This is a genomic window from Mycobacterium sp. pR1184, assembly GCF_041287235.1.
GTDB lineage: Bacteria > Actinomycetota > Actinomycetes > Mycobacteriales > Mycobacteriaceae > Mycobacterium.
The window spans coordinates 345,673-401,769 of sequence record NZ_JBGGKR010000003.1 but is presented as its reverse complement, the minus strand read 5'-3'; the positions used below and the strand labels follow the sequence as shown (position 1 = coordinate 401,769).

Genomic DNA, 56,097 nt, shown 5'->3' with positions numbered 1-56,097 from the left:
ACCGGCGCGGTGTTCTTGCCCACGAAGCTCGAGTAATAGGTGGAAATCGTCGTTGTCCCCGGCTTGAGCGCCGTGAACATCCACACCTCGCTGCCGGGTGCGCCCAGCGCATCGGTGCTCGGCTGTACATACTGGTGACTGGTTTGCTCGATGATCGAACCGTCGGCGATCTTCGTGTCGACCTGCCACCGGAACGGGGTGCTGTAATTCGAGCCCAGCTGCAGTTTCAGCGTGTTCCCCACCGCCAACGTGACGTTCTGGGTGATGCTGTTCTGCTTGAGCACCTGATCCATCGGAACCACAAGGGACTTCGACGTCGGCGGGTTTCTGCTCTCGAAGTGGCAACCCACCAGCATCGACGAGACGAGGATCGCGACGGTCATCAATAGCCTGATCTTCACGACAGTCATCGCCTCCATTATGGCGGGGCGCAGAATGTTCCCGTTCGGCGTCCTGGCCGCGGGATTGTGATGATCACCATGTTGGCAGCGCGATTTTCCCTTACGGCAATCTTTGCCCTCGCCGCTCCCAGGTCGTCGTTTTCGGGCGCGCGTTTGCTGTGGGTCGGGTAGCTTCTGTGCATGTTCGGCATCATTCGGCCCTGCCGTCATCGACTGGGCAGTGAGCTCGCAGCAGCCTGGACCGCCCAACTGTGCGGATTGTGTCTGGCACTCCGCGACGACTACGGCCAGTCCGCGCGGATCGCCACCAACTACGACGGCCTGGTGGTCTCCCTTCTGGTCGAAGCGCAGTCCCCTGAGCAGCCCACCCGCCGCACGGCCGGACCCTGCCCGGGGCGTGGCATGCGGCGCGCCGAGGTGGCCACCGGCGACTGCGCACGGCTGGCCGCCGTCGTGTCCCTGGCCCTGGCCGCGGCCCGGGTCCGCGATCACGTCGACGACCACGACGGCATGGTCGGGGCCGCCGGCGTGCGACCGGCCGCGCGCCGCATCGCCGAGCGCTGGGTGCGCCAGGGCACCGACACCGGTCACACCCTGGGATTCGACACCGGCGTGCTAGTCGCGGCGATGGACCGCCAGGGACAGCTCGAGGCGACGGCCGGGCCGGGCAGCTCGCTGCTGCTGGTGACCGAGCCCACCGAAACCGCGGTCGCCGAGGCGTTCGCCCACACCGCACTGCTCGCCGGCCGCCCGGGCAACCAGGCGCCGCTGCGCGAGATCGGTCAGCTGTTCGGACGGGTCGCGCACCTGCTCGACGCGGTCGAGGATTACCACGACGACCTCGCCCGTGGTAAGTGGAACCCGTTGGCCGCCACGGAAACTCCGATGGAGCAGGCCCGGGTCCTGTGTGACGACGCGGCACTCGGTATCGAATTGGCCTTGGCCGAGGTCGAGTTCACCGACGGCCGGCTGGCCCAGCGGTTGCTGACCCGCGAGGTACGACGGGCGATCTCGCGTACCTTCAGCCGGTCCGGCCATCCCACCTGCGGCACCCCGCACGGTCAGCAGGAGGGCATCAACTTCGGCAACCAGCCGGTCGGCGCCGGCTATCCGACCGGCGAAAACCCCGAGGGCGAGACCCCTGACCCCGGCAACAAACGCAAGGGCGGGCGCGGTGACGGCGCCTGCATTTGCTGCTGCGATGGCTGCGACTGTTGCTGCGATTGTGGCGACTGCTGCGACTGCACGTAGGGCGCCTCGTCGAACCCATTGCGCCATTACATGTTTGTGACGTGTTTCGGCCCAGATAACTAGAGGCCGTCCGGTACGGCAGGATGGGCACGTGTTTGGGCTCGAAGTCATCGTTGCGCTCGTGTCGGCCGTCATCGTCGGAACGGTGCTGGGCCGTCGCTATCGCGTGGGCCCGCCGGTGCTGCTTATTTTTCTGGGCACGCTGCTGGGTCTGATCCCCGCGTTCGCCCACATTCACATCAACGGCGAGATCGTTCTGCTGCTGTTCTTGCCGGCCATCCTGTACTGGGAAGGCCTGGGCACCAGCCTGCGCGAGGTCCGCGCCAACCTGCGCATCATCGTCTTCCTCTCCGTCATCCTGGTGATCGTCACCGCGGTCGCCGTGTCCTGGACCGCGCGCGCGCTCGGCATGGAATCCCACGCGGCCGCGGTCCTGGGCGCCGTGCTCTCCCCCACCGACGCCGCCGCCGTGGCCGGCCTGGCGAAAAAATTGCCGCGCCGGACGCTGACCGTGCTGCGCGCCGAGAGTCTCATCAACGACGGGACGGCGCTGGTGCTGTTCTTCGTGACCATCCACGTCGCGATCGGCGGGGCCGAAATCGGCCCGCCCCATCTGGTCCTGCGCTTCGTCACCTCCTACCTGGGCGGTATCGCCGCAGGCTTGCTGGTCGGCGGGTTGGTCACCCTGGCGCGCAAGCGAATCGACGCGCCGCAAGAAGAAGGTGCCATGAGCCTGCTGACGCCGTTCGCGGCGTTCTTGCTGGCTCAGGCGCTGGACTGCAGCGGCGTAGTCGCGGTGCTGGTATCGGCCCTGGTGCTCGCCTACTCCGGGCCGGTGGTGATTCGGGCGCGTTCCCGGCTGCTGTCCTACGGCTTCTGGGAGATGGCAACGTTCTTGATCAACGGCTCGCTGTGGGTGTTCGTCGGCGTGCAGATCCCGGGCGCCATTCGCGGCATCGACGGCGTCGGCGGCGGAATTCGTCATGCCCTGTTCATCGCGTTCGCCGTCACCGGCGTCGTCATCGTGTCGCGGATCTTCTGGGGCGAGTTCACCACGTTGCTGCTGCGCCTGATCGACCGCCGTGAGGTGCAGCGGGAGCGTCGTGTCCCGTGGCGCCAGCGCTTCGTGACCGCGTGGGCCGGATTCCGCGGCGCAGTCTCGCTCGCCGCGGCGCTTGCCGTCCCCGCGACCACGCTGAGCGGGGCGCCGTTCCCGGACCGGAGTCTGCTCATCTTCATCGTGGTCGTCGTCATCCTCACCACCGTGCTGGTCCAAGGCATCACCCTGCCCGCCGTCGTTCGCTGGGCGCGCATGCCCGAAGACATCGCCTACGCCGAGGAACTCCAACTGGCCCGCAGTGTCGGCGCCAAGGCCGCGCTCGAGGCGCTGCCGGTGGTGGCCGGCGAACTCGGCGCCAGCCCGAAAATGCTGGGCCGCCTGCAAAAGGAATATGACGAGCACGCGGCGCTCGTGACGGAGTGCGACGACGGCACCTCGACCGGCGACCTGGCCCGGCGCGACGACATGATTCGGCGGGTGCGCCTCGGGGTGCTCGAGCACAAGCGCCGGGCCATCATCGGGCTGCGCAATCAGCGGGTGATCGACGACCTGGTGTTGCGCGAACTGCAGTCCGAGATGGACCTCGAAGAGGTGCAACTGCTCGACACCGCCGAGAGCTGACAACGCGTCAGAGGGTGTCCGTACAGTCGGCGACATGTTGCAGACGGTCGCGATCCGCGGGTACCGGTCGCTGCGCGAGGTCATCCTGCCGCTGGGGCGGCTGTCGCTCATCACCGGCGCCAACGGCGTGGGGAAGTCGTCGGTCTACCGGGCGCTGCGCCTGTTGGCGGACTGCGGCCGGGGCGAGGTCATCGGCTCACTGGCCCGCGAGGGCGGGTTGCAGTCGGTGCTGTGGGCCGGTCCCGAGCAACTCAAGGGCGCGCGGCGCTCCCGCAAGACCGAAGGCACGGTTCGCACCCGGCCCGTCTCGCTCGAAATGGGCTTCGCCGCAGATGATTTCGGCTATCTTGTCGACCTCGGCATCCCGCAGTCGGCCGGGCCGTCGGTCTTCGTCCGCGATCCCGAGATCAAACGGGAGATCATATTCGCCGGACCGGTGTTGCGGCCCAGCGCGACGCTGGTGAGCCGATCGCGGGCTTTCGCCGAAGCCGTCAACGCCGACAACGGTTTTGACGAACTGAGCCGATCGTTGCCCCTGTACCGCAGTGTGCTTGCCGAGTACGCCAACCCGCACGCGCTTCCCGAACTCGCAGCGGTGCGGGAGCGACTGCGCGGGTGGCGGTTCTACGACGGGTTTCGTGTCGACGGCGAAGCACCCGCCCGCCGGCCGCAGGTGGGCACGCGCACCCCGGTGCTGAGCGACGACGGCAGCGACCTGGCCGCGGCGATTCAAACCATCCTCGAATCAGGATCCGACGAGTTAAGCCGGGTCATCGCAGACGCTTTCGACGGCGCCACGATCTCGGTCGCGATACACGACGGGTTGTTCGACCTCCAGCTGCGTCAGCGCGGCATGCTGCGTCCGTTGCGCGCGGCCGAATTATCCGATGGCACACTGCGGTTCCTGCTGTGGGCCGCTGCGCTGTTGAGCCCGGAAGTGCCGTCGCTGATGGTGCTCAACGAGCCGGAGACCTCGCTGCATCCCGACCTGGTGCGACCGCTTGCCTCACTGATCCGCGCCGCCGCCGCGCAGACTCAGGTTGTGGTCGTGACGCACTCGCGGTCGTTGCTGAAGTTTCTCGACACGGTGCCGGTCGCGGACAGCGATCGCGGCGGGGCCGTGGAGATCGAGCTCTACAAGGACTGGGGCGAAACTCGCATCACCGGCCAGGACCTGCTCAGCACACCGCGCTGGGACTGGGGAAAACGTTGAGTGTGTCTCCTGGGTGACCGAGCAGCGTGTCGCCACCGTGGCCGCCGCACACTCAAACCCGTGAACGCACATCGAAGGACGGCGAATAACAGCCGAATTCATGGACTGTTAAGGCACACGTCAGGTCCATATCGTTGAACGCACACAACGGCCGCGTGTCCTCTGCTTATGCGCGTTGTACAGGTCGCTAACTTCTATGGCCCACGGTCCGGCGGCCTTCGTACCGCGGTGGACCGATTGGGCGCGGAATACAGCGCCAACGGGCATGAAGTTTTTCTGGTCGTTCCCGGGTCGCGCGCCGAACGTACCCTACTGCCGACGGGTGTGGTGCGAATCACTATGCCCGCCTGGCTGATTCCCTTCACCGGCGGTTACCGCGCCGTCATGCCGGGTCCGGTCAAGGCGCTGCTGGAAGCACTGCAGCCCGACGCGCTGGAAGTTTCGGACCGCCTGACGCTGCGGTCACTGGGCCGCTGGGGCCGCGAACACGGCGCCACGACCGTGATGATCTCCCATGAGCGGCTGGATCGCCTTGCCGGACAAATACTTCCGAAGCGACCCGCGCGCAGCCTCGCCGACTTTGCCAATGGCCGCACCGCCGCCGACTACGACACCGTCGTCTGCACTACCGGATTCGCGCGCGAGGAGTTCGACCGCATCGGCGCCAAGAACGTCGTCACCGTGCCACTGGGTGTCGACCTGAAGACCTTCCACCCGAGTCGGCACTCTGCGCTGGTCCGCCGGCAGTGGGCCACGCCCAACCAGCTGCTGCTGGTCCACTGCGGCCGGTTGTCGGTGGAGAAGCGGGCCGACCGCAGCATCGACGCGCTGGCCGCGCTGTGCGATTTCGGCGTCGATGCTCGGCTGGTCGTGATGGGCGAGGGCCCGATGCGGGCCAAGCTGCAGCGTCAGGCCACCGGGCTGCCGATCGACTTCACCGGGTTCGTCTCCAACCGGGAAACCGTCGCCGGGCTGCTGGCCTCGGCAGATGTCACCCTGGCCCCGGGCCCGCACGAGACGTTCGGGTTGGCCGCGCTGGAATCGCTGGCATGCGGCACGCCGGCCGTGGTCTCGCGCACCTCGGCGCTCACCGAGATCATCACCCCGGACAGCGGAGCGTCGGCCGACAACCACCCGGAGGCCATCGCCCGGGCGGTCGGCACGGTCATCAGCCTGCCCGAATACCATCGCCGGACCTCCGCGCGGCGCCGTGCCGAGAACTTCACCTGGCAGCGGGCGGCGGCCGGCATGCTCGCGACGTTGGGCCCCGCCATCGGCGGGCCGGACGACGACACCGAGAACACCGCCTAGAAGTCGGACGCACCCCACGAGCCCGCTGGATAGGGCGGCACGTGGCCGGCAAAGGCGCCGTCGGTGAGACTGCACAGCGTGTCGGTGATGGTTCCGGCATTCGCGATCACCGTCGGCGGGCTACCCGGTAACACGCGCGCCACCACCGCTTGCCAGAAGTAGCCCGCGCCGCCGTGTTCGTACCAGATGAACCAGTCGGCGTCGCGGTTGCCGGCGCGGATCAGCCGCCGGAACGGCAACGAGGGATCGTTCACCGAATCCGTCTTGTTGAACGGCGCGCCGACGTCGGCGATGGGCGGCAACAGTTTGACGAGTTCCGGCGGCAACTGCGACAGACTGTGCACTTCCGTCACCGGTGTCGCCAGCGTGCACTGGGTATTTGGCATCGCGTTGGCCGGAATCGCCGTCACGACAGCGAGCGCGACGCTTGCCGCGAGCGCTGTCCGATAGATGTTGCCCATATCGGCTCCCATCGACGGCGGGTGCTGATAGCCGACGCTACGCCGTTGTTTGTTGGGACGAAACGCTTTCGGTCCGAGCGCTAGGCTCGCTGAAGACGACGAGGAGGCGGACCGTGGAAGCGCGCGAACAGGTGTTGATCACCGCCACGGAACTGGCCGAACTGATCGAGGGCGGTAATCCGCTGACGATATTGGATGTCCGTTGGCGGCTCGACCAACCCGACGGCCGGGCGACCTACCTGGACGGCCACCTCCCGGGTGCGGTCTACGTGTCCCTCGACGACGAACTCAGCGATCACAGCGTGTCCGGCCGCGGCCGTCACCCGCTGCCATCGGGACCAAGCCTGCAGGCCGCCGCACGCCGCTGGGGTATCCAGCAGGACTCGTTGGTCGTGGTCTATGACGACTGGAATCGCGCGGGTTCGGCGCGCGCGTGGTGGGTGCTGACCGCGGCCGGACTCGCGAACGTCCGCATCCTCGACGGTGGACTGGGCGCATGGCGGGCTGCCGGGCGAAGCCTTCAGACCGGTGACGTCACCCCGGAGGCGGGGAATGTGACTGTGCCCCACGAGGATTTGTATGCCGGAGCGCTGCCTACCCTGACCGCCGAGCAAGCCGGCGCGGGCGCGGTGACGCTGCTCGATGCGCGCGCACCGGAACGCTATCGGGGCGATTCCGAACCCGTCGACGCTGTCGCGGGTCACATTCCGGGGGCACGGAACCTGCCCAGCGGCTCGGTGCTCGCCGCCGACGGCACGTTTCTCGGTGACTACGCGCTCGCCCAGCAGTTGTCCGATCGCGGCATCGACAGCACCGGCCCGTTGGGCGCCTACTGCGGCTCGGGCGTCACGGCCACCATCGCGGTCGCGGCGCTCGCGGCGATGGGCCGCGAGACCGCGCTGTACCCGGGGTCGTGGTCCGAGTGGTCTTCGGATCCGAGTCACCCCGTCGCTCGCGGGTCCGAATAGATCAGGCGCCCGGCCAGCACCGCAGAAACGCCGCCGTCACTCGCGCGGCGTTGACCGCGGCGACCCGGTTGTATACGAAGAACTGAAACGGGAAGCCCGGCAACCGAAGTGGATCGCCCGGTCCGTCCGACATTCCGCGGATCCCCAGGAACGGCACGCCGTGCGCGTCCGCGACGGCCTGCGCCGCCGCGGTCTCACTGTCGGTGGCATCGAAGGCCGGATCCGCCGCCGAAACGACCTTCGCGTTGCTGATCAGGCCGTGCCGCAGCCATGGCCACGCGGCCCGAAAGAAATTGCCGGTGTAGAACAACGAGCGGTCTGGCGCCTTTCGCGGTTGACAGCCGAACACCCCGCCACCGAGCGGGATACCCGGGAAGGCGCGCCCATTGTTGTTGTCGTAGCTGCAGCCGTCACCACCGATCAGCAGCCGCGGCTCACGGCGCATCCGTTTGGGACTTTCCAGTGTGACGGACAGGGTCTCGGCAGCAGCCAACATGTCGGCATCGACCGGATGAAATGTCTTGCCGTTGTCCATCGTCCAGCGCGCCGGTACGGCCACATCGGCAATGCCGGTCCGTCCGGCACCGCCGGCGACACCCGAAAACACCACCGCGCCAACGATGCTGGAGAAATAGGTCAACGCGGTATCGGTGGCCTCGGTGGCGTTGACCATGCCGATGCCGGTCATCGCCACGATGACCTTCCTGCCGCCGATCGAGCCGAGATAGAAATGCCGACGGTCGGCCACGACCACGGGGGCGACGTCGAGTGCGGTGTGCGACAGCACCTCATCTGCCTCGACGGGAAAGGCCGTCAAGACCAGCGTGCGCTGTTCGGGCGAATCCACCGTCACGTCGGGGCACTCCTCACGTTCGGCGGCACCCACCATTATCGCCTTTTTCGCTCGTTACGGTTGGCCAGAAGCTAATCTCAGGGCGCGACAAAGGAGTCTGCCCATGCTTGAGGTAATTGAAAAGGGACCGGGCCGCGATTCTGGGAAACCGCCGGTGCTCTTTGTCCACGGTGCCTGGCACGGCGCGTGGTATTGGGACGAGTACTTCTTGGACTTCTTCGCCGACAAGGGCTATCGGTCGCTGGCGGTCAGCCTGCGCAGCCACGGAAGGAGCGCCGAGCCGAAGCGAAATCTGCTCTGTTCGATCGCCGATTACGTCGACGATGTCGCATCCGTTGCCAACGGCTTGCCGACCCCGCCAATCGTAGTCGGCCACTCGATGGGCGGGTTCGTGGTCCAGAAGTACCTGGAGTCACACACCGCTCCAGCCGCCGTGTTGCTCGCCTCCGCACCGCCGAGCGGGGTCACCGGGTTCATGTTGCGCCTGGGCAGGCGCCATCCGTGGCATACCGCACGAACCTTGTTGACTACCAAGTCATTACACGGTGTTGGTGCCACACCAAAATTAGCTCGCGAACAGTTCTACTCGCGATACACCCCGGAAGCCGACGTGGTGCGCTACACCGCACCACTGTCCGAAGAATATGCGGGCAGATGGTTCCTCGATATGTTGTTTCTCAACCTGCCCAAACCGGAGCGGGTCAACACTTCGGTGTTGGTCCTGGGCGCCGAAGACGACGGATGTTTCACCCCGCGGGAAGTGCATCAGACCGCACGGGCCTACGGCACCACGGCAGAGATCTTTCCCAAGATGGGCCACAACATGATGGTCGAGCCCGAATGGGCCTTGGTGGCCGTGCGAATTCACGCGTGGCTGGAAGGCCTAGCCGCACCCCGTACTACACGGCAGGCGCTTGATGCCGTGAAAGAACGACGAGCGTAATCGGTCGGGCGGCCCGGTGACCGTCAGGGCCGGCACATTCGGATACAACTCTTCGAGCATGACGCGCAACTCCAGCCGGGCGAGCTGAGCGCCGAGACAGAAGTGCACTCCCCCGCCACCGAACGCAGCGTGACCGGCATCGGGGCGAGTGACGTCGAATTCGCTCGCCCGATCGAACACGTCCTCGTCGCGATTGGCCGACAGGTAATGCAGCAATACCCAATCGCCGGCGGGAATGTCCCGGCCACGGATTTCGACGTCACGGGTGACGGTACGACGAAAATGCATGACCGGTGAGGCCCAGCGCAGCAGTTCCTCCACGGCAGGCTTGACCGCCTCGCGATCACGGGCAAGCAGGGCCTGCTGCTCCGGGTGCTCTGACAACGCCAACACACCGTGGCTCAGGGTATTGCGGGTGGTTTCATTGCCGGCGATCGCCAGAAGCAGGAAGAACTCGTTCAGCTGGTCGCGGTTCAGCTTTTCGCCGTCGACCTCCGCGGCCAGCAGCGCCGACAAGATGTCGTCGGTGAGCCCGTACTTGCGCCGGTGGGCCACCAGTTCGCCGCAGTAGGAGAACATTTCGGCAGCGGCCTGCCCGAGGGCTTCCGGAGTCGGAGCGTAGTCGGGATCTTCGATGCCCAGGCTTCCGATGGCGTTGCTCCAACGGAAAACCTCCATCCGGTCTTCGGCGGGAACGCCGAGCACGTCGGCGATCACCTGTAGCGACATCTCCGCGGAAATGTCTGTGACAGCGTCGAATTCACCCTTGGCGGTGATATCGGCGACGATGTCTCGGGCTACCTTACGCATGCGTGGTTCCAGGCGCTGCACATTGCGGACGGTGAAGCCCTGATTGATCAACTTGCGGTACAGCACGTGCCGTGGCGGGTCGATGCCGGGCAGCAGCGCCGAGTTGGGTGCCGCCTCGACCTCCACCAGGGTGTTGCCCTTGCTGCTGGTGAAGGTATCGGTGTCGCGGCTGACGAGTCGCACATCGGCGTGCTTGGTGAGCAGCCACGCCCTGGGCAGACCGGGTAACTGCACCGGGTGCACCGGTGAGCCGCCCCGCAACCGGGCCAACGCGTCGAATGGCGCGCCGGCGACGAACGTATCGGGATCGAGTACCGCGGCGGCATCGCGATCGTAGGCGGTCTGCTGGTTCTCGACGACCAGCGACCCCACCACATTCGGCTTGGGAATGCTCATCTCAGACCTACGACGACGCCTTGATTCCGGCGACGATGACATCCAGTCCAGCGCGAAAATGGCTGGCCAGCTGGCGTTTCACGCGGGGCGTGGCGTCGGCGGCGCGTGTTTCCTCCAGAGCGATCGAGCCCAGCAGGTAGGTGTACAAAACTGTATGAGCCGCGGCCGCAGCGGTTTTGGTGAGACCCGACTCCGTGAGCAGGGCCCGGCTGTGTCGATCGAGACGGCGGGCGGGCTCGTTCCCGGTGCTGGTCTGCAGGATGCTCGCGACACCGGGGACTGCGAGGATCATTTCCCTGGCGGCGCAATAAAGCTCGACCAGCCGGATGTCCCATCGTCCTCCTTCCGGGACGGGGATTTCTGCGAGTACGGACTCGGCAACGAGCTCGAGCGCGGTCTGCTTACTGGGGACGTGGTAGTACACCGAGGGCACGGCCGCTCCGAGTTCAGCGGCCAGCTCGCGCATGGTCACGCGCTGCACCCCCACCCGCTTCGCCAAGTCCCGCAGCGCGACGACCACCTCGTCGCGATCCAGGCCGCCGTAGGCGCGGCGGGCGCCGGACGGCGCGGTGGCCTGAGTTCCGGTTGCGACCACTACCTCATTCCCCCATCAGTTTCGATCGTCGTTAAAAAGTGATTCGAGCACCGTTCGAATTTACCCGGTATCGGGGTGCCGTAACCAATGAATCCGCTATGTAATATTTGCCCAATGACGGGCCGGTTAGCGGGCAAGGTGGCGATTATCACCGGAGCAAGCACCGGCCTGGGCCCAGTCCTCGGGGCGGTGTTTGTCCGCGAAGGCGCCCGGGTACTGCTCGCCGCGCGGCGTGAGGAGCTGGTCCGCGAGGCCGCGGCGGCGGCCGGGTCCGGCGCGATCGCGATGCGCGCCGACGTCACCGACGAGGAGGACGTCGCCGCCATGGTGGCACGCGCGGTCGGCGAGTTCGGACACGTCGACATCCTCTGCAACAACGCCGCCGCGCCGGGACAAGACCGCTGGATCTGGGAGCAGACGCTCGACAACTGGAATGCCACCATCGCGATCGATGTCACCGCGGCGATGCTGTGCACCCGCGAAGTGCTCAATCAGTCGATGCTGCAACGTCGCAGCGGAGTCATCCTGAATTTCTCCTCTACCGCAGGCTATAACGGCGTCGTCCGCAAAACCCACTACGTCACGGCAAAGGCATCGCTGCGTGCCTTCACCAAGACCGTTGCCCTCGAAGTCGGTCCGCACGGCATCCGCTGCAACTGCATCGTGCCGGGCGCGATCGATACGGAGCTATATCGCAATTGGTTGCAGCGCACCGCCGACGAACGGGGTGTCGAGGTCGAGGCCGTGCGTGCGAAGTCCCTCAAAGACGTCGCGCTGCGCGATATTTCGTCGCCCAGCGATGTGGCCAATCTGGCGTTGTTCTTGGCCAGTGACGAGAGCCGAACCATCACAGGGCAATCGATCCCCGTCGACGCCGGAGGGTACATGCAGGGATGAGCACCCCAACCGTAAAGCTGTCGCTGTCCACGCCGGTCGTGATCACGATCCCCGGCGCCAGCGCGGCCTGGGAGCAAGACGCTTCGATCGAGGACCTGGCCCAGATCGCCGAAACAGCAGACCGCTTGGGCTACCACCATTTGACCTGCAGCGAGCACATCGCGCTGCCCGCAGTCGAACAACAGCGTCGGGGTATGCGCTACTGGGATCCGCTGGCGACGTTGGGCTACCTGGCGGCGCGCACGCAGCGGATCCGGTTGGCCACCAACGTGTTAGTCCTCGCCTACCACCACCCGCTCGAAATCGCTAAGCGCTATGGCACGCTGGACAAGGTCAGCAACGGCCGGCTCATCCTCGGTGTCGGCGTTGGCAGCCTCAAAGCGGAATTCGATCTTCTCGGCGCCCCTTTCGAGGACCGCGGACCGCGCGGCGACGACGCGCTGCGAGCGCTACGGGCGTCCCTGTCGGTTGCAGAACCTGCCTACCACGGCGAGTTTTATTCGTTCGACGGCATGGTCGTCGACCCGTGCGCGGTTCAGGCCCACGTCCCCATCTGGATCGGTGGACGCACGTTGCGATCACTGCGCCGCGCCGTCACCCTGGCCGACGGATGGGCTCCTTTCAATGTGACGTTGCAGCAGGCCCGAGAATGGCTGGGCCGCTTCGAACTTCCAGCCGACTTCGAGGTGGTGCTGCCGCCGCCGGCGCCGCTGGACCCGATCAACGAGCCCGACCGCACCCGCGAGATACTCGCCGACACCGCCGCCCACGGCGCCACCACCGTCACCACCTGGTTCACTCACACGTCGCCGCAGCACTACGTGGAGAATCTGCACGCGCTCGCCGAACTCCATCCCCCGGGCGGCGTCGGATGAACCGAGTCAAGGCAGGTGTTTTCAGCCTCACCGCCCCGGCAGGCGACGAAAGCGGTTACCTGCGTTGGCATTTGCTCGACCACATGCCGGAGCAATATCAACTCCCCGGCATCGTGCATGGATTGCGCTGGATCGCGGACGGCGAATACCTCAACCATCGTCTGGCGGCGGCCGGACCATTGGGCGAGGTCGGCAACGTCGTGCACTATCTGGTCGGCGACCCCGTCGAAGAAACATTCGATGACTTCGTGGCGCTCGGCCGTGAACTGCGGGAGAACGGTCGCTTCCCGGTCGCGCGGCCGTTACTGCAAATCGCGGGGCTGCGACTGTTGCAGTGGCACTCGGCGCCGCGGGTTCTCGTTTCCGCGGAGGTCGTGCCGTTTCGGCCGCACCGCGGCGTCCTGTTGATCGTCGAGGAGCCCACCGACGGCCGTTCGAACGAATGGCTGCAATGGCTGCACGCCGAACACTTTCCGGCGTTGCTCGCCACCCCGGGCACCGCGGGCGCCTGGACCTTCGGTTCGAGTACCGGATGGAGCCATTTACCCCGGGGATGGCGAACCGACCACCAATACATCACGGTCGTTTACCTCGACGAGGATCCGCTGAGCACAACAAAGGCCCTCGCACCGCTCGTCGAAGAACGTTGGCGAACCCAAGCGGTACGCCCCGTATTCGCCGGACCGCTGCGCACGATGATCCAGTGGGAAGCCTGGCCGTAGCCCGATGGGGAACCGGCACGCGCTGAACAGCGCCTCCGCGGCTACGGTAGGCACGGCGCGGTGCGCGCCTTCGGAGAAAGACCTCTAGGAGGACTTGCGATGAAGAATCCGGACGCTCGGTGGCCAATCAGCCGCGGTGTTGCCGGGCTCGGCGCGGTCGTGCTGGCCGTCGGCTTGCCGGCCTGTTCCAACAACGGCAGCAAGCCCGCGTCGCCGACGAGCTCGAGTCCACCTCCGTCGAACACAATCCTGATGCTGGACCAGCACACCCACACGATCACCTCCAAAGTCAGCTGCATCAGCTCGGCCTCGGCGCCGCACGCAACGCCGCCGGAATCGGGCGATCTGACGACGCGAATCAGCGTCCACGATGATTCGGCGTCGCTGTCCTTCGCGCTGTCGGACGAAAAGCCGCCAAGCGTTGACGGCTTTTCGATTTCGCTGAAAGTCGGAAACGGCGAGTACCAGCTGCCCTATCAACCGACCCAATCCGTCAACCAGGTGATGGTCACCAAAGACGGGCCGAATTACACGATCACCGGCAACGGCCAGGGGACCATGCCCGGCCAAACCGGCATGCGACAGATCACATTCGGGATACACCTGACCTGCCCGTGAACACCCGATTCGCCAAACATCGGTTGTCTAACCACGATCGCCTCTGAGATGCTGGCACCTTGGACATCTTCGCGGAGTGGCAAAAGGGCGGGACCGAACTTCAGTGGCGGTCGACTACAGCCGCCAACGACGGGCAGGAAGTGGGGGTGTTCAGTCGGCGCTGCGGCACGGCTGGGGCACCGCCGCTCGTGCTCGTTCACGGGTTTCCGACGTCGAGCATCGACTACTTCGAATTGGCGCACGAGCTGAGCTCCGACTTCGATATCTACCTGTTGGACTTTCCGGGTTACGGACTGTCCGACAAACCTCCGGAGCCGTACGTCTATTCGTTGTACGACGACGCTCGTCTACTGGTGCATGCGATCACCGAAGTGTGGCAGCTGACCGAATTTCGCATGCTCACCCATGATCGCGGCAGCAGTGTCGGCATGATCGCGCTGGGCATGTTGGCGGCGCTGGACCCGCCGGTGGCCCCGCTGGACCTCATCTTGACCAACGCCAACATCTACCTCCCGCTGGCGAATCTGACCCTGTTCCAAACCGCGCTGCTCGATCCTGAAACGGGGCGAGCCACCGCGGCGGCAACCACACCGGAGACGCTGGCGGCCGGCATGGGGGCAAGCACCTTCATGCCGAGAAGGAAATTGACCGACCCCGAAATCGAGGCACTGGCCAAGTGCTTTGCCCATAACGACGGGATCCGGGTGCTGCCGGACACCATCCAATATCTCAACGAGCGTGCCGCCGACGAAACCAATTGGCTGGAAGCACTTTCCGCCAGCCACGTGAACACCACCGTGGTGTGGGGACTGCACGACAACGTCGCGCCGCTGCGCGTCCCGAACTACGTATGGCAGACGTATCTCAAAGCCAAGCCCGGACGCAATCGCTACTGGGTGGTGCCGGGCGCCGATCACTACGTGCAATGCGACGCTGCCCGGCAATTGGCTCAGATTGTCCTGCTGACGGTCCAAGAAGAGGACATTGCGCTGCACACCCTCGGGAACCAGCCCGACGGTGCCGTGCTGGTGGATCAAAGCATTCTCTAGACGTTGCAGCGCAACCTGTTTCGAACGTGACGCTAGCTTCGCGATCGCTTTACCCCACGACGACGGGCAAGCGGGCCCAGCCTCGCACGCTCGCCGTATGCGCCCGTTGAGCGTTCGCGTAGTCGACTTCCCAGTCGGGCCAGCGCTTGAGGACCTCTTCGAAGGCCACCCGCGCTTCCAACCTGGCCAGCGCCGAGCCCAAGCAGAAATGCAGACCCTGCCCGAAGCTGAGATGGCTTCCGCGGCGGTGGATGTCGTAGCGATCCGGATCCGTGAAGTGATTTTCGTCGCGGTTGGCCGATGCATTCAACAGCAGCATGAACGACCCCTCGGGAACCACACGACCATAATGCTCGGCATCGCGCGCGACATAGCGAGCCTGCACCGGAGACGGCGGCTCGTAGCGCAGTGTCTCCTCGATCGCGCCGGGGATCAGCGCCGGGTCCGCGACGAGCTCATGGCGTTGATCAGGGTGATCCGACAACAGCTGTCCCATGAAACCGATTAAGCGGGCGGTGGTTTCGTTGCCGGCGCCCGCGATCATCGCGGTATACGCCAGCACCTCGGTCCGTGATAGCGGTCGCCGCGTCCCGTCCGGCTCATCGATCTCGGCGCGCAGCAGTTCGGTCATCAGGTCATCGGAGGGATGACTAGCCCGCCATTCGATGTACTCGGCGAACAGCGCGATGGAATTCGCGAAGACATTCGCATCGATTGCGGCGGGGTCATTGTCCTTGGATAATTCGATGTTGGCGACGCTGCGGTCGCGGATCTTCTCTTGATCCGCTTCGGGGATGCCCAAGAGATAGCCGATGGTTCGCATCGGCATCATCGCGCCGAGGTCCGCGATGAAATCGAACCCGGTCCCCCCGACCAGGGGGTCCAGCTCACGGATACAGAATCCACGCACCATCGACTCCACGGCCAACATTCGCCTGGGCGTGAAAACACGGGACAGCAGCTTGCGGTGCAGATCATGCAGCGGAGGATCTTCGAACAGCAGAATGCCCGGCGGCACTTCGATATTGGCGAACAAGATATCGGCGGTGGTGCCCCGACCGGAGCGGTACGTCTCCCAGTTCGGCAGTTCGCGGACCACGTCGTCGTACCGGCTCAGCGCGTAGAAGTTGTACTTTTCGTTGTAGTACAGCGGCGCTTCTTCACGCATGCGCTTCCACACCGGATACGGGTTCGAGTCGATCTCGACATCGAATGGGTCGTAATACAACTCGACGGCATTGGCGCTTGTCATAGTCGGATTCCTAACTCAGTCGTTGCGGTGCAAGAAGCCGTGCAAGAGCGCTTGAACGAGTTCCTCTACGATCACCTCGCGCGGCGGCGGCGTGTCCCCGAAGTAGGTCGAACGCAGGGCGGCCATCCCCGCGATCATCGAAACCGTTGAGTGGGCTGGCAAGTCGGGATGGTCGGACCGTAACCCGCGCAATTGCATTCCCTCGACACTGATTTGGCCGAGCACCGAGACCGCCCCGCGGATCTCGGCGATGCCGGCGTCGGCCTTTTCCTGTTCACTGAGATTGTCGGCTGCCATCAGCGTCAGCAGCAGACCCTGGTGTTCGACGAACACGTCGTAGAGCTGCGATACGAAAAGCCGAGTCAACTCGTGCTCGTCGGTCTCCTCGGGGACCACCGACTGCCAGGTCTTGCCGAATTCGTCGACGAAGCTCACGAAGGGCACGACGAGCGCCTCGCGGAACAGCGCCGCCTTCGAGCCGAAATTGCGGAACAGCAGGTGCTCGGTGACTCCGGCGGCCTGAGCGATTTCGCGCGTTGTGGTGCTGCGATAGTCCTGGCCGGCGAAAAGTGTCCGGGCGGCGTCGAGCAACAGCCTGCGCGGCTCTCCCCGGGGCCGACGCCCCACCGTGGCCGGTATCGGCTGCTTAGTCGCTCGCTGGGGCACCGATGTCCACTCCTCCGTATTTCACGCCTCGGGATAGTATCCACTACCTAGATAGGATAGTATCCACTACCTTAAAGATGCGCATCATCGAAGGGGTCACCATGGGCGCTGTCATCATGCTCGGCACGCTGTTCGGCCTGATCATCCTGATTTTCGGGCTGGTGCTGCGCTTCGATCCCGAAGCCCGGCGCGCGCCCGGCGAAAAGGGCCGCCAGTGAACACCGAGATGACGCCGGTGATGGCTGGGGCTCAGTACTTTTCGTACGCGGCCAGCGTCACCTTCCTGGTGATCGGCAGCTATCTGAGCTACCGTCGCGGCCGCATCCATCCGCTGTTGTTGCTCGGCATTTCGGCGATCTCGTTCTCGTGGATCGAGTCACCCTACGACTGGGCGATGTACGCGCAGTTTCCGCCGGCGCTGCCCCGCATGCCTTCGTGGTGGCCACTGAACGTGACGTGGGGTGGGTTGCCGTTGGCGGTGCCGATCGGCTACGTCTCCTACTTCATCATTCCCGCCGTCACCGCGGCGGCCCTGGGCCGCTGGCTGAGCGCAAAGTTCAACTGGCGCAAGCCTATTACCCTTCTGGTGGTCGGTCTCGTCGTCGGGTTCTGCTGGGCACTGTTCTTCAACGGGTTCACCGGAGCCCAGCTCGGAAATTTCTACTACGGCTATGTGATCCCGGGCCTGGCGATCTTCGAGGGGACCAAGCACCAATACCCGCTGTACGACTCGCTCGCGATGGGCATCCAGATGATGGTCTTCACCTATCTGCTCGGCCGCACCGATGAACAAGGACGCAACATCATCGATATGTGGGCCGACAAGAGATCGAAGAGCCGGGGGCAGTCCGCGGCGCTGTCCATCGTGGCCGCCGTCGTCGTCGGACACCTCGTGTACGGCGCGGTCTTTGCGCCCCATCTCATTACGAAGCTGGGCGGCTATGTGACCGCGGGCCCGACCGAGCAGCTCTACCCGGGCGTACCCAACCAACCCAAGTAAGCGCGTAGCCGTCAGCCCAGCGCCTCGGGCAGCACCTCTTCGCCCACCCGTTTGAGATACCGCCACGCAATGTCGGGCGCCAACCCGCCACACAACGGCGACAAGTTGAGCACCTGACCGGCACGGACCCGCGAAATTGCTTCCGGCACAGAGATAATGACGTGCGACGTGGGCTTGGCGCGCAGCTCGTCGACCGTCTTCACATGCGAGAAGCCCGCCGTCGTCTCGTCCCCGGGATTCCACGCCGCATAGGTCTGCACGTCGTGCAGCAGATGCTCCCCGATCTCCTTCCACGCCCGGTCCAGATCGTCGGCGACGAAAACGACCGAGGGGGTGTTGCGGTCGGGAAACATCGTCGGACCGGGCTGATGGCCGTGCTCACGGCAGGCCTGCTCGTAGGCCTCTTGCATGCCGGGTTCGTTCGCATTGCCGAGCATGCCCAAGCCGTATCGGCCGGCACGACGGGCCGCGGCCACCGTCCCACCGCCCCACATCAATCCCGGGCCGCCGGCGGTGAGCGGCCGCGGCGTCACCGTGATGCGCCGTCCGTCTTCCTCGACCGTTTCACCGGCCAGCAGCCGCCGTAGCAGCGACAGCTTCTCGTCGCAGACGCGGCCGCGCTTCTTGATCGGCACGCCGAAGTGCTCGAATTCCTCGGGCCGGTAACCCAGCGCCAGGATGTACGACGCCCGCCCGTTGCTGATGATGTCGAGCACCGCCATGTCCTCGGCCAGGCGCACGGTTTCATAGAACGGCAGGATCAGAATCAGGCTCAGCGCCAGCCGCTGCGTTCGCGAAGCCACCGCTGAGGCCAGCAGGAACGGGGACGGCAGGTAGCCATCGTCGGAGCCGTGGTGCTCGCAGAGCACGGCGGCCAGACCACCGTGATCCTCGGCCCACGCGCACATCTCGGGCGCCGCGGCGTAGAGATCCGCTGGGGGCGCGGCCCACTGCGGGTCGCGCATGTCGAAGCGCAGTGTGTACAAGGCTGACTCCTAGATGGCCTAATCGTTGTGATGCACGTTACACGTTCGGTCGAAGGCGTAAAGCGGCAGCGTGGTCTACGCCGAGTGTGAATCCTGCGACGCGACACGCCGCCAGAGCGTCGTCATATTCACTCTCGCTGCCCGGTTGGTCCGAAAGTCCGCACGGCGGCCGCGGCGCGTTCGACAGCGAGCAACACGCCGGTCGACCCTCACCCCGGACATTAACCTAAGATTTGTTCTTTAGGATAGTACGCACTCTCTTAAACCCTTGACCCTGCGGGCCCCGGCTGTTAGCTTCCGATTCGAACGTTGGGTTACCCGTCGCCGTAAGGGCAACGGCCGCCTCAGCTTTCATTGCGCACGGATCTGAGGAGGAGCAACATGACGGCTCAGCGCGTAGTGGTGTGGGCGACCGGCGGAATCGGTTCGATCGCGATTCACGCCATCCAGCGTCGCCCGAATCTTGATCTGGTGGGGGTGTGGGTGCACTCCCCGGAGAAAGACGGCAAGGACGCCGGCGAACTCGCCAACGGTGAGCCGATCGGCCTGACGGCCACCACCGACGCCGATGCGCTGATCGCTCTCAAGCCGGATTGCGTGATCTACGCGGCCAGTGGCCCCGAACGCGACGCCCTGGCCATCCCCGACTACGTCCGACTGCTCGAGGCCGGAATCAACGTGGTCACGACCAGCACGACGCGCCTGGTCAATCCGCACGCCTACGAACCCGCCGAGTGGCGCGACCAACTGGTCGCCGCGGCCAAGCAGGGCCAGGTGTCGCTCTACGCCTCGGGAATCGAGCCGGGCTTCGCCGCCGACTATCTGCCGTTGGTGTTGTCCACGCAGTCGTCGTCCATCGACAAGATTCACGCGTGGGAGATCGGCCTGTACGACGACTACGGCGTGCCCGACATCATGAGCGACGCGTTGGGCTTCGGCCGGCCGCTCGACTACCAACCGTGGATCGGCTTCCCGGGCGCGATCGCCGGCGAATGGCAGGGGCAGATCCGGTTGATCGCCGACGCGCTGGGAGTCGAAGTCCAGGAATTCCGTGAGCATTTCGACCGCGCGGTCACCAACCGGACGCTGGAGGTCGCGATGGGTACCGTCGAGGCGGGAACCTGCGGCGCGCTGCGCATGCGAGCCACCGGGATCGTCGACGGTCGCGAAGCCATCATCATCGAGCACGTCACGCGGCTCGCGCACGACGTCGCCCCGGACTGGCCGGAAGGCATCGGCGACCTGTCCTACCGCGTCCAGATCAGCGGTGATCCCGATATCGACTGCACGCTCGCGGCGACGCTGAAGGATCCGCGACAAGCCGGCGTCGGGGGCATGACGTCCGGAGCGGGCGCCATGGTCGCCACCGCCATGCGCGTCGTCAATGCCGTGCCCTATGTCGTTGCCGCCGAGCCGGGACTGTTGAGTTCGGTCGACTTGCCGTTGACGATCCCCAAGGGCGCGTTTGTGACCGGTTGAGTCGGCACGCGGCACCCGCGGCTTAGTCTGGCGGGAATGACGGTCAATCCACTCGAGGAACTCACGCTGGAGCAACTGCGGCTGCGCACCAGCATGAAATGGCGCGCGCATCCCGCCGATGTCCTGCCGCTGTGGGTTGCCGAGATGGACGTCACGCTGCCACCAACCGTCGCCGATGCCCTGCGCACGGCGATTGACATCGGCGATACCGGCTATCCGTCGGGCACCGCACTCGCCGAGGCCGTCGCTGAATTCGCTTCGCGGCGTTGGCAATGGCACGACCTCGAGGTCAGCCGTACGACGATCGTCCCAGACGTCATGCTCGGAATCGTTGAGACACTGCGGCTTATCACCGACCCGGGCGATGCGGTCGTCGTCAATCCGCCGGTGTATGCGCCGTTTTACGCGTTCGTGTCGCACTCGGGCCGGCAGGTGATCGAGGCGCCGCTCGATCCTGCGGGCCGAATTGCGTTGGACGTGTTGGAGGAGGCGTTTATTCGGGCGCGGGCGTCGGGCCGCAAGGTCGCGTATTTGCTGTGCAATCCCCACAATCCGACGGGCACAGTACACACCGTCGATGAGTTGCGCGGGGTGGCCGACTGCGCCCGGCGATCGCGGGTGCGGGTGGTCGCAGATGAGATTCACGCGCCGGTGGTCCTGGCGGGATCGCACTTCACGCCGTACCTGAGTGTTCCGGGCGCCGAAGACGCGTTCGCCCTGACCTCCGCCTCGAAGGCGTGGAACCTGTCGGGACTCAAGGCGGCACTGGCCATCGCGGGGCCGGAAGCGGCGGCGGATCTGCAGCGGATGCCGGAAGAGGTCAGCCACGGGCCGAGCCACCTGGGCGTCATCGCGCACGCGGAAGCCTTCCGGACCGGCGACGAGTGGCTCGACGCGCTGCTGCGGGGCCTGGACGCCAACCGGACGTTACTGGGCGACCTGGTCGCCGAACACCTTCCAGAAGTGAAATATCAAGGCACACAGGGCACTTACCTGGCCTGGCTCGATTGCCGGCGTCTCGGCTTTACCGAAGAGGCCGACAACGGCCTCGCGGTGGTGGCCGACCTGTCCGGGCCGGCTCGCTGGTTTCTTGACCACGCCCGTGTCGCGCTCAGCTCCGGCCATGTGTTCGGTAGCGGCGGAGCCGGCCATGTGCGGCTAAATTTCGCTACCTCGCAAGCAATTCTCACCGAGGCCGTTTCCCGCATGGGCCGTGCCCTCGACGACAACCAGTAACGCTGCGCGACAACTGCTTTCGGCTGTATGCGAATTTCTTCGGCCTCGGGGCCCCAAATTGCGGACGGCAACGACTTCCGCTCGAATTTCGCCTTGGCGCCTGGGCGTCCGGACGGGCCAGGTGTCAACGGCGGGACACGTCGATGACTACGTCTGTTATCAGCACACGCTCCGACGCAGGCACCCGGTTGCAATCCCCTAGCGCGTATTGCTGAGGTCCGCGATCAGCAGAAGCCGCGCCGGCCGGCCATAAATTCGCTAGTTTAGTGGCCTGCCCGGTTCTCCCCCAATGAAATTTCGTACTGGACGAAGTGGCTTAGCGGAGAGAGGCTAGCAGGGGTGCCCGTTCACCGGAGGAGCTGAATATGGATGTGCTGCGAACCCCGGACTCCCGATTCGAAAACTTGGAAGGCTATCCGTTCGTAGCGAATTACATTGACGTGACGGCAAGCGATACTCCGCCGGTGCGCATGCACTTTCTCGACGAGGGGCCGGCCGACGGCCCGCCGATTGTGCTGCTGCACGGCGAGCCCACCTGGAGCTACCTGTACCGCACGATGATTCCGCCGCTGGTTGACGCGGGAAATCGGGTGCTCGCGCCCGACCTGATCGGCTTTGGCCGCTCCGACAAGCCCAGCCGGATCGAGGATTACACCTACCTGCGCCATGTCGAGTGGGTGACGGCGTGGTTCGAGCGTCTCCGCCTGAAGGAAGTCACCCTGTTCGTCCAGGACTGGGGATCGCTGATCGGTCTGCGCATCGCCGCCGAGCAGGGCGAGCGGATCGCGCGGATCGTCGTGGCCAACGGCTTTCTGCCCGCCGCCCAGCGCAAGCCCTCGCCGGGATTTCTGGCGTGGCGGGCTTTCGCACGCTACTCCCCCGTGCTGCCCGCCGGTCGCATCGTCGCGGCGGGCACAGTCCGCAGGGTCCCGCCCAAGGTGCGGGCCGGCTATGACGCCCCCTTTCCGGACAAGACGTATCAAGCCGGGGCCCGGGCTTTTCCGCAGTTGGTGCCGACCTCACCCGATGATCCGGCGGTTCCGGCCAATCGCGCGGCCTGGGATGCGCTGGGCCGATGGGAGAAACCCTTCCTCACCATCTTCGGAGCTCGCGACCCGATCCTGGGGCAGGCAGACCGCCCCCTGATCAAGCATGTCCCCGGTGCCGCCGGCCAGCCGCACGCCCGCATCCGGGCCAGCCACTTCATCCAGGAAGACAGCGGGCCCGAGCTGGCCGAGCGTGTCCTGGCCTGGCAGAAGCCCTTGCTGTGAGCCGGTCGCCTGGCTAATCGCACGAATCCGCGCATGACGACCCTGCGGACCTGATCGACCGCCGAGTGTTCTTTTGTCGGGGGTCCGCGAGTGCAACGATCAGCCAATGGACATGATGACGATGGGCCTGATGGGCACGGTTGTGGGCGCTTCGGCCATGGGCTTCGCGGGCATCGCTAAGTCGACCGTCGACCACCTGCTTCCCGGCATGGCGGTAAGCGGCACCAACAAGCATCAGATGCGGTGCCAGATACATTCGCAGCGATGCGAAGCGATCCAGCAGTGGCGCAGCGGCTTGGCCGGGGCTCGAGATGCCTACCGACAGTGGTCCTGCGGACCTCGGGTCGACGAGCCGCCCAACGTCGTCGGCGACGAGTGGTTCGAGGGCTTGCGGCCGCACCTGCCGACCACCGGCGAAGCGGCCAAGTTTCGCACCGCCCACGAAGTCCACTGCGACAACCCGACTCTGATGCAACTGTCGCTGGAGATCGGGCGCGTCGAAAAGGAGTGGACCGAAGAGGCCAAAGGCCGTCGGCGCCGCAGGCGAACCCGCGGGTAGCACCTCGTTGGCCGCTGGACAGCGCAGCGCAGTAATCGGCCTCAGTCGAAATCACTTGGGGCTGAATCAGTTCGGCGGCGTTAACCGGTGACGGCCAGGACCGCTTCCGCGAGCTCGGGGCGACAGACCAGCACATCCGGCAACTTCGGGTCGGCCTGGTTGTAGAGCAGCGTCGACCCGTCGATGCGGGAGGTGTGCAAGCCGGCCGCACGCGCCACCGCGACGGGGGCGGCCGAGTCCCACTCGAATTGTCCACCGGCGTGGACATAGACATCCGACAGCCCCTGGATGACCGACGCGACTTTGGCTCCGGCAGAACCCATTTCGACCAGTGTGCCGTCCAACGCGTCGCGGACCGCCAACGCGATAGCCGGTGGACGAGTCCGGGATACGACGACGCGCGGCTGGGCCGGGGCGGCCGGCGGAGCGGCAACGTCGGGGGTCGCCAGCGTGACACCCTGAGCCGGCAGCGCCACGGCGCCGGCGACCAGCTCGCCGGCCTGCCAGAGCGCGACGTGCACCGCCCAGTCGTCGCGTCCGAGCTCGGAGAATTCCCGCGTGCCGTCCAGCGGGTCGACGATCCACACCCGCTGCGAGCGCAGCCGCACCGGGTCGTCGGCGCCCTCTTCGGACAACACCGCATCCTGGGGCCGCTCCGCGCCGAGTGCTTGCATCAGAAAATCATGGGATCGCTTGTCCCCCGCCGCTTTCCGCTCGCTGGCGTCGGCGTCGGCGAATTCCTCGCGCACCCCGAGCAACAGCTGCCCCGCCTCGGTGGCCAAGCGCGCAGCCAGTGCGTGGTCGTTCATCGGTTACTCCTAACCCGTCGCGAGAGCTCCATACTTCCCTATGTTGGTAGCGTTGACCAAATTTACCGTGCCAGGTGGCCTGCCGCAGGCGGCACCCGCCATCGGCATCTGACATAACCTGGAGAACGTGAGCGGCAACGTCTCTCCAGCGGGCGGGTTGCGGCACATTCCGCGGGGGCGGCTAACGGCGATCGGCATCGTCGTGGCCCTTCTACTGGTGGGTGTGCTGATCTTCGCTGTCGTGAAATTGAGCCAGGGTCAGCACAGCACTACGGCCCAGTCCACCAGCCAACCACCCGCCCCGCCGGACAGCTACGCCCTGCCGGGCTGCTACAACCTGTCGGTCCAGCCGAGCGCACGTCCGAAAAAGCTCAATGTCCTGGGATGCGCGAGCGTTGCCGTTGCGCTGCAAGACATGTCATGGAGCTCCTGGGGGCCGCAGGGCGCTGACGGGACCGGAACCGCCGTTTTCAAGTTGTGTGATCCGAATTGCGCCACCGGCACCCAGCTCACCGAACCGGTTGTCGTTCATGCATGGAATGCGCAGAAGCCACGTCCGGATGCCATCTGCGTGGCCGGCCTCAAGATCTTCAGCGACATGATCCTGGCATTCCCCAAGGACGTCCCGCCGCCCAACGCGCAACCGATCGACACTCAATACAAAGGGATGCCCGCGGTGCACTTCGTCAACTATTCGCCCAGCGATACCCGCCAGACCGAGTTCATCGGCTACACGTTCTGCAACTGAACATCCCGGCTCCGAGGCACACAGCACGTGCGGAAGAGCACGTTCGGCAAGCGAAAACTCGCTCAGACCTCGACGACGACGGCACCGCCCTGGCCACCGCCGGCGCACATCGCGGCAACACCGATACCGCCACCGCGGCGAGCCAACTCGTAGACCAGCGTCGTGACCATGCGCGCACCCGAGGCGGCGATGGGGTGGCCAAGGCTGCAGCCACTACCGGAGAAGTTCACCTTCTCCTCGTCGAGGCCGTACTCCCGGCACGCCGCGATCGGCACCGAGGCGAACGCCTCGTTGATCTCCCACAGCGTCACATCCGACGGCGACAAGCCGGCCCGCTGCAGCACCTTTCCGATGACCTTCACCGCGCCCAGACCGCAGTCCCGGGGCGCCACACCCGCAGCCGCCCACGCCTTTACCGTGCCCATCACGTTGAGCTTGTTGGCTTTGGCGTAGTCGCTGTCGACAAGCGCGACGGCCGCGGCGGCATCGTTGGTGCCGCTGCTGTTGCCCGCGGTGATCGAGAAGCCTTCGATCTCCGGGTGCAGCACCTTCAGGCCGGCAAGCTTCTCGATGGTGGTGTCACGACGCGGGTGCTCGTCGACGGCGAACTCGGTGACCGAGCCGTCAAACTGGGTGATCTTCAGCGGCAGGATCTCGTCGGCGAACTTCCCGGCGTCCTGGGCCGCGACGGCGCGCTGGTGTGATCGGGCCGCCCAGGCGTCCATCTCCTCGCGGGTGATGCCGACGCTCTGCGCGGTGTTCCAACCCACGGTGATCGACATGTCCTTGGCGGGCGCATCGGGCGTCTCGACGTGCGTCGGCGGCATCCACCGCTCCTCGAACTTCAGCTCAGGTCCCGGGATGCGCCAGTTCGTCAGCGGCGTCATGGACAGCGACTGCACACCGCCGGCGATCAGCACCCGCTCCATACCCGAGCCGATCTGCGCCGACGCATTGCCGATGGCCGTCAGGCTGCCCGCGCAGTGGCGGTTGACCGATTGACCGGGGACGTGCTCGAGACCGGTAGCTGTCGCGGCGTAACGGGCTAAATCGCCACCGCCGTAATGTGATTCGGCGAAGATGATGTCGTCGATGTCTGATGGGTCGACGCCGGACCGACGGACCGCCTCCGGGAGTACCGCGGTGATGAGCGTCTCCGGCGGCGTGTTGACCAGCGTCCCTTTGAACGACCGGCCAATGGCCGTCCGGACAGCTCCGACGATGACGGGTGTACCCATGTTCTTAACCTCGCTGCGGTGGGCGGTCAGACGACGCGAATCGTATCAAATACTGTATAGGCAATAGTAATGGTCTAAATTCGGTACGCCGGCGTCTGTGACGGCGCTAACAATTAAGCGTTTCGCGTAAAAGACGGAGGCCGACCGTTGAAGACCAAAGGTGCGCTGGTCTGGGAATTGAACGAGCCGTGGTCGATCGATGAGATCGAGATCGGCGATCCCCGCCGCGGCGAGGTGACCGTTGCGCTCGAGACGGCCGGCCTGTGTCATTCCGACCAACATCTGTTGACCGGCGACTTCCCGATCCCGAGTTTTCCTGTCCTGGGCGGCCATGAGGGCGCCGGAATCATCATCGAGATCGGCGAAGGCGTCGAGAACCTGGCCGTCGGTGACCACGTGGTGATGTCGTTCATCCCGTCGTGTGGGACATGTACGCCGTGTCAGACCGGGCTGCGCAACCTGTGCGACCTCGGCATGGGCCTGCTGTCGGGCCAATCGGTATCCGATGGATCCTTTCGGGTGACGGCCAAAGGACACAACGTCCTGCCGATGTCGCTGCTGGGGACCTTCTCGCCCTACGTGGTGGTGCATCACACCTCGGTGGTCAAGGTCGACCCGACGATCCCGTTCGAAGTCGCCTGCCTGGTGGGGTGCGGCGTGACCACCGGCTTTGGCTCGGCGGTGCGCAGCGCGGCGGTCAAAGCCGGTGAGGACGTCGCGGTCATCGGAATCGGCGGTGTCGGTATCGCGGCGTTGCAAGGCGCCCGAATCGCCGGCGCCCGAAGGATATTCGCGATCGACCCGGTTGAGTGGAAGCGTGAGCAGGCGTTGAAGTTCGGCGCCACAGAGGCTTTCGCCGATGTCGTTGGCGCCTTCGGTCGCATCGCGGAGGCAACGCGCGGCTTCATGTGCCACAAGGTGATCGTCACCGTCGGCCGCACCGAGGGCGGCGAAGTCGAATCCTGGATGGGCCTGACGGCCAAGGGCGGCGTGTGCTGCCTCACCGCGATGGGCAACGTGATGGACACCGACGTCACGCTCAATCTTGCCGGGCTATCGCTGCTCCAGAAAAGCCTGCAGGGCAGCATCTTTGGTGGCGGCAACCCACAACACGACATCCCGGCGATTCTTGAGCTCTACAAACTCGGTCAGATCAACCTCGACGACATGGTGACCCGCGAATACCGCCTCGAGCAGGTCAACGACGGCTATCGCGACATGCTTGACGGGCGCAACATCCGCGGTGTCATCCGATTCACCGACGCCGACCGGGTGTGATCGCGCCTGGCGGGCCGAACGTCGAGATGCTGGGCGACTGTTGACACTTTCCACCCGATAACTCGGCGTTCGCCGGGCGTGAGCACAATGAGTCCATGACGACCAACTCCGTAGCCCAGCGTGAGGCCCAGACCGCCGCATACCGTGTCGCCGCGATGTTGATGAGCATCGGCACCGTGCATTTCCTCGCCCCCAAACCGTTCGACACAATCGTCCCCGTCGAGCTGCCGGGAGATCCGCGCTTCTACACCTACGCATCGGGTGTCGCCGAGATCGCCACCGGCGCCTTGCTGGTGCCGCGACAGACCCGGCGGTTTGCCGCGCTGGCCGCGGTCCTGCTGTTCATCGGGGTGTTCCCGGCCAATGTCAACATGTGCCGGTTGTGGTGGAACAAGCCGTGGCCGATGCGCATCGCCGCCTTCGCCCGTCTGCCGCTTCAGATTCCGATGATCACCACCGCGTTGAAGATCATGCGCAACAGCTGATCGGAGCGTTCGATGAAAACCACCGGACTCGCGGTGCTGCTCGCACTGGCGGCCGCCCTGATGATCGGTATCGGAGACGTCCTAGAACAGCGATCCGCTCGGCAGGTCACCGACAAACCGGTCAGCACCCCGGCGCTATTCCATCGGCTGCTGCGCGACCGCCGTTGGTGGCTAGGCAGTCTCGTGGCCGCCGCCGGGTTCGGGCTGCAGGCCGCTGCGCTCGGCCTGGGGTCGGTGGTTCTAGTGCAGGCGCTGTCGGTGACTTCGCTGCTGTTCGCGCTGATCATCAGCAGCACGGCGAATCACCGCAAAATTTCACGCTGGCAAGCTATTTGGGCCCTCTTCCTCGTTGCTGCCGTCGCAGTGGTGGTGACCGTCGGCAACCCGCAGGCCGGCACTCCCCGCGGGTCCATCAAGACATGGACGATCGTGGCCTTGATCCTGGGCCCAGCCCTGATCGTGTGTGTGATCGCCGCTCGCTTCTCCTCGGGTTGGCTCAGCGCGCTGCTGCTGGGGCTCATGTCGGGGGCGTTGTGGGGCCTTTTCTCGGTGCTGACCAAGGGCGTGGTCGACCAACTCGGCCGCGGCATTCCGGAGTTGTTGCGAACCCCCGAGTTGTACGTGTGGGCGGTGCTGGGGGTCGCCGCGACGGCCTGGGAGCAGTCGGCGTTTCGGGCCGGCCCGCTGACCGCCTCGCTGCCCGCGGTGACGGTCGCCGAGCCTATCGTCGGCTCGGTGCTCGGCGTGACCGTGCTGGGCGAAACGTTGAGCACCAACCATGTCGGCATGGTTGCGCTCGGGGTGTCGGTCGCGGTGATGATCGCCGCGGCAGTGGCGCTGGCACAGAGCCAGGCCGCCGCAGCCCCGGCCACCGATACGTCGGTCGACGCGCGATCAGCGTCGCCGAGAACCGATCCTGTGTAAGGTCCCGTCGGGATCGACGTAGGCGAATTCCCTTAAGCCGTAATCCGTGTCGACTGGCTCCACTAAGCGGCCCTCGAGATCCTGCAGCGCAGCCCACTGCTCGTAAAGGGCGTCGGCGTCGCTGACATAGAAATACACGCTGGATGCCGTGCGCAGCGGATCGTGTTCGGCCCACTCACTGAGATGCATCGACACCGAACCGCGGTCGACGAAGCCGTAGCGCTCCGGGCCTTCATAGCTGCGGGCGTCGAACCCGAGTCGGCGGTAACGGTCCAAGGCGATGTCGAGATCTCGAACGGGAATGATCGGGGCTACCGAGGCGAAATCGATTTCGGGCACACCGTGAGTCTGTCAGCTCGTCGTGCTGACGGCGCGTGCGATTGCTGTCGTATGCTCCACCGAGTCGACCGCAGCAGGAAGGCACTCAATGATGAGTCAGCTATCGGCGTTCGCCGTAGTCGCCGCCACCGTAACGCTGACGGCGGCGTGCGACAGCAATGGGGGTGGCACCGGCACCTCTTTCCCATCGTCGACCGCCACGACCGCGTCGAAACAGGCACTCGCGCCGACGGCACTCGTGGATCTCTTGCTCACTCCGGCCGAAGTCGACAACGTTCTCGGGGTGAGCGGCTCGCGGACCGACAAGGTGTCCGACTCGCTGCAAGAAGACCCCACCGCCGGAATGGGCCCGAAGGGCTTCAGGTTCCCAGACGAATGCTTGTACATCACCGGACCTGCCCTCGCGCCGGTATTCGCCAACAGCGGGAGCACGTCGGTGCACGGCGAGAGAATTACCGAGCCCTCCCCCGGCGGATCGACTGAGGCCAGCCCCGACGCAAACCAGTATGTGGTGATGTTTCCGTCCGCCCAACAGGCGAATGCCTTCTTCAACACCTCTGCCCAGCGCTGGCCCGCGTGTGCCAACCGCCAAGGCACTGTTCCCGACGGCGCGAACTCCCCGGGCTTCCAGTGGACGGTCGGACCGGTTTCCAATGACAACGGAGTTCTGAGCACGACCGTGTCCGTAAACCTCACCAAGGATGGCGAGCACATCGTCAAGACCTGTCAGAGGGCGCTGACGGTACGCAACAACGTCGCGATCGACGTTGACGGGTGCCGCCCAAACCCGGGCAATGTGGGCGTCGACATCGCCAACATGATCGCCGGCAAAGTCGATAAGCAGTAGACGTCGCGCGGTCCGCACGAATTCAGTAGTTCGCGCTGCGATCTCGCGTGACGTATTGGATCCGTCCCGCTGCCCGCAAACACCACGGGACCCGCGAAGCTGTCGTATGCTCCATCCGCAAACACCTCTGAACAGCCGACGCACACAGTGCGCGCAACGCTGTCGATTCGACTCGAGCAGGAAGGCACCAACGATGCGCCGATTTGCAGTCGCCGCCGCCGTCGCCACTACCGGGATATTGGTCGCTGCCTGCGGCGGTAGCAACGGGGGTGGCGCGGCTTCCTCGTCGTCGACCACCACTTCGTCGAAGCCTCCCCTGGCGCAGGCCGCGCTGGCGAGCCTGTTGCTCACTCCCGCCGAAGTAGACAGTGTTCTGGGCGTCACGGGTTCGAAGAACGACAAATCGTTCGACACGCTCCAAGAGGACAAGAGCACCGAGGTGTTCCCCAAGGGATACAAGTTCCCGGCCGAGTGCCTCTACATCACCGGTGTGGGTTTGACGCCCATATACACGGGCAGCGGCAACACCGCGGTGCACGGGGAGCGTGACATTGCGCCGACTCCCGAGGGATCGACTGATCCGAACCCTGACATCAGCCAATTCGTGGTGTTGTTTCCGTCCGCCGACCAAGCGAACGCCTTCTTCAACACGTCGGTGCAGCGTTGGCCCGCCTGCGCCAACCACCAGGAAACAGTTCCCAGCGGCGGCGACCCGGACGCTCCGGATATTCAATGGAAGGTCGGACCCGTTTCCAACAGCAACGGAATATTGAGCACGACGGTGAGCGTGACCCTAAGCAAGGGCACCGAGTCGATGGGCCAAACCTGTCAACGAGCGCTGACGGTCCGCAACAACGTCGTGATCGACACCGAGGCATGCCGCAAGGATCCGGGGGACGCGGGCGTCAGCGCCGCCAAACAGATCGCGGCCAAAGTCGACAAGCAGTAATCATCGCGCGTCAGTTCCCCTGGCGTTCAGGCGATTCGAGCAAGCCCGACACAACGACAGCGACTTTGGTAAGAATGTGTTGCTATGCCTCGCTCATTCGACATCTTGACCGAATCGCCCGCCAGTGTTGAACAAATCCACGCGGCGTTCAGCAGTGAGGCCTATTGGCTGGCCCGGATCGCCCTGGGGGACGCCGCGACCACCACACTGGACTCGCTGGATGTCGACCCCGCCGGCAGAGTGACAGTGCGGGTAACTCAGCACGTAGGACGCCAGTTATTGCCCGGACCGGTCGCCAAATTCGCACCTGGCGAGCTGAAACTCGTCCATGAGGAGACGTGGAAACCTAACGGCGACGGCCAGGTTCTCGGGGAGGTTAACGTCTCGACTTCGCCAGGGGTAGGCGGGGCCCGCGCACAAGCATGGCTGGAGCCCATCGATGCCGGCACACAGTTGCGGTTCGCGGTCAAAGTGCACGTCAAAATCCCATTGGTGGGCGGCAAACTCGAAAAGACTCTCGGTGCGGGTTTATCCGACAGCATCCCCGCGGTGCAGCGCTTCACCACCACCTGGATCGCCGGGCAGTCCTAGGCGGCCTACTAGTTCGACGCTCACCCCTTGCCATGCGAGTGCGTCGCGGTGTTAGCTCTGTACTCGTTAGCAACCAACGCTGCTTGCCTAATGAGAGGCTTTGCCCAATGCTTCGTCAAATATTCGCCGTGGGAGCTATTGCACTAGGGATAGCGGGGACGCCCGCGGCCCACGCGGTCCCGTCCACCACCACAACGTCTCCTGCGCCGGCGACAGGTTCGAGCGTGTACTACCCGAACTGCAAGGCCGCCTGCGATGCCGGTGCGGCTCCGATCTATCGGGGACAGCCGGGCTATCGGGCTCCTCTTGACCGTGACAACGACGGCATTGCCTGCGAAATATGCCACTGAGAGTCCACCCGTGCTCCGATTGATCGCCACCATCGGCATGTGCTGCGTCGCCGTGACGGCGTGCGGCTCGCACCAGGCTTCCGGCCCGAGCACGTCTGGTTCCAGTTCGGCGAAACCGTTGGCCAGCAGCAGCATTGCCGCGTCTGCCCCTAACACGACGACCGTTGTGCCGGCGACAACGGGCAGCGCACCGCCCGATTGTGTCGGATTGTCGATCTGCACACCGCCGCCGCCGGACGCCGAGGGAAATCCCGCGTGTTACTACTCCGATGGCTGGCAATCGAATTCAGCCGGAGCGGGAATCGAAGTCTGGTACTTCCATGAGCCGCAGAACATGTCGAAGCCAGACAAGGTCACGGCAATAGTGCGCAAGAAAGACGGCACCAACGAGTCTCAAGATGCCGCGATCGAGGCCGGTCAACAAACACACCGCTTCGAATTTCCGACCGTTGATAAGTCCGCCGTTCAAGAGGTACTGCTCGCGTCGAGCAGTGGCCGCTGCTTCGTCATCGGCAGTTAGACGCGTACCCGGCTCTCCCCCTTGTGTTTTCGCATCCTTGAGAGGAACCTGCTTCCTGCTGGGAGGGTAAACCTTTCAACCGCAGGGTGTTTGGACGCCGGTCATCTAGGTAGGCTGCGTCGTTAGTGCAGGCAACGGATAGAGGAACACCAGATGACCCGCATACGTACCATGACGCAGGCAGACGCCAATGCGGCCGCGCGGATCTGCTACAAAGCGTTCAACGCGATCGCGGCACGGCACAACTTTCCGTCGGACTTTCCCTCGGTCCAACATGCTCACGATCTCGTCGGTGCGTTGCAGCCGCACCCCGGATACTTCAGTGTCGTAGCCGAATCCGATGGCCAGATCGTTGGCAGCAATTTTCTCGACGAACGGTCCGCGATTTTCGGAGTCGGTCCGGTCAGCGTGGCTACCGATGTCCAGGACGGCCGCGTCGGTCGCGCCCTGATGCAGGCCGTGTTGGACCGAAGCGCCCAGCAGCAGGCATCGGGAGTGCGGCTGGTGCAGGTTGCGTATCACAACCGTTCGATGAGCCTTTACACCAAACTTGGCTTTCAAACCCGTGAGCCCCTCGCCGCAATTCAGGGCAAGCCACTATTGATGCAGATCAGCGGATTCGACGTGCGCAGGGCTCACGAAGGGGACCTGGCTGACTGCGACAAGCTCTGCTTGCAGGTGCACGGCCACGATCGAAGCGGCGACCTGCGCGATGCGATCGCACAAGGATCGGCCAAGGTCGTCGAGCGCGACGGCCAAATAACTGGGTACACGACCGATGTCGGGTTCACCGGCCACTCCGTCGCCGTCAGCAACGAGGATATCCAGGCGTTGATCGCCGACGCAGAGAAGTTCTCCTGGAATGGATTTCTTGTTCCGCTGCGCAACGCCGAGCTATTGCGATGGTGTTTCGACCATGGCTTACGAGTCGTCTACCTGCTGAACATGATGACGCTTGGCTACTACCAAGAACCCCGCGGTTCCTTCCTCGCGTCGATCGGCTACTGACGAGCGCCGGCAACCCGCCCTGCCGCGACCGCCATGCCGGTGGCGACCGAATCGAAGACCTGCGTGACGAGGTCGACCACATCGTCACGCGTCACGCCCAATTCACCGTCCAGCCAAGCGAGTAGGTAAGCGTCGGCAGCCGATACGACACCGACGCCGAGCAACAATCGCCTACGGTCGTCGACGCCCTGCACCGCCGGCAAGAGGTCGGCGACGAGCCGCGCCAGCTTGCGAAGCCCTTCCTGGCGTTGGACCGCAACCATCGGCCCACCGGAAAACACCTCGCGAAGCTTGATGCGCGCATGGCCGGGGTTGCCGTCCAGGCCGCGGCTGAGCGAGTCGATCATCGCCCGCGCCCCTTGCGAGCCCCCGGCGGTGGCGTCGATCGCGGCGCGGCATTCACTGACTTCCTCCTCGATGAGTTGGTCATAGACGGCGGCCAAAAGCGCGTCCAGATCGGCAAAGCTCTCGCCGAAATACCGATCGCGAAGTCCCGCCCGACGCAGCACCGCGCGGATGGAGGTGCCGGCGTAGCCGAGCTCGCCGAACAACTCGATGCCGGCATCGACCAATCGCGCGCGCCGCTCGGCGACCCGTTCCGTCGCGGTCTTTCCGTCGTAGTCCCTCATACGCAGCTTTCTGATTGCGCGCGTCCCATGATGAGAAAGCATAGGCCACCTGGGCACTTCCGTCTTCCCCATGTGAGGACATTCACCATCTGATTGTATATGTCCCCAGATGGGCGTACCGTTCGGCACATGACATCTGCACCGCTCGTTTCACCACACAGTTCGTTCGACTACGTCATCGTCGGGGCCGGTAGCGCGGGATGCGTAGTGGCCAATCGACTGTCCGAAGACCCCTCGGTTCAAGTACTTCTGCTTGAAGCGGGCCCCGAGGACACCCAGGACGCGATTCGGGTCCCTGCGATCTTCAGTTCCCTGTTCGGGACCGAGGTCGACTGGGATTATCGCCTCGAACCACAGACGCACTATCAGGGATCCACGACCTACCCTCGCGGCAAGACGCTGGGCGGTTCGTCTTCGATCAACTTGATGGTCTACATCCGCGGTGACCGCGCGGACTTCGACGGCTGGAGCGAACGCGGCTGCGCTGGCTGGGACTACGCCAGCGTGCTGCCCTACTTCATCAAGGCCGAGAACAACAGCCGCCTCGGTGAACCGCTGCACGGTCGCAGCGGTCCCCTTTACGTCGAGGACCGGATGTTCACCCATGAGCTCTCGCACTACTGGATCAGCGCGGCCAGTGAATGGGGCCTGGCGGCCACCGACGACTTCAACGGCGCATCCCAAATCGGTTCGGGTGCTTACCAAGTCAGCTGCCATCAAGGCTGGCGATGGTCGGGCGCGGATGGATATCTGAGGCCGGCACTCGGGCGGCCCAACCTCACCGTGCGGGTCAATGCGCAGGCGACGCGGATTCTCGTGGATAGGGGCCGGGCGACCGGTGTGTCCTACGTTCACGATGGCGCCGAGGCAACGGCCTACGCCGCGGCGGAGGTAATTCTGTCCGGCGGGACGATCAACTCCGCACAGCTGCTGCTGCTGTCGGGCATCGGCCCGGCCGATGCGCTGCGTTCACTCGGCATCGATGTCCAAGCCGACCTGCCCGGTGTCGGAGAGAACCTGCACGATCACACGATGACGCCCATTGTCTGGGGGACTCAGGGTTCGACGGATCTGCTGGAGATGGCTAACCCGGAAAACCTCGAACTCTGGCAGAACCGGCGCGGTGGCCCGTTCTCCTCCAACGGCGGCGAGGTGGGCGGATTCCTGTCCACCGCCGGCGATGGCATGCCGAACATCCAATTCATCGGTGGACCAACATCATTCGTTGACCATGGACACTTCAGTCCGCCGCTGCCGAATTTCACGATGAACGCCGCACCCACCCACCCGCGCAGCCGTGGCCGGCTCTGGCTGGGCTACGCCGATCCGCTCAAGCCGCCCCGTATCGATCCGGCCTACTTCTCCGACCCAGCCGATGTTCACGACGTCATCGCGGGCCTGAGCGCGGCCATCGAGATCGCTCACCAGCCGTCGTTGAGGAAGTTCTTGAAGGGAATGAACCTTCCCGCCGAGGAGAACCTGGACCAGCGCACCCTGGCCGCTCACGCCAGGAACTGGTCGCAGACCGAGTACCACCCGGTCGGCACCTGCGCGATGGGAGTCGACGAACGAGCGGTCGTCGATCCCGAACTCAAAGTCCGTGGTATCGAGAGACTTCGGGTCGTCGACGCATCGGTGATGCCCGCGATCATCAGCGGGAACACCAACGCGGCGACCGTCATGATCGCCGAGAAGGGTGCCGATCTCATCAAGAATTCCCGGCACCCGAACTCCGAGACGCGGTGCTGACAGCGCGCCGAGTACCGCGTCTCCGCTACTGCGGCAACACCTCGCCGTGGGTCTCGGGCGCCAGCGGAATGATGAGAAGCCCAATCACGAATACGATCGCCGTCAACGCAACGGGCAAGCCCAGGGTGTGCGTGTGCAGCACTGCCGCGCCGAGCACGAAGTTCACGCCGGCACCGACGAAACGGCCGAATGACGTGCAGAATGCGAACGCCGTTGCGCGTACCCGTGTCTCGAACTGCTCGGGCAGCCAGAGACTGAACAGCGCGAAGTTACCACCGAAGAAACCGAGCACGAATAGCCACGCGATAAACGGCCCGAGGCCGTTGGGCAGATAAAACGCCCAGCCGAAGCTGCCGGTGATCGCGACGGCCATTCCCGCGAAATAGAACGCGGCCGTCTTCCTGCGTCCGACGCGCTCCGCGATCAGGGGCAAGACAAGACAACCCAGGATGGTTCCGATCGACAACAGGCCCGTCGCCCACGAAGCGGTCTTGGTCGCGTCGCTCTTGCCCAGACCGGCATGCTGGGCGAGCTGAATCACGGCCGTCGGTTCGTACACCGTGCCCGCCCACAAGCCCACGATCGCAATCGTCAACAGCGCGCATGCCACCCAGGTGCGGCGCCGGTAGTGCGCGCCGAGGATTTCGCGCAACGGGTTCACGTGAACCGAGCTGCCCGCGTCGGCTCGCTGCCACTTCTCGGTCTCCTTTACTCGGGTCAAGATCAGAATCGCGACCACGACCGGCAGTGCTCCGGTCAGAAACATTGCACGCCAACCAAACTGGACACCGACGGTGTAGTTGAGCGCCGCGGCCAGGAAGAAGCCGGCGTAGTAACCGGTCTGCAAATAGCCGGCGCCCATCTTGCGTCGATCCTCGGGCCATGCCTCGGCCACATAAGTCCCGGCAAGCGCCCATTCGCCACCGATCCCGACGCCGGCGATGAATCGGAAGGTGGCGAGCTCCCAGACGTTTTGCGCCATGGCGGAAAGCCCGGTGAAGATCGCGAAGGTGAAGATCGTCGCCGCCAGCACCCTGGCCCGCCCGAAACGATCGGCGATCGGCCCCCAGACGAAGGACAGACCCCAGCCCACCAGAAACAGGGCGAACAAAATCGAGCCCACCAACCCGACATTGGCCGGCGTCGCGGCCATGCCCGACCGCGGCAACAACTCAGTCAATGCGGGCGTGAGCACCAACGCGTAGATGAACGAATCCATCCCATCGAGCGTCCATCCGGTCCATGCCCCCCAAAAGCCCACGATCTGTGAGCGGCTGAGCGGGGTGCGATGGCGCGCGGGCACTACCTGTTCTGTCGTTGAACTCATTTCGCCCTCTCGCTGAAAACCATCGACCGAACGGCCATCGCGTGAGCACGCAAAGTGGCAGAGCTGAATTCGCTTCGGCATTGCGCAATTCAGACGCGGTTGCGATGGCAATCGTGTCACGACAGCCTATTTCGAAGCGACGCGCCAGCGAAGGCCCACCGCGAGCTCATTCTCAGAAGGCAATGCGTGTTGTCGTTCGTCTGTCGAGTTTCGATCGAGGCATCCACAACCAAACCGCGTGGTGGCGCTACATTGAATACTCGCCTACCAGGTTCACCGCGGAACGGGGCCACCATGGGATTCATCACGCCGGACCTTCCCGACGTCGACCACGACACCTGGCCCACGCTGCCTCGGTCCACGCGAATGCAAGTGGTGACCCGGCACTGGGTGGAACACGGCTTCGGCACGCCGTCGGCGATCTATCTGCTGTATGTGCTGAAGATGGCCGCCTATGCCGGCGGGGCCGCGGCGGTCATCGCGTTGACCCCGGGACTGGGTGGCCTCGATCGCATCGCGCAGTGGTGGACCCAGCCGATCGTGTACCAGAAGGTCGTGGTGTTCACGCTGCTGTTCGAGGTCCTTGGCCTGGGCTGCGGATCCGGGCCGCTGACAGCACGGTTCTGGCCTCCGATCGGAGGTTTCCTGTTCTGGCTGCGACCCAAGACGATTCGCCAGCCACCCTGGCCACGCGCGATTCCCTTCACCCGCGGGGATAGTCGTTCGATCGTCGACGTGGCCCTCTACGCGATCGTGCTGGGCTCCGGCATCTGGGCGCTGCTCTCGCCGGGCCGTGGCGGCCCGGTGACCGCGGCCGGTGACGTCGGCCTGCTCGACCCGATGTTGGTAGTGCCGGTGATCATCGCCCTGGCCTTACTGGGCCTGCGTGACAAGACGGTGTTCTTGGCGGCGCGCGGCGAGCACTACTGGCTGACCCTGTTCGTGTTCTTTTTCCCCTTCACCGATCAGATCGCGGGCTTCAAGATCGTCATGCTCGCCCTGTGGTGGGGAGCGGCGACCTCCAAGCTCAACCATCACTTCCCGTACGTCGTGGCGGTGATGACCAGCAACCACCCGCTATTGCGCAGCAAAATGTTCAACTGGGTCAAACACCGGCTCTACTTGGACCCGGTCAACGACATACGCCCCTCCTGGGTACCGAAAATCATGGCGCATGTCGGCGGCACTACGGCCGAATTTCTGGTGCCCCTGGTCCTGGTCTTCTTCGCCGACGGACATCGCTGGGCCTGGTTCCTGATCGCCTTTATGGTGATCTTCCACCTCAACATCATTTCCAACCTCCCGATGGGAGTTCCGTTGGAGTGGAATGTATTCCTGATCTTCTCGCTGTTCTATTTGTTCGGGCACTACAACGCAATTCACGCCACCGACCTTCAGTCACCGCTGTTGCTGGCCATCCTCGTCGTCGCCCTGGCCGTGGTTCCGATTCTGGGAAACCTTTTCCCCCAGCAGTTTTCGTTCCTGCCCGCGATGCGCTACTACGCCGGCAACTGGGCGACCAGCGTCTGGTGCTTCCGCGCCGGCGCCGAAGAGAAGATCGAAGCCAACGTCGTGAAAAGCTCTGCGCTCACTGCCAAGCAACTGGCCAGGCTGTACGACGAGGCGACCGCCGAGATCACCATCGACAAGGCCGGCGCCTTCCGATCGATGCACACCCATGGTCGCGCACTCAACGGGTTGCTACCGCGCGCCGTCGACAACGAAGCCGACTATCGGATGCGCGAGGGTGAAGTCGTCGCCGGTCCGCTGGTCGGCTGGAATTTCGGCGAAGGCCACCTGCACAACGAGCAATTGTTGGAGGCCCTGCAGCGACGCTGCCAGTTCGAGGAGGGCGATGTGCGGGTGGTCATTCTGGAGGGCCAGCCCATTCAGACGCAACGGCAGTGGTACCGGATCGCGGACGCCAAACTCGGGGTGATCGAGGAAGGCTACGTCACCGTCGAGGACATGCTGGCGCGTCAGCCGTGGCCCGAGCCGGGTGACGAGTTCCCCGTGCACCAGACGCGCGCGGATAGGCGGCTATCCACCACCGACTAGCTACACCTGGGCGCCGGCGTCCGCAGTTTGCGCGGACGACGGCTCGCCGGGGCGGTGAAACCCCCGGTGTCGTCGAAAAACGCCCATGATCCGTGGTCGTCGACTTCCATTCGCCAACCCAGCTCGCAACGGCCCGCGATGGTGTCCATGAACCATGCGTGCGCAGCCTCTGCGCTGTCGAAATCCTTCGCTGCGACTATCTCGCCGTGCGGGTCGATAGCTCGAAACGTGGGCATGCGATGTGATTATCCCCTTCGGAGGAGTTTCAATCGCACGCAATTTCGACCGACGGGGAACGTTTTGCCTGCTTACAGAGTGCGAGTCAACTGATTCGCCAGTAATTCGGCGAATCTGGCCGGATCTTCCAGAGCGCCACCCTCGGCCAACAGCGCCGTTCCGTACAACAACTCCGCGGTTTCGGCCACCGTCGGATCGTCGGCGCGCTCTTGGTGAGCCTTGCGCAGTCCCGTGATCAGCGGATGATTCGGATTGAGCTCCAGGATCCGCTTTCCGATCGGGATGTTCTGCCCGGAGGCCTGGTAGATGCGCGCGAGCGCGGGACTGATCCCGAAGGCGTCGGTGATCAGGCACGCCGGCGACTCGGTCAGCCGAGTGGACAGCCTCACCTCCTTGACGTGGTCGGTCAGGGTCTCTTTCAACCAGGTCAGCAGGTCGGCGAATTCTTTCTCCCGCTCCTCACGTTCGGCGTCGCTCGACTCCTCGTCGGAATCCAGGTCCACCTCGCCCTTGGCCACCGACTGCAGCGGTTTGCCGTCGAATTCGGTCACGGTGCCCACCCAGACCTCGTCGACGGGGTCGGTGAGGATAAGGACTTCGTAGCCCTTGGCCTTGAATGCTTCCAGATGCGGCGACTTCAGGATTTGCTGCCGCGTCTCGCCGGTGGCGTAGAAGATCTGCTCCTGCCCGTCCTTCATGCGCTCGACGTATTCGGCCAGCGTGGTGGCGTCCTCCTCGCTGTGCGTCGACGCGAACGAGGAGATTTGCAGCAAGGTGTCCTGGTTGTCGGCATCGGACAGCAGGCCCTCCTTGAGAACCCGACCGAACTGGGTCCACAAGGTGCGATAGTCCTCGGGCCGCTCGGACTGCAGCTCCTTGATCGTGGACAGGACCTTCTTGGTCAGCCGGCGACGAATCGCGTTGATCTGCCGATCCTGTTGCAGGATTTCGCGAGAAACGTTGAGCGACAGGTCTTGTGCGTCGACCACACCCTTGATGAACCTCAGGTACTCCGGCATCAGCTGGTCGCAGTCGCCCATGATGAACACCCGCTTGACATACAGCTGGACGCCGATCTGGGCGTCCCGGTTGAACAGGTCGAACGGCGCGTGCGACGGAATGAAGAGCAAGGCCTGGTACTCGAAAGTGCCTTCGGCCTTCATCACGATGACCTCGAGCGGGTCGTCCCAGGCGTGCGCTATGTGCTTGTAGAACTCCTTGTATTCCTCATCGGACACTTCGTCCTTGGGCCTGGCCCAGAGTGCCTTCATCGAGTTCAAGGTCTCGGTCTCGATGGTGACGACCTCGTCGCCGCCCTCCTCCCCTTCTTCTTGGGAGGGGGGAGTACGTCGCTCGACCTCCATCCGGATGGGCCACGCGATGAAGTCGGAGTACTGCTTGACGAGGCTCCGCAGCTTCCACTCCGAGGTGTAGTCGTGCAGCTCGTCTTCGGTGTCTTCCGGTTTGAGGTGCAAGGTGACGGCGGTGCCCTGCGGGGCGTCCGCTACGGATTCGATCGTGTAGGTGCCCTCCCCGGTCGACTCCCACCGGGTCGCGTCGCTCTCGCCCGCCTTGCGCGTCAGGAGCTCGACCTTGTCGGCCACCATGAACGACGAATAGAAACCGATACCGAACTGACCGATCAGCTCTTCCGATGCGGCCTCGTTCTTGGCCTCTCGTAGCTGCTGGCGCAGCTCGGCGGTGCCCGATTTGGCCAGGGTGCCGATCAGGCCGATGACCTCGTCGCGCGTCATGCCGATGCCGTTGTCGCGGATGGTCAGGGTGCGCGCGCCCTTGTCCACGTCGATCTCGATGTGGAGGTCGGACGTGTCGACGTCGAGGTCTTTGTTCCGGAACGCCTCCAAGCGAAGCTTGTCCAGTGCGTCCGAGGCGTTCGAGATCAACTCCCGCAGAAACGAGTCCTTGTGGGAGTAGACCGAGTGGACCATCAGATCGAGAAGTTGGCGCGCCTCGGCCTGGAATTCCAATTGCTCAACACCGGCATTCATAGGATTCAAATTTACCGAGGTGGGAATCGTTACCGTCCAGGGGTCCGCCCTGCCTACCCTGAAGAGGCCAGCCCAACCGGTGAAGGGAAACCAGGTGTCTGTTGCACAGCGCGAACGTGCCGCCCTCGTCGAGACGATGCGCAGCGTCGGACCGGATGCACCCACCCTGTGCGAAGGCTGGACGACGCGAGATCTTGCCGCCCACCTGGTGATTCGCGAATACCGTCCGGACGCCGCACCCGGCATCCTGATCCCGTTCTTCGCCGGCCACACCGAAAAGGTGCAAAACGATGTGGCCGGGCGGACCGAGTGGGACACGCTGCTGGACAAGGTCGCGTCCGGTCCGCCGGCCTACTCTCCGCTGAAGCTGCTCGACCCGGTCGCCAATGTTGGGGAGATGTTCATCCACCACGAGGACGTACGCCGCGCGCAGCCGAATTGGGCACCGCGCGTCTTGGAACCCACCCTGGTCAAAAGCCTGCGCCGCACGTTGCCGTTGATGGCCCGGATGACGCTGGCCAAAGCTCCGGCCCGGGTCGCGTTGCGCACCCCGGAGGGCAAGACGGTGCTGATCGCCGGCAATGGCCCGGCCGTCACGGTGACCGGTGCGGCCGAAGAGCTGCTGCTGTTTTCGGTCGGGCGCGAGGCCCGCGTCGAGTTCGAGGGCGATGCGTCCGCGGTGCAGACGGTCCGCGATGCGCCGAAGGGTTTGTAGGTCCGCGAGGTGTTCTAGCGTGCCGTCGCACGGTCTCACGCCAGGATTACGGGCGGCCGAAGGCCTCGCGCAAATCCTTCTTGATGACTTTGCCGAATTGATTGCGCGGCAAGGTGTCTACGATGACGAGGCGCTCGGGATGCTTGTAGCGGCCTAGGCCCAGCGAACGGCAGTGCTGCACCAGGGATTCCAATGACACACCATCGGCGGACGTGGGTACCACGACGGCGCACACCCGCTCCCCCGCGCTGTAATCGGGAACTCCGATGACCGCGACATCGGCGACGGCGGGATGGGCGGCTAGCACGTTTTCAATCTCGAGGGCCGAGATGTTCTCCGCATTGCGGATGATCGCGTCCTTGATTCGGCCGGTAACGCGGACGTTGCCGTCAGCGTCGATCATCCCGAGATCGCCGGTGCGCAACCAGCCGTCGTGGTCGAATGCGTCGGCGTCCAGTGCGGCGTCTGCGTAGCCGAGGAAGCATTGCGGCCCCTTGAGCCGCAGCTCCCCCTCCTGTCCGACGGGCAGTTCGTTCTCGCCGTGGTCGACGACGCGCACGCTGACCCCCGGTACCGGTGCACCGACGGTGTAATCGAGCACCTCGGGCGGGGCGTGTAGCGGTGGTGAGGTCGCCACGGGAAACTCGGTCATCCCCCAGGCATTGGCGATTCCGGCCACGCCGAAGGTCTCGCGGACCTGTCGCCCCAGTTCGGCGGTGATGGGTGCACCCCCGGCTATGCAACCCCGCAGTGCACCGAAGAGGGGCTTATCGCCATGGGCCCGTTGTGCTTCCAAGAAAGCCACGAAAAACGGTGTGGCGGTGCCCAGGAACGTCGGGCTGTGTGCCGCGACAGCAAGCGGTGTCGTGGCCGGATCGAATGCCTCGAAGAGCGCCAGTCGCATACCGGTCATCAGCGCGGCGGCCAGCATCGCGGCCCCGCCGATGTGGGCGATCGGGAAGGCGATCGGATCCACATCGCCGGCGGTGATACCCATCGCGCTCACCATCCCTCGCGAGCCGGCGATCACGGTGCCGTCGGTGTGACGAATTCCCTTGGGAGCCGCCGTAGTTCCCGACGAGTAGTAGATCCACTGGTTGTCGCCACCGGGCGCCGTCGTGAGTGCACCGGCATCGGTACGCGGCAGCCGCAGCTCACCGGCCTGCGGGGGTGTTGCCAGGTCTACCGCGATGACGTCGAAGCCTTGGGCCGAGGCCAATGACCGTGCCAGCGCACCGTGATCGAATCCCCGCCAAACTTCAGGTACCACAAGGAATTCCGTCGACAGCTGCTCGGTGATGAAGTCGACCTCACGCTCGCGCAGGATCGGGATGATCGGGTTCTGCACCGCGCCGAGTCGAGCCAGCGCCGCCATGACAACCACGGTCTCGAGTGTGGTCGGCAGCTGCCAGGACACCACAGTTCCCGCGCGGATCCCCCGTTCGGCGAACGCTGCCGCCGTCGCGCATGCGGCGTCGTGAAGCTCGCGTGCGGTCAGGCTGCGGCCATGGTCGTCGGCGAATAGTGCCCGATCCGGCTGGCGCAGTGCGGCTTCGGCAATCAGCGTCCAGTAGGTGACGTCCGTTCCGGTCATCATCAGGCCGACGGCAACTCCGACGGTGGTCGAAATCCGGAGTGCGCTATGGACACCGACACGGCGCTGCCGATCGGACCGAGATGATCCAGGACAACGGCTGAACCGTTGGCCACGCCGTCCTCGCTGTAGTGGGTCAGCGCGGCCAGCCCGATATGGGGTCCTTCGGGCAGTCGGCTCAGGGTCAGCGTGTAGTCCACGTTGATGAATTCCAGCGCCTTCGTGCCCCAGTTGGCGATCGCGGCGGTGACGTCGGCACACACCGCCGCGCGAGTGAACGGCGTGAGCGGCTCGTCGTCGATCAAGGGACGCGTTTCATGTAGCCAGGTGTACTTCGGTCCGGTCATGTCCCACTTAGGATCAGGATTCTGCAAGTCTCCACCCCAGCCATAGGTCCGTAGAAACAGCGTCGGCTGGTCGCCGTCATGCTCGACGGGCAGCCGCGGCATCTGCGGGGTTTGTGACCACACCTTGCCGTCGGGCTGCGCACCACGCCGCAGGAACAGCGCGCTCGCTCGCGCCACCGGTTCACCATGCTGGATGAGAAGCGCCTCAACCAGGCGCAATCGCCGACGTTCGTGCTGGACCTTGGTGTGCACCTCGAACGGCTCCAGCGCAGCCGGTGCGGGTAAGTCGACCGTCAGACGCGCAGGCTGCAACTCCGAGTCGTCGACCGTACCTTCGAGGACCGCGGCCAGGATGCCACCGACCACATGGCCGCTCATTGTCGGGCCCCACCCGCCGCGTGCTAGCGCCGTTGGCACGTAACGACTTTCATCGCGCATGAAGTACGGCCTGGGCGTCGTCGCATCGACGTCATCCGCCAGAAGGTTCGGTTCGGTCACCACGCGAGTCTCCGCACGAACAGGGCTTTCATCCAGATTCCTCCTCTGAGGCGAGCAACAGTAGATGTTACAGTTCGTTTTCCAGCCCACGCGATGCGCGGTCGCTTTTTGTGCTAAAAGTCAACGCGCACAGCAGTATTGACAATCATGCAGAAGCCGGTCGGCACGCCGGCCCACCCGCCCAGCCGCCTGAGACCGAGGGCGGCCAAAGGCCTCGCAGGGGCCACTCACAGCGGACGCATAGCGAAGCTATCTAGCGTCGAGTGAGTTGGGGGTCAGCATTCGAGATGTCCACTAAAAACGAGTGGGGGGAATAAGTATGAAACTCAAGCAACTGATTGCGGCGGGCACGCTGGCCGGCGCCTTTAGCGCGGCAGCGCTCGGCGTGGGCGCCGGTTTGGCAAACGCCGCTCCTGGTTCACCACCTTCGGCCCCTGGGGGCCATGGCGCTCCCGGGCCCGGGGGCGGCCACGCTCCGAACGGGCCGAATGATCCCGGCGGCCCCGGCGGTCCCGGTGGTCCTGGCCCGGGTGGCCCTGGCGGCCCCGGTGGTCCTGGCCCGGGTGGTCCCGGCGGTCCTGGCGGACCGGGTGGTCCCGGTGAGCACGGGCCGGGCGGACCCGGCGGCCCTAACGGTCCCGGTGGACCCGGCGGTCCGGGCGGACCTGGACACCCAGGCGGTCCCGGCTTCAACGGACCGGGCGGTCCTGGTGGCCCTGGCGGTCCGGGCGGACCCGGCGGCCCGTGGCGCGGCGATCCCCATCGGGGCTACTTCAACAACGCGCCGTGGGGCGACGGACCTGCCCCTTGGGGACCGGGTGAGCCGCCTCGGCCGGTCTGGGATCGACCGCTTCCGCCCCCGGGGGGACCGTGGAACTACGGCCCGATCAACTACTGGGGCTACCCGGAAACCCCCGTGTGGGATCCCGGATTCAACGCATGGGGCTTCTGGTTCTTCGGGGTCTGGATCCCGCTGTAAATAGCCGACCAACAACCCAGCACGACGCCCGTTTCGCCGCTTGGCGAGGCGGGCGTCGTGACATCTGCCGACCACGTGGGCAAGCGTCTGGGCCGCGCAGCGGCAAGCCAGCGTTTGCCGGGCTCGCGCAGCGCGGCTGATCGGAACGCCTTACACTTCTCGCGTGAAAACTGCGGATGATCGCCAACGTCGGCGAGCGCGTGAAATCACGGTGACCATACGAAGTTTCGTTGCCATTCTCATCGTTGCGGTGCTGGCGACAAGCTGGGCGCCGGCGCGGGCCGCCGGTAATCGCACTATCACGTTGACGCTGGTGCGACATGCCCAGTCGGCGGCCAACGCTTCGGGATTGATCGACACCACGGTCCCGGGCCCTGAACTTTCGCCCCGAGGGTTCTGCCAGGCGAGCGTGGCGGCTGCGCAATTGGCGCCCAACCATTACGACGGTGTCTACGCCTCGACGATGATCCGCACCCAGGAGACGGCCACACCGACGTCGCAATTGCTGGGCGAACAGGTCACCGTGCTGCCCGGGCTGCGCGAGATCGAGGCCGGCAAGTTCGAGGGCACGCCAGAGGCCGACATTCCGCAGACGTACTTCGCCGCTCCGGCACGCTGGCTGCAGGGTGACCGCAGCGCGCGGATCCCCGGCTCGGTGGATGGCAACGAGTTCAACGCGCGGTTCACCGAAGCGGTTCAACGCATCTACGACAGCGGCGAGCAGAATCCGGTCGCGTTCTCGCACAGCGCGGCGATCATGTTCTGGGTGCTGATGAACGCACGCAATGCCGATCCGTCGTTGCTGAAAACCAAGTCGTTGACCAATGTCGGCCACGTCGTCCTTACCGGAAATCCGTCCGACGGTTGGACGATGACCGAATGGGATGCCGATCCCCCGCCGTGCTGATTTCCTGACCGGCCTCAGCCCTTGATGCCGACGGTAATCACGTCCGACACGAACTGAAGCCAGATTGGTCGCGGGATCCGGTGCTGATCGACGACGGTGAACCCGGCGCCCTCGAAGATCGACCGCACCTCGGCGGGTGAGGCGTTGTGCTGGGGTTTCCACCTGTTCGTCGATACGTGAAGCACCGTTTGTCGCGTACTCAGCGCGGAGACGGCCGCTAGTCCGCCCGGCGCCAGAACGCGATGGAATTCCCGCAGCGCTGCCGGCTGATCGAAGAAGTGAAACGCCGAGGTCGTGACGACCGCGTCGAGTGAGCCGTCGTCAAACGGCAGCTGCTCGGCCGGGCCGCGCAGCCATTGCACCCGATCGGATCTGGCGCGCGCCTGGGCGAGCATGCCGTCCGACATGTCCACCCCGTAGATCGCCTCGGGGTGCAGCTCACGCTCGATACGATCACTGAGAATGCCTGTCCCACAGGCGATGTCGGCGATCTTGCGTGCTCGGTGGTCACGCAGTCGCGCGATCACCTCGTCGTGTGGCGGGCGGTACACCCACTGCTGCAAAGTTGGATGGTCGTAGGCGGGGGCCAGAAAACTCCACAACCCGGTGATGGCGCTGTTGAACCCCCGACGTCGCGGTGCGGTCATACACCATGTCTAGTGGTGGCCCGGCAGTCCGGGTCCACCGGGGCCCCCGGGCCCACCCGGCCCACCGGGTCCACCAGGTCCGCCCGGACCGCCGGGTCCGCCTGGCCCATTTGCGGCAGGAAGCACGAACACGCACTGGTTCAGTTCGACGCTCCAGGCCCAGCCCGGGGCGCAGTACGGGTCGGCCCGGCTGACCGCGGGCGCGGCGATCCACGCCGTCGGCAACGCGGCTAGTACGACAGCGAACATGCCTACCGCACAACGTTGTACGAATCGTGAACGGTTCATTGTTCGGTTCTCCTCCCCGAAAACATCCGGCCAGCGGCCGGAAACACCATTGTGCGCCAGCGGAGGCGTTTGCGGTCCGGATTCGCCGGCCGCATCCTGGCTTCGCCCGGAGGCGATGGCGCAAGACATCGCCGCCACGCTGCGGCGCATCTCTGGGGGTATGTCAGCCGCTTGCACGAAACGGTTGCAGCGCATGGGAATCGCTAAGTTGGGACACAGGTAAGCCGATTAGCGTGGCGGTGTGACCGATCGCCAAGAACGCGCAATGTCCTTCGGATCGATTGCCGAAGATTACGACGGGCTGCGGCCCCAGGCGCCGCAGGAGGCGGTGGCCTGGCTGGTGCCGCCCGACTGTCAGGTGGCCGTCGATGTCGGGGCGGGCACCGGTCTATTCAGCCGCACCCTGGTGGACAAGGCAGCAGAAGTCATCGCGGTGGAGCCCGATGCGCGAATGCGCAAGGTGCTGACCGAGCGGTCCCCGGGAGTCCGTGCGCTCGAGGGGTGCGGCGAATCGATCCCGCTTCCGGACGCCGCCGCCGACGCGGTGTTCGTTTCGTCGGCGTGGCACTGGATGGATCACGAACGAGCCCTGCCCGAGATCGGTCGGGTGCTGCGCGACGGCGGTCGCTTCGGCCTGATCTGGACAAGCCGCGACCGCGAGGTCGACTGGGTGCGCGACCTCGGCCGGCTACCCGGCCAGGACCTCGAAGCGGTCCAATCGGTCGACCGCTTCCGGCAGCGCCTGCACTTCGACCTGCCTGAACCGCAGATCTTTCACAACATCGAGCGCGAAATCTTCCCCTTCGTGCGGACGATGACACTCGATGACGCCGTCGCGATGCTGGCGACTTACAGCCGGGCGATCATGGCCTCCCCGGCGGACCGCGCCCAGACGCTCGACGCAGCGCGCACGGCGATGGAAGCACGCTTTCCCGGTGCCGACGTGATCGATATCCCGATGCGCGCATGGTGCTGGCGCGCCGACCGCATTTCGCGCGGAGCCGAGCAGTGATGTTGCACCGCGACTCTCATGCGCCAGAAGAAGGCTGCGTCGTAGCCGTTCACCCACGCGATATCGCATGCGCTGTCCAAAACCTGCTCCAGTTTGCTAGCGGAGCACGTTACGCTGAGCCGGCACGCCTCCATCGACGCCCCCTGAGGTCGGATTAGGTGCATCACAACTGAAGATCCGGGATCCGCAATGAAATTTGTGCTCGCAAGTTATGGAACTCGGGGGGATATCGAGCCGTCAGTCGCTGTCGGCCGCGAACTGCTGCGCCGAGGGCACGACGTCCAGATGGCCGTCTCGCCGGATCTCGTTGACTTCGCCAAAGCCGCCGGCGTCACCGCGGTCGGCTATGGCCTCAACACGCAGGAATGGCTGGAGACCTACCGCGACTTCTGGGCGTCTGCTTTCCACAACGCCTGGAAGATCCCCGCTCTGATCGGGATGTGGCGCGAACTTCGCGACTCCGTCATCCGGAGCTGGGTACAGATGAGCGAAACACTGACACCCTTGGCCGACGGGGCCGACGTGCTGTTCACCGGCGAGAGCTTCATGGAAACCGCCGCCAACGTCGCGGAGTACTACGACATGCCACTGGCCACCCTGCATTACGTCCCGATCCGGGCCAACGGCCAACTCGTCCCGATCGTGCCCGCACCATTGGCGCGCTCGGCCATGAGCGTGTCCAACTGGCTGACCTGGCAGATGACGAAACATCTCGAGGATGCGCAGCGCCGTGAATTGGGTCTGCCCAAGGCAACTCGTCCCGCCTCGCGACGCATCGCCGACCGTGGATCGCTGGAGATCCAGGCCTACGACGACGCTTGCTTCCCCGGGCTGGAAGCCGAATGGGCGAAATGGAAGGGGCAGCGGCCGTTCGTCGGAGCGCTGACACTGGAATTGATGACGGATGCCGACGAGGAAGTCGCGTCGTGGATCGCCGCCGCAGCGCCACCGATCTGTTTCGGCTTCGGCAGCATGCGCGTCGAATCCCCGGCTGAGACGGTCGAAATGATCAGCGCGGCATGCACCGAACTCGGTGAACGGGCGCTGGTGTGCTCCGGGTGGAGCGACTTCGGAGAGGTGCCGCATTTCGACAACGTCAAGGTGGTCGCCGAAGTCAACTATGCGGCAATCTTTCCCTCTTGCCGCGCGGTCGTACACCACGGCGGCACGGGCACCACGGCCGCGGGCCTGCGCGCCGGAGTTCCCACGCTGGTCCTGTCGATGGATCTCGTTCAGACGATCTGGGGAGCTCAAATCAGCCGACTCAAGGTCGGCGCTGCCCGGCGATTTGCGAACACCACCCGCGCATCGTTGGTCGCCGACTTACGCAAGATCCTCAGCCCGGAGTACGTGACCCGAGCCCGCGAATTCGCTACTCGGATGAGCAAACCCGATGCGAGCGTTGCCAACGCCGCCGATCTGCTCGAAGGACTTGCCGGCCCCGGGCGGCCTGCCTGGGGACGTGGTCAGCCCAGTTCTGCGGTCAGGTAGCTGATGGTGCGCCGAAACTCGGCCAGCAGTTCGTGATCCGGCAACTCGAATCCGTTTTCGGCGTAAAGGTCTTCGGTGGGGTGCTGGGTGACAGTCCAGCCGGTTTCCGCCAGGTGCTCGCCGGCTTGACGCCGCTCACCGACCCACACCAGATCGGCGACGTCGAAATCGAGTCCGTGCTTTTTCCAGCCGCTGCGTAGCGCCCGCGCCCGCTCGTCGGTGAACACGCGCATGTCGGTGATGTTTTCGGTGGCCAGCCTGCTGCGCGGTGCGCTGAGTGCGGTGATGTTGTCCAGCAGTCGGTCCTGGGCATCCGGTGGCAGATATGGCAGCAGGCCTTCAGCGATCCACGCCGTCGGGGCTGCGGTGTCAAAGAAGTTGTCGCGCAAGGCGGTGGGCCAGTCGTCGCGTAGGTCGACGCCAACTGCTCGTCGTTCGGCGGTGGGTTCGGCGCCGATCTGAGCCAGCGTGGTGCCCTTGAATAGGATCACCTCGGGCTGGTCAACCTCGAAGACCACCGTGTCCGCCGGCCACGGCAACCGGTAAGCCCGGGCGTCGAGCCCGGCCGCCAAGATGACCGCCTGACGGATCCCACTGGCGGCTGCCGCAAGAAAGAAGTTGTCGAAAAACCTTGTGCGCACTGCCATCTGCTCGCAGCGCTGCCGCGCGGTCAGGGGTACGTCCGTGTCGTCCAGCGGAATATCGCCGTCGAGCATGCGAATGAAGAATGGGTGCCCCACCGCCCGAACCAGCGGCTCAGCGAATCGATCGTCGAGCAGCGGATCCGGTTCACGCGACGCCAGCGCGCGAGATGCGGCCACCATCGTTGCCGTCGCTCCCACACTGGAGGCGAGATCCCAGCTGTCCCCTTCGGTGCGCGCTGCGCCATCCGATGACACCGTTACCCCCATCCTGAAACCGGCCCGCGAGAGCAGAAAAGCGATAGCAGTCACCATAACTTGGGCCACGTCCCCGCGATCTGTTGGTAGCGAGCCGACAAGAAACGACGAAGATCGCCACACACGTCGCACGCGACACTAAAGTGCTCTGCGTGAGCAGGAACGTGTTAGCCATCGGCCGGAGCCGCTGGATGGCAATCGCGGCCTCGCTCATCGTGTCTGCCGGCATGATTTACGCCCAGGGGCTGAAGTCCACGGTTAGCCCCGAGTCCCCGACCGCGCCCCCGACGGTTACCGCGGCTCCGCCTCCGAAAGACCCGGCCACCGGGTTGGGCCCGCACGTCGCCACGCCGGCGGAAGCGGAATCGTTGGCGGCGCTGGCCGCGACCGCGCCCACCGGGGCGCAGGGCTTCCAGTTCCCGTTGCCTGCCGGCGTCGCGTCGGAGGACCGGTTGCAGGTCAAGACCATCTGGGCGGCTCGCGTCATCAGCGTGCTGTTCCCGCAGATCAAGACCATCTACGGGTACCGGCAAGATCCTCTGCCCTGGCATCCCAACGGGTTGGCGATTGACGTGATGATCCCGGACCACGGCAGCCCGGAAGGCATCGAACTCGGCAACCAGATCGCCGGGTATGCGCTGGCGAATGCCAAGCGCTGGGGCATCAACCACGTGATCTGGCGACAGAAGATCTACCCGGGCCCCAACTCGGGCGCGTGGACGGCCGACCTCGGAAATGAAACGGCCAACCACTACGACCACGTTCATATCGCCACCGGTGGTGGCGGCTATCCCAACGGCAACGAGGTCTACTACATCGCATCCATGGCGCCCGCACCGCCGGAGTAACGGTATTAGCTGGCCCTGAAGTCAAGGGCAGGCGTGACTCGCCGGCGCGGCGCCTTTACTCGACCTTGACCGGGTATTGAATTGCTCCTCCGACGATGGTTGACGTGAGTACGCTTTCAACCGTGGAACTGGGGGTTTTGGGACCTCTCCAGGTCCGGCAGGACGGAATGCCCGTCGCTATCCCGGGCGCCAAGCCGCGTGCCATCCTCACGATGCTCGGGCTGCACGACGGTTCAGTTGTGCCCGCCGACGCATTGGTCAAGTTGCTGTGGGGTAACGATCCGCCGCGCACCGCCGGCAAGGCCCTGCAAACCCATATCTCCGCACTGCGCCGCGCGCTCGGCGACGGCTTCGTGGTCACCGAGGGAGCGGGCTGGCGGCTCGACGGCGCCGAGGTGGACGCGTCGCGCTATAAATCCGCGGCGAAGACCGGACGCGATGCGGCTGCCGTCGGCGACACCAGCCAGGCGGTGGCGTCCTTGGAGGAGGCGCTCGTCCTGTGGCGCGGGATCCCCGAACTCCCCGACGGCCAGCGGGGACTCTCCGAAAAGACGCGCTGGATCGAAAGCCATGCCGCACTCGTCGAGGATCGGGCAGACGCGCTACTCGCCACCGGACGCGCCGCCGAAGTCATCGGCGACCTCGAAGCCGCCGTCGCCGAGGCGCCGCTACGTGAACGACGATGGGGACAGCTCATGCTCGCCCTATACCGGGCCGGCCGGCAAGGTGAAGCCCTCGGGGCATATCAACGGGTGCGGTCGCTGCTCGCCGACGAACTGGGCGTCGATCCCGGCCCAGAGCTCAGACGGCTCGAAACCGCGATCATTGCTCAGGATTCGTCACTGGACGTTGCTGTGACACAGCATCTTCCGTCGGTGACCCGTGCAGTGACCTTCCTGCTCACCGATATCGAGGGGTCGACCGCGGCCTGGGAGGCCGACGCCGGTGGAATGGCAGTCGCCCTCGCCCGGCACGACGAGCTGGTCGAACAGGTCGTCACCTCACGAGGCGGTCGGCTGATCAAGACACGTGGCGAGGGCGACGCGACGTTCTCGGTCTTCGAGCGGCCGTCCGCGGCCGCCGCCGCGGCAATTGAGTTGCAAGACGCAATCACTCACGAACCGTGGGCGTCTGTCGAGCCCATCCGTGTGCGGATGGCGCTACACACCGGTGAGGTCGAGCTTCGCAACGGTGACTACTTCGGTCGGGCGGTCAACCGGGTTGCGCGGCTGCGCTCGCTGGCCGACGGCGGCCAGATCCTGTGCTCCGGTGCGACCGCCGAACTCGTCATCGACTCGCTGGCCGACGATGTCATGCTCAACGATTTGGGGACGCGTCAGCTGAAGAACCTCGCGCGCCCCGAGCATGTCTTCGAGTTGCGACTCGAAACCGCGGCCGCCCAGCCCCAACCGCAGACAGCCGAACCGCCGATGGAGCGGCCCGGCCTCCCCGCGGTCCTGGTCGGACCCGGGCCGTTCGTCGGACGAAGCCGCGAGCTCGAACGGCTGCTGTCGGTGTGGCAGACCGCGCTCGCGGGCGGGGTGCCCACGGTGCTGATCGCCGGCGAACCGGGCGTCGGCAAGACACGGCTGGCCGGCGAATGGTCGCAGCAGGCCTATGCGCAAGGAGCAATCGTGTTGTACGGCCGGTGCGACGAGGACCTCGGCGCGCCCTATCAGCCGTTCGCCGAAGCGCTGCGTTCGCTGGTGCCGTGCATGGGCGCTGACCGACTGCGGGGACTGCGCGGCGTCGAGGCGCTGCTACCGCTGGCCCCCGGGCTGACCGACGTCCTGCCCGATCTTGTCTCCCGGGCTCACCCGGATCCCGACACGGAGCGCTACGCACTTTTCGATGCCGTGGTGGCGCTGCTGGAAATCGCGTCCAAGAGTGCGCCGGTCCTGCTGATTCTCGACGACCTGCACTGGGCGGCCAAGCCGACGCTGCTGCTGTTGCGGCATCTGCTGCGCTTCGGCGACCACGCCCGCGTGCAGATCGTCGGCACCTACCGCAGCACCGACCTCGACCGCTCCCATCCCCTGGCCGCGATGCTCGCCGATCTGCACCGCGGTGCCCCTTCTGGCACCGCAAGCCGCTTGAGCCTGAGCGGACTCGACGAGGACGATGTGACCGCATACGTCGCCGAGGCCGGCTACGACGACGAGGAGCTCGCACACGCGTTGGCGACGGTCACCGGCGGCAACCCCTTCTTCCTGATCGAGGCTTTGCGCCACGTCGACGAAAGTGGCGGCGTGTGGGATCAGAGCACCCTGCCGCAGGGTGTGCGAGAAGCGGTGAGCCGCAGACTTTCTCGGCTTCCCGTCGAGACCAACAAAGCTCTGGCGGCCGCTGCGGTCGTCGGCAGCCGGTTCGCCCTGGAGCTGGTCGAGCAAGTCGTCGGAGACGACTTGATTGACGCGTTCGACGAGGCGTGCCAAGCCGGCATCGTCATCGAAGAACCCGGCGGCAACTACCGGTTCAACCACGCAATCGTGCGCCAGTCGCTGTTGGCCGAGTTGGCATCGGTGCGGCGCATGCGACTGCACCAGCGCATCGCCGCGACGCTGGAGACGCGGCCGGGCGCCGACGACGAACTGTTGGCCGAATTGGCTCACCACTACTTCGAATGTGCTTGGGCAGGAAACGCGGCCAAGGCTGTCTTCTACTGCCGGCGTGCCGCGGACCAGGCGATGGCGCGACTTGCCTACGAGGGTGCGGCCGACTTGTATCACCAGGCCTTGCATGCGCTGGAGGAAATCGACGACGAGTTGCCCGATCGCGACGCTCAAGCGGCCGACCTGTTGGTTGCGCGCTGCGAGGCCCTGCTCGCCGCGGGCGATGTGACCTCGGCGGCGGGCGCGGTCGCTCAATTGCAGCAAACGACAGTCGATTCGGCCCGATTCGCGGCGTGGGCCGCATGCTTCGACGGCCAACTCTCGTTGTTGATTCACCCCGAGCGTTTGGACGAGGCCGAATCCGCGCTGAGCGCGGCCGCCGCCAAGCTCGCCCAACTCGACGATGCCGCCGGAGAAGCCAAGGCGCACACCGTCCGCGCGGGTTGTCTCGCCCGCCTGGGCCGAATCGCCGACTGCGAAATCGCACTCGACGACGCGCTGACCGCGGCGCGCCGGGCGCGCGAACACCGCAGTGTGAACGCGGTTTTGGCGGGCGCACCACTCGCGGCGTTGTGGGGACCCAACCCCGTTCCGCGGGCCGGCGGACGGTGTCTCGACGTGGTCCGGCTACTTCGCATCACGACCGACTCCCCCGCCGTCGAGGCCACCTCGACGCGGTGCCAGGCCGTGCTGGAGGCCTTCCGGGGGCGAGCCGCCGCGGCCCGGCGGATGATCGACTCGGCCAGGCGCACCGTCACCGAGCTCGGCTTGCGCCACGCGCGGCTCGAAGTTGAGCAGTTCGCCGGGATCGTCGAACTCATCGTCAATGATCCTGCTGCGGCGGAGCCGCACCTTCGCAAGGCGTACAACGGCTTTCGCCGCATGGGTCTCGACGCCGACACCGCCGAGACCGCCGCGCTGCTGGGCCGCGCCTGCCTCGCGCTGGATCGGGTCGCAGAAGCTGACGAGTTGTGCACCGAGAGTGAACGTCTCGCCGGCCATGCGTTGAAGGCGTCGATGGGGTGGCGCACACTTCGGGCGCACCTGCTGGCTCGCGGCGGCGACCACGAAGCCGCTCGGCAGGTCGCCGAGGCGGCGGTGGCGTTGGCCGAGCGGACCGACGCCCTGGTCGATCACGGCGACGCGTGCCTCACGCTCGCAACAGTCTTGGCCGCCGCCGGCAATACCGCCGGAGCACGGGCCGCCGCCGAACAAGCGGTCGCCCTCTACGAACGCAAAGGTGCGGCGGCACTCGCCGAGCTGGCGCGGGGTCTGCTCGGCGAGCAGGTCGTGCCGATCACCCCTCCCCCGACCGAAGCACCCCACAGCGAGCTGGACAGCGAATGCGTGCGAGTGGGCGAACGCGTGATGGCTGCGATTCAACGCCGGGACTGGGACGAGTTCGAGCGGCTGTTCGCGCCGGATGTCTTGATCCAGAGTCGTCGGAAGATCGTCGGCCTAACAGCGCAGTCGGCTGCGATGCGCCGTGAGATGCGGCGGGAGCTCGAGACTGGCGCGATCCGGATCAGTCACGTCATGGTCGCTGCACGGGGCGAGCGGTTGGCTCTGTCTCGATTGGTGACGAGTACTGCCGACGCAAGCCCCGGAGCGCCGCAGGACGAGCTTCTTCAGCTGTACGCGATCAACGAGAACGGTAAAGTGGCGCTGCAGA

At 65.2% G+C, this 56,097-nt stretch carries 55 protein-coding genes (2 of these 55 cut by a window edge); 36 read left to right on the top strand and 19 right to left on the bottom strand.

Annotation, left to right across the window (positions count from 1 at the left end; all coding sequences use genetic code 11):
• A protein-coding gene (locus tag ACAG21_RS07640) for a protease inhibitor I42 family protein (protein ID WP_370495496.1) crosses the window boundary here: on the bottom strand, positions 1-401 show its 5' portion. 34 nt of this gene lie to the left of the window's left edge; only the first 401 of its 435 coding nucleotides appear in the window; the start codon lies at positions 399-401; its stop codon lies off the left edge, out of view.
• A gap of 180 nt (positions 402-581) precedes the next feature.
• Here ACAG21_RS07640 and ACAG21_RS07635 point away from each other — a divergent pair, with 180 nt between their 5' ends.
• The 4 genes from ACAG21_RS07635 (at position 582) to ACAG21_RS07620 (ending at position 5,857) form a co-directional block, all read left to right on the top strand.
• The gene (locus tag ACAG21_RS07635; RefSeq protein WP_370495336.1) at positions 582-1,652 is read left to right on the top strand and encodes a DUF5685 family protein; all 1,071 of its coding nucleotides are present in this window, start codon (positions 582-584) and stop codon (positions 1,650-1,652) included.
• A gap of 91 nt (positions 1,653-1,743) precedes the next feature.
• Positions 1,744-3,333: a Na+/H+ antiporter gene (locus ACAG21_RS07630; protein ID WP_370495335.1), complete on the top strand. Its 1,590-nt coding sequence runs from the start codon at positions 1,744-1,746 to the stop codon at positions 3,331-3,333.
• 34 nt (positions 3,334-3,367) lie between these two features.
• A complete protein-coding gene (locus ACAG21_RS07625; protein WP_370495334.1) occupies positions 3,368-4,546 on the top strand; it encodes an AAA family ATPase in 1,179 nt (392 codons plus the stop codon).
• Between the two features lie 168 nt (positions 4,547-4,714).
• Positions 4,715-5,857 (top strand): glycosyltransferase, encoded by a 1,143-nt coding sequence (locus tag ACAG21_RS07620; RefSeq protein WP_370495333.1) that lies wholly within the window; start codon positions 4,715-4,717, stop codon positions 5,855-5,857.
• Here the strand turns inward: ACAG21_RS07620 and ACAG21_RS07615 are convergent.
• Positions 5,854-6,318, bottom strand: a complete 465-nt coding sequence (locus ACAG21_RS07615; protein WP_370495332.1) for a hypothetical protein — start codon at positions 6,316-6,318, stop codon at positions 5,854-5,856. The genes ACAG21_RS07620 and ACAG21_RS07615 overlap by 4 nt on opposite strands.
• A gap of 113 nt (positions 6,319-6,431) precedes the next feature.
• Here ACAG21_RS07615 and ACAG21_RS07610 point away from each other — a divergent pair, with 113 nt between their 5' ends.
• Positions 6,432-7,286: a sulfurtransferase gene (locus ACAG21_RS07610; RefSeq protein ID WP_370495331.1), complete on the top strand. Its 855-nt coding sequence runs from the start codon at positions 6,432-6,434 to the stop codon at positions 7,284-7,286.
• Position 7,287: 1 nt separating this feature from the next.
• On the opposite strand, the gene ACAG21_RS07605 is transcribed toward ACAG21_RS07610, so the two are convergent.
• Positions 7,288-8,172 (bottom strand): hypothetical protein, encoded by an 885-nt coding sequence (locus tag ACAG21_RS07605; protein ID WP_370495330.1) that lies wholly within the window; start codon positions 8,170-8,172, stop codon positions 7,288-7,290.
• Positions 8,173-8,242: 70 nt separating this feature from the next.
• Here ACAG21_RS07605 and ACAG21_RS07600 point away from each other — a divergent pair, with 70 nt between their 5' ends.
• Positions 8,243-9,082: an alpha/beta hydrolase gene (locus ACAG21_RS07600; protein WP_370495329.1), complete on the top strand. Its 840-nt coding sequence runs from the start codon at positions 8,243-8,245 to the stop codon at positions 9,080-9,082.
• On the opposite strand, the gene ACAG21_RS07595 is transcribed toward ACAG21_RS07600, so the two are convergent.
• Together ACAG21_RS07595 and ACAG21_RS07590 are read right to left on the bottom strand one after the other, a co-directional pair.
• Positions 9,023-10,288, bottom strand: a complete 1,266-nt coding sequence (locus ACAG21_RS07595; RefSeq protein WP_370495328.1) for a cytochrome P450 — start codon at positions 10,286-10,288, stop codon at positions 9,023-9,025. The genes ACAG21_RS07600 and ACAG21_RS07595 overlap by 60 nt on opposite strands.
• 7 nt (positions 10,289-10,295) lie before the next feature.
• The gene (locus ACAG21_RS07590; protein ID WP_370495327.1) at positions 10,296-10,883 is read right to left on the bottom strand and encodes a TetR/AcrR family transcriptional regulator; all 588 of its coding nucleotides are present in this window, start codon (positions 10,881-10,883) and stop codon (positions 10,296-10,298) included.
• A 114-nt stretch (positions 10,884-10,997) separates the two neighbouring features.
• Here ACAG21_RS07590 and ACAG21_RS07585 point away from each other — a divergent pair, with 114 nt between their 5' ends.
• The 5 genes from ACAG21_RS07585 to ACAG21_RS07565 all read left to right on the top strand — a co-directional run bounded on the left by ACAG21_RS07585 (position 10,998) and on the right by ACAG21_RS07565 (position 15,044).
• Positions 10,998-11,780 carry an SDR family NAD(P)-dependent oxidoreductase gene (locus tag ACAG21_RS07585; protein ID WP_370495326.1) on the top strand — a complete coding sequence of 261 codons (783 nt, stop codon included), beginning with the start codon at positions 10,998-11,000 and terminating at the stop codon, positions 11,778-11,780.
• Positions 11,777-12,655, top strand: coding sequence for an LLM class F420-dependent oxidoreductase (locus ACAG21_RS07580; RefSeq protein WP_370495325.1), 879 nt, complete (start codon positions 11,777-11,779; stop codon positions 12,653-12,655). Before ACAG21_RS07585 ends, ACAG21_RS07580 begins: the two co-directional genes overlap by 4 nt.
• Complete coding sequence (locus tag ACAG21_RS07575) at positions 12,652-13,377, top strand: hypothetical protein (protein WP_370495324.1); 726 nt, start codon at positions 12,652-12,654, stop codon at positions 13,375-13,377. The genes ACAG21_RS07580 and ACAG21_RS07575 overlap by 4 nt, the downstream gene beginning before the upstream one ends.
• A gap of 99 nt (positions 13,378-13,476) precedes the next feature.
• A complete protein-coding gene (locus tag ACAG21_RS07570) occupies positions 13,477-13,995 on the top strand; it encodes a lipoprotein LpqH (RefSeq protein WP_370495323.1) in 519 nt (172 codons plus the stop codon).
• Between the two features lie 59 nt (positions 13,996-14,054).
• Complete coding sequence (locus ACAG21_RS07565) at positions 14,055-15,044, top strand: alpha/beta fold hydrolase (RefSeq protein ID WP_370495322.1); 990 nt, start codon at positions 14,055-14,057, stop codon at positions 15,042-15,044.
• Positions 15,045-15,093: 49 nt separating this feature from the next.
• Here the strand turns inward: ACAG21_RS07565 and ACAG21_RS07560 are convergent, their stop codons facing one another.
• Positions 15,094-16,296: a cytochrome P450 gene (locus ACAG21_RS07560; protein WP_370495321.1), complete on the bottom strand. Its 1,203-nt coding sequence runs from the start codon at positions 16,294-16,296 to the stop codon at positions 15,094-15,096.
• 15 nt (positions 16,297-16,311) lie between these two features.
• Complete coding sequence (locus ACAG21_RS07555; protein WP_370495320.1) at positions 16,312-16,962, bottom strand: TetR/AcrR family transcriptional regulator; 651 nt, start codon at positions 16,960-16,962, stop codon at positions 16,312-16,314.
• A 77-nt stretch (positions 16,963-17,039) separates the two neighbouring features.
• Between ACAG21_RS07555 and ACAG21_RS07550 the strand changes: the two genes are divergently transcribed.
• Positions 17,040-17,180 (top strand): hypothetical protein, encoded by a 141-nt coding sequence (locus ACAG21_RS07550; protein ID WP_370495502.1) that lies wholly within the window; start codon positions 17,040-17,042, stop codon positions 17,178-17,180.
• On the top strand, positions 17,177-17,962 hold the full coding sequence (locus tag ACAG21_RS07545; RefSeq protein WP_370495319.1) for a spirocyclase AveC family protein: 786 nt from the start codon (positions 17,177-17,179) through the stop codon (positions 17,960-17,962). The genes ACAG21_RS07550 and ACAG21_RS07545 overlap by 4 nt, the downstream gene beginning before the upstream one ends.
• An 11-nt stretch (positions 17,963-17,973) precedes the next feature.
• Here ACAG21_RS07545 and ACAG21_RS07540 read toward each other — a convergent pair whose 3' ends face one another.
• The gene (locus ACAG21_RS07540; protein ID WP_370495318.1) at positions 17,974-18,948 is read right to left on the bottom strand and encodes an LLM class flavin-dependent oxidoreductase; all 975 of its coding nucleotides are present in this window, start codon (positions 18,946-18,948) and stop codon (positions 17,974-17,976) included.
• Positions 18,949-19,329: 381 nt separating this feature from the next.
• On the opposite strand from ACAG21_RS07540, the gene ACAG21_RS07535 reads away from it, so the two are divergent.
• The 4 genes from ACAG21_RS07535 (at position 19,330) to ACAG21_RS07520 (ending at position 23,493) form a co-directional block, all read left to right on the top strand.
• Positions 19,330-20,427 carry a dihydrodipicolinate reductase gene (locus ACAG21_RS07535; protein ID WP_370495317.1) on the top strand — a complete coding sequence of 366 codons (1,098 nt, stop codon included), beginning with the start codon at positions 19,330-19,332 and terminating at the stop codon, positions 20,425-20,427.
• Positions 20,428-20,463: 36 nt separating this feature from the next.
• On the top strand, positions 20,464-21,663 hold the full coding sequence (locus tag ACAG21_RS07530) for a MalY/PatB family protein (protein WP_370495316.1): 1,200 nt from the start codon (positions 20,464-20,466) through the stop codon (positions 21,661-21,663).
• 365 nt (positions 21,664-22,028) lie between these two features.
• On the top strand, positions 22,029-22,934 hold the full coding sequence (locus tag ACAG21_RS07525; protein ID WP_370495315.1) for a haloalkane dehalogenase: 906 nt from the start codon (positions 22,029-22,031) through the stop codon (positions 22,932-22,934).
• Positions 22,935-23,040: 106 nt separating this feature from the next.
• Entirely contained in the window at positions 23,041-23,493 is a 453-nt protein-coding gene (locus tag ACAG21_RS07520) for a hypothetical protein (RefSeq protein WP_370495314.1), read from the top strand.
• Between the two features lie 80 nt (positions 23,494-23,573).
• On the opposite strand, the gene ACAG21_RS07515 is transcribed toward ACAG21_RS07520, so the two are convergent.
• Positions 23,574-24,302 (bottom strand): 3'(2'),5'-bisphosphate nucleotidase CysQ, encoded by a 729-nt coding sequence (locus tag ACAG21_RS07515; RefSeq protein ID WP_370495313.1) that lies wholly within the window; start codon positions 24,300-24,302, stop codon positions 23,574-23,576.
• 157 nt (positions 24,303-24,459) lie between these two features.
• On the opposite strand from ACAG21_RS07515, the gene ACAG21_RS07510 reads away from it, so the two are divergent.
• Positions 24,460-25,050 (top strand): hypothetical protein, encoded by a 591-nt coding sequence (locus ACAG21_RS07510; protein WP_370495495.1) that lies wholly within the window; start codon positions 24,460-24,462, stop codon positions 25,048-25,050.
• A 62-nt stretch (positions 25,051-25,112) separates the two neighbouring features.
• Here ACAG21_RS07510 and ACAG21_RS07505 read toward each other — a convergent pair whose 3' ends face one another.
• Complete coding sequence (locus ACAG21_RS07505) at positions 25,113-26,288, bottom strand: thiolase family protein (RefSeq protein WP_370495312.1); 1,176 nt, start codon at positions 26,286-26,288, stop codon at positions 25,113-25,115.
• Between the two features lie 147 nt (positions 26,289-26,435).
• On the opposite strand from ACAG21_RS07505, the gene ACAG21_RS07500 reads away from it, so the two are divergent.
• The 3 genes from ACAG21_RS07500 to ACAG21_RS07490 all read left to right on the top strand — a co-directional run bounded on the left by ACAG21_RS07500 (position 26,436) and on the right by ACAG21_RS07490 (position 28,975).
• Positions 26,436-27,566, top strand: a complete 1,131-nt coding sequence (locus ACAG21_RS07500) for an NDMA-dependent alcohol dehydrogenase (RefSeq protein WP_370495311.1) — start codon at positions 26,436-26,438, stop codon at positions 27,564-27,566.
• 95 nt (positions 27,567-27,661) lie between these two features.
• Positions 27,662-28,051: a hypothetical protein gene (locus ACAG21_RS07495; protein WP_370495310.1), complete on the top strand. Its 390-nt coding sequence runs from the start codon at positions 27,662-27,664 to the stop codon at positions 28,049-28,051.
• A gap of 12 nt (positions 28,052-28,063) precedes the next feature.
• Positions 28,064-28,975, top strand: a complete 912-nt coding sequence (locus ACAG21_RS07490) for a DMT family transporter (protein ID WP_370495309.1) — start codon at positions 28,064-28,066, stop codon at positions 28,973-28,975.
• Here ACAG21_RS07490 and ACAG21_RS07485 read toward each other — a convergent pair.
• Positions 28,946-29,305 carry a bleomycin resistance protein gene (locus ACAG21_RS07485; protein WP_370495494.1) on the bottom strand — a complete coding sequence of 120 codons (360 nt, stop codon included), beginning with the start codon at positions 29,303-29,305 and terminating at the stop codon, positions 28,946-28,948. The genes ACAG21_RS07490 and ACAG21_RS07485 overlap by 30 nt on opposite strands.
• A 100-nt stretch (positions 29,306-29,405) precedes the next feature.
• Here ACAG21_RS07485 and ACAG21_RS07480 point away from each other — a divergent pair, with 100 nt between their 5' ends.
• From ACAG21_RS07480 to ACAG21_RS07455, 6 genes are all read left to right on the top strand, one after another.
• On the top strand, positions 29,406-30,161 hold the full coding sequence (locus ACAG21_RS07480; RefSeq protein WP_370495308.1) for a sensor domain-containing protein: 756 nt from the start codon (positions 29,406-29,408) through the stop codon (positions 30,159-30,161).
• A 193-nt stretch (positions 30,162-30,354) separates the two neighbouring features.
• Positions 30,355-31,110, top strand: coding sequence for a sensor domain-containing protein (locus ACAG21_RS07475; RefSeq protein WP_370495307.1), 756 nt, complete (start codon positions 30,355-30,357; stop codon positions 31,108-31,110).
• A gap of 84 nt (positions 31,111-31,194) precedes the next feature.
• Positions 31,195-31,701, top strand: a complete 507-nt coding sequence (locus tag ACAG21_RS07470) for a DUF2505 domain-containing protein (RefSeq protein ID WP_370495306.1) — start codon at positions 31,195-31,197, stop codon at positions 31,699-31,701.
• A 32-nt stretch (positions 31,702-31,733) separates the two neighbouring features.
• On the top strand, positions 31,734-32,051 hold the full coding sequence (locus ACAG21_RS07465) for an excalibur calcium-binding domain-containing protein (RefSeq protein ID WP_370495305.1): 318 nt from the start codon (positions 31,734-31,736) through the stop codon (positions 32,049-32,051).
• Positions 32,052-32,070: 19 nt separating this feature from the next.
• The gene (locus ACAG21_RS07460; RefSeq protein WP_370495304.1) at positions 32,071-32,571 is read left to right on the top strand and encodes a hypothetical protein; all 501 of its coding nucleotides are present in this window, start codon (positions 32,071-32,073) and stop codon (positions 32,569-32,571) included.
• Positions 32,572-32,724: 153 nt separating this feature from the next.
• On the top strand, positions 32,725-33,579 hold the full coding sequence (locus ACAG21_RS07455; RefSeq protein ID WP_370495303.1) for a GNAT family N-acetyltransferase: 855 nt from the start codon (positions 32,725-32,727) through the stop codon (positions 33,577-33,579).
• On the opposite strand, the gene ACAG21_RS07450 is transcribed toward ACAG21_RS07455, so the two are convergent.
• Positions 33,573-34,208: a TetR/AcrR family transcriptional regulator gene (locus tag ACAG21_RS07450; protein WP_370495302.1), complete on the bottom strand. Its 636-nt coding sequence runs from the start codon at positions 34,206-34,208 to the stop codon at positions 33,573-33,575. The genes ACAG21_RS07455 and ACAG21_RS07450 overlap by 7 nt on opposite strands.
• Positions 34,209-34,337: 129 nt before the next feature.
• On the opposite strand from ACAG21_RS07450, the gene ACAG21_RS07445 reads away from it, so the two are divergent.
• Positions 34,338-35,957 carry a GMC family oxidoreductase gene (locus tag ACAG21_RS07445; RefSeq protein ID WP_370495301.1) on the top strand — a complete coding sequence of 540 codons (1,620 nt, stop codon included), beginning with the start codon at positions 34,338-34,340 and terminating at the stop codon, positions 35,955-35,957.
• Between the two features lie 25 nt (positions 35,958-35,982).
• On the opposite strand, the gene ACAG21_RS07440 is transcribed toward ACAG21_RS07445, so the two are convergent.
• Positions 35,983-37,284 (bottom strand): MFS transporter, encoded by a 1,302-nt coding sequence (locus ACAG21_RS07440; RefSeq protein ID WP_370495300.1) that lies wholly within the window; start codon positions 37,282-37,284, stop codon positions 35,983-35,985.
• A gap of 294 nt (positions 37,285-37,578) precedes the next feature.
• Between ACAG21_RS07440 and ACAG21_RS07435 the strand changes: the two genes are divergently transcribed.
• Positions 37,579-39,342 (top strand): DUF3556 domain-containing protein, encoded by a 1,764-nt coding sequence (locus ACAG21_RS07435; RefSeq protein WP_370495299.1) that lies wholly within the window; start codon positions 37,579-37,581, stop codon positions 39,340-39,342.
• Here the strand turns inward: ACAG21_RS07435 and ACAG21_RS07430 are convergent.
• Positions 39,339-39,578, bottom strand: a complete 240-nt coding sequence (locus ACAG21_RS07430; RefSeq protein WP_370495298.1) for a hypothetical protein — start codon at positions 39,576-39,578, stop codon at positions 39,339-39,341. The two genes, ACAG21_RS07435 and ACAG21_RS07430, sit on opposite strands and share 4 nt — an antisense overlap.
• Before the next feature lie 72 nt (positions 39,579-39,650).
• Complete coding sequence (gene htpG, locus ACAG21_RS07425) at positions 39,651-41,588, bottom strand: molecular chaperone HtpG (protein WP_370495297.1); 1,938 nt, start codon at positions 41,586-41,588, stop codon at positions 39,651-39,653.
• A 94-nt stretch (positions 41,589-41,682) separates the two neighbouring features.
• Here htpG and ACAG21_RS07420 point away from each other — a divergent pair, with 94 nt between their 5' ends.
• A complete protein-coding gene (locus tag ACAG21_RS07420; RefSeq protein WP_370495296.1) occupies positions 41,683-42,303 on the top strand; it encodes a TIGR03085 family metal-binding protein in 621 nt (206 codons plus the stop codon).
• A 46-nt stretch (positions 42,304-42,349) separates the two neighbouring features.
• On the opposite strand, the gene ACAG21_RS07415 is transcribed toward ACAG21_RS07420, so the two are convergent.
• The gene (locus tag ACAG21_RS07415; RefSeq protein ID WP_370495295.1) at positions 42,350-43,900 is read right to left on the bottom strand and encodes a class I adenylate-forming enzyme family protein; all 1,551 of its coding nucleotides are present in this window, start codon (positions 43,898-43,900) and stop codon (positions 42,350-42,352) included.
• Positions 43,900-44,682 (bottom strand): acyl-CoA thioesterase domain-containing protein, encoded by a 783-nt coding sequence (locus ACAG21_RS07410; RefSeq protein ID WP_370495493.1) that lies wholly within the window; start codon positions 44,680-44,682, stop codon positions 43,900-43,902. Before ACAG21_RS07410 ends, ACAG21_RS07415 begins: the two co-directional genes overlap by 1 nt.
• 379 nt (positions 44,683-45,061) lie before the next feature.
• Between ACAG21_RS07410 and ACAG21_RS07405 the strand changes: the two genes are divergently transcribed.
• Positions 45,062-45,721 carry a chitin-binding protein gene (locus tag ACAG21_RS07405; protein ID WP_370495294.1) on the top strand — a complete coding sequence of 220 codons (660 nt, stop codon included), beginning with the start codon at positions 45,062-45,064 and terminating at the stop codon, positions 45,719-45,721.
• A gap of 217 nt (positions 45,722-45,938) precedes the next feature.
• Positions 45,939-46,628: a histidine phosphatase family protein gene (locus ACAG21_RS07400; protein WP_370495491.1), complete on the top strand. Its 690-nt coding sequence runs from the start codon at positions 45,939-45,941 to the stop codon at positions 46,626-46,628.
• Between the two features lie 14 nt (positions 46,629-46,642).
• On the opposite strand, the gene ACAG21_RS07395 is transcribed toward ACAG21_RS07400, so the two are convergent.
• Positions 46,643-47,275 (bottom strand): class I SAM-dependent methyltransferase, encoded by a 633-nt coding sequence (locus tag ACAG21_RS07395; RefSeq protein ID WP_370495293.1) that lies wholly within the window; start codon positions 47,273-47,275, stop codon positions 46,643-46,645.
• 529 nt (positions 47,276-47,804) lie between these two features.
• Here ACAG21_RS07395 and ACAG21_RS07390 point away from each other — a divergent pair.
• Positions 47,805-48,575 (top strand): class I SAM-dependent methyltransferase, encoded by a 771-nt coding sequence (locus ACAG21_RS07390; protein ID WP_370495292.1) that lies wholly within the window; start codon positions 47,805-47,807, stop codon positions 48,573-48,575.
• A gap of 189 nt (positions 48,576-48,764) precedes the next feature.
• Positions 48,765-50,066, top strand: coding sequence for a glycosyltransferase (locus ACAG21_RS07385; RefSeq protein WP_370495291.1), 1,302 nt, complete (start codon positions 48,765-48,767; stop codon positions 50,064-50,066).
• Here ACAG21_RS07385 and ACAG21_RS07380 read toward each other — a convergent pair.
• Entirely contained in the window at positions 50,042-50,965 is a 924-nt protein-coding gene (locus ACAG21_RS07380; RefSeq protein WP_370495290.1) for a class I SAM-dependent methyltransferase, read from the bottom strand. The genes ACAG21_RS07385 and ACAG21_RS07380 overlap by 25 nt on opposite strands.
• 191 nt (positions 50,966-51,156) lie before the next feature.
• On the opposite strand from ACAG21_RS07380, the gene ACAG21_RS07375 reads away from it, so the two are divergent.
• Both ACAG21_RS07375 and ACAG21_RS07370 read left to right on the top strand, forming a co-directional pair.
• Positions 51,157-51,813 carry a glycoside hydrolase gene (locus ACAG21_RS07375; protein WP_370495490.1) on the top strand — a complete coding sequence of 219 codons (657 nt, stop codon included), beginning with the start codon at positions 51,157-51,159 and terminating at the stop codon, positions 51,811-51,813.
• Between the two features lie 167 nt (positions 51,814-51,980).
• A protein-coding gene (locus ACAG21_RS07370) for a BTAD domain-containing putative transcriptional regulator (RefSeq protein WP_370495489.1) crosses the window boundary here: on the top strand, positions 51,981-56,097 show its beginning. 6,572 nt of this gene lie beyond the right edge of the window; the window shows 4,117 of its 10,689 coding nt (coding positions 1-4,117); its start codon is at positions 51,981-51,983; its stop codon lies off the right edge, out of view.

Bases quoted from the DNA above. Each gene is read 5' to 3' on its own strand.
- ACAG21_RS07635 (WP_370495336.1), top strand. From the start codon at position 582: ATGTTCGGCATCATTCGGCCCTGCCGTCATCGACTGGGCAGTGAGCTC.
- ACAG21_RS07625 (WP_370495334.1), top strand. From the start codon at position 3,368: ATGTTGCAGACGGTCGCGATCCGCGGGTACCGGTCGCTGCGCGAGGTC.
- ACAG21_RS07620 (WP_370495333.1), top strand. From the start codon at position 4,715: ATGCGCGTTGTACAGGTCGCTAACTTCTATGGCCCACGGTCCGGCGGC.
- ACAG21_RS07615 (WP_370495332.1), bottom strand. From the start codon at position 6,318: ATGGGCAACATCTATCGGACAGCGCTCGCGGCAAGCGTCGCGCTCGCT.
- ACAG21_RS07600 (WP_370495329.1), top strand. From the start codon at position 8,243: ATGCTTGAGGTAATTGAAAAGGGACCGGGCCGCGATTCTGGGAAACCG.
- ACAG21_RS07595 (WP_370495328.1), bottom strand. From the start codon at position 10,288: ATGAGCATTCCCAAGCCGAATGTGGTGGGGTCGCTGGTCGTCGAGAAC.
- ACAG21_RS07585 (WP_370495326.1), top strand. From the start codon at position 10,998: ATGACGGGCCGGTTAGCGGGCAAGGTGGCGATTATCACCGGAGCAAGC.
- ACAG21_RS07580 (WP_370495325.1), top strand. From the start codon at position 11,777: ATGAGCACCCCAACCGTAAAGCTGTCGCTGTCCACGCCGGTCGTGATC.
- ACAG21_RS07575 (WP_370495324.1), top strand. From the start codon at position 12,652: ATGAACCGAGTCAAGGCAGGTGTTTTCAGCCTCACCGCCCCGGCAGGC.
- ACAG21_RS07570 (WP_370495323.1), top strand. From the start codon at position 13,477: ATGAAGAATCCGGACGCTCGGTGGCCAATCAGCCGCGGTGTTGCCGGG.
- ACAG21_RS07560 (WP_370495321.1), bottom strand. From the start codon at position 16,296: ATGACAAGCGCCAATGCCGTCGAGTTGTATTACGACCCATTCGATGTC.
- ACAG21_RS07550 (WP_370495502.1), top strand. From the start codon at position 17,040: ATGCGCATCATCGAAGGGGTCACCATGGGCGCTGTCATCATGCTCGGC.
- ACAG21_RS07535 (WP_370495317.1), top strand. From the start codon at position 19,330: ATGACGGCTCAGCGCGTAGTGGTGTGGGCGACCGGCGGAATCGGTTCG.
- ACAG21_RS07530 (WP_370495316.1), top strand. From the start codon at position 20,464: ATGACGGTCAATCCACTCGAGGAACTCACGCTGGAGCAACTGCGGCTG.
- ACAG21_RS07525 (WP_370495315.1), top strand. From the start codon at position 22,029: ATGGATGTGCTGCGAACCCCGGACTCCCGATTCGAAAACTTGGAAGGC.
- ACAG21_RS07520 (WP_370495314.1), top strand. From the start codon at position 23,041: ATGGACATGATGACGATGGGCCTGATGGGCACGGTTGTGGGCGCTTCG.
- ACAG21_RS07515 (WP_370495313.1), bottom strand. From the start codon at position 24,302: ATGAACGACCACGCACTGGCTGCGCGCTTGGCCACCGAGGCGGGGCAG.
- ACAG21_RS07505 (WP_370495312.1), bottom strand. From the start codon at position 26,288: ATGGGTACACCCGTCATCGTCGGAGCTGTCCGGACGGCCATTGGCCGG.
- ACAG21_RS07495 (WP_370495310.1), top strand. From the start codon at position 27,662: ATGACGACCAACTCCGTAGCCCAGCGTGAGGCCCAGACCGCCGCATAC.
- ACAG21_RS07490 (WP_370495309.1), top strand. From the start codon at position 28,064: ATGAAAACCACCGGACTCGCGGTGCTGCTCGCACTGGCGGCCGCCCTG.
- ACAG21_RS07480 (WP_370495308.1), top strand. From the start codon at position 29,406: ATGAGTCAGCTATCGGCGTTCGCCGTAGTCGCCGCCACCGTAACGCTG.
- ACAG21_RS07475 (WP_370495307.1), top strand. From the start codon at position 30,355: ATGCGCCGATTTGCAGTCGCCGCCGCCGTCGCCACTACCGGGATATTG.
- ACAG21_RS07470 (WP_370495306.1), top strand. From the start codon at position 31,195: ATGCCTCGCTCATTCGACATCTTGACCGAATCGCCCGCCAGTGTTGAA.
- ACAG21_RS07465 (WP_370495305.1), top strand. From the start codon at position 31,734: ATGCGAGTGCGTCGCGGTGTTAGCTCTGTACTCGTTAGCAACCAACGC.
- ACAG21_RS07455 (WP_370495303.1), top strand. From the start codon at position 32,725: ATGACCCGCATACGTACCATGACGCAGGCAGACGCCAATGCGGCCGCG.
- ACAG21_RS07450 (WP_370495302.1), bottom strand. From the start codon at position 34,208: ATGAGGGACTACGACGGAAAGACCGCGACGGAACGGGTCGCCGAGCGG.
- ACAG21_RS07445 (WP_370495301.1), top strand. From the start codon at position 34,338: ATGACATCTGCACCGCTCGTTTCACCACACAGTTCGTTCGACTACGTC.
- ACAG21_RS07440 (WP_370495300.1), bottom strand. From the start codon at position 37,284: ATGAGTTCAACGACAGAACAGGTAGTGCCCGCGCGCCATCGCACCCCG.
- ACAG21_RS07435 (WP_370495299.1), top strand. From the start codon at position 37,579: ATGGGATTCATCACGCCGGACCTTCCCGACGTCGACCACGACACCTGG.
- ACAG21_RS07430 (WP_370495298.1), bottom strand. From the start codon at position 39,578: ATGCCCACGTTTCGAGCTATCGACCCGCACGGCGAGATAGTCGCAGCG.
- htpG (WP_370495297.1), bottom strand. From the start codon at position 41,588: ATGAATGCCGGTGTTGAGCAATTGGAATTCCAGGCCGAGGCGCGCCAA.
- ACAG21_RS07415 (WP_370495295.1), bottom strand. From the start codon at position 43,900: ATGATGACCGGAACGGACGTCACCTACTGGACGCTGATTGCCGAAGCC.
- ACAG21_RS07410 (WP_370495493.1), bottom strand. From the start codon at position 44,682: ATGCGCGATGAAAGTCGTTACGTGCCAACGGCGCTAGCACGCGGCGGG.
- ACAG21_RS07405 (WP_370495294.1), top strand. From the start codon at position 45,062: ATGAAACTCAAGCAACTGATTGCGGCGGGCACGCTGGCCGGCGCCTTT.
- ACAG21_RS07395 (WP_370495293.1), bottom strand. From the start codon at position 47,275: ATGACCGCACCGCGACGTCGGGGGTTCAACAGCGCCATCACCGGGTTG.
- ACAG21_RS07385 (WP_370495291.1), top strand. From the start codon at position 48,765: ATGAAATTTGTGCTCGCAAGTTATGGAACTCGGGGGGATATCGAGCCG.
- ACAG21_RS07375 (WP_370495490.1), top strand. From the start codon at position 51,157: ATGGCAATCGCGGCCTCGCTCATCGTGTCTGCCGGCATGATTTACGCC.